The organism is Streptomyces sp. NPDC002817, assembly GCF_053592055.1.
Genome location: NZ_JBSFUY010000001.1, coordinates 626559 through 671118, shown reverse-complemented (window position 1 = coordinate 671118; position 44560 = coordinate 626559). Strand labels below are relative to the sequence as shown.

Below are 44560 nucleotides of genomic sequence, written 5' to 3'. Positions count from 1 at the left end.
AACGAGTCGATGTCCGACGTCTTCGGCTCCCTCATCAAGCAGCACACCCTCGGCCAGACCGCCGCCGAGGCCGACTGGCTCATCGGCGCGGGCCTTCTCGCCCCGCGCGTCACCGGCTCCGCCCTGCGCTCCATGAAGGCCCCGGGCACGGCGTACGACGACGACGTCCTCGGCAAGGACCCGCAGCCCGCGACCATGGACGACTTCGTCCGCACCGGCCGCGACAACGGCGGCGTCCACATCAACTCCGGCATCCCCAACCACGCGTTCTACCTCGCCGCCACCACCCTCGGCGGCCACGCCTGGGAACGGGCCGGACAGATCTGGTACGACGTCCTGACCGGCGGCCGGCTGAAGAAGGACGCCCTCTTCACGGACTTCGCCGCCCTGACGGTCGAGGCGGCCAAGGACCGCTACAAGGACGGCGAGGAGCTCCAGGCGGTACTGAAGGCGTGGGAGCAGGTCGGGGTGCGCACGGCGTAGTTCCGTACTAGACACGGTCCCATGCGTATTCGAGTGAGGCGTACCGGTGGATTCGCGGGCATCGAGCGTCATGCCGAGGTGGACACCTCGGGCCGGCCCGACGCCCACGAGTGGCACACCCTGGCCGAGAAGGCGCTCGCCGGCGGCCGGGGCACGCCACCCGTCGGCGTGCCCGACGGCTTCGCCTACGAGATCACCGTGGACGGCAGGACGGTGTACGCCGCCGACCCACGGCTGACCGAGGAGCAGCGCAAGCTGATCTCACGGGTCCTGAAGGAAGGGGCGTGAGGGCAGGGGCGTGACGGAAGGTGCGTAACCCCTTCTTCACGCCCGCCCGTTGACTTCCGTTACCAGCGGTACGGATGATCCGGCGCATGGCGAATCAAGAGCACCCGATACCCCAGTTCCCGGCCGGCTTCCTGTGGGGCGTCTCGACCTCGGCCCATCAGATCGAGGGCGCGGCGGAACTGCGCGAGCCCTCCGTGTGGGACGCCTTCACGGCCGAGCCGGGACGGGTGAAGGACGGCTCCACGGCGGCGGTGGCCGTCGACCACTACCACCGCTACCGCGAGGACGTGGCGCTCCTGGCCGGCCTGGGAGTGGACGCGTACCGCTTCTCGATCTCCTGGCCGCGAGTCCGTGCCGAGGGCGGCCTGGACTTCTACGACCGGCTGGTCGACGAGCTGTGCGCGGCGGGCGTACGACCGGTCCCGACCCTCTTCCACTGGGATCTGCCGGTCACGCTGGACTGGCTGGAGCGGGACACGGCGACGCGGTACGCGGAGTACGTCTCGGTCGTCGCCGAGCGGCTCGGCGACCGAGTCAAGAAGTGGATCACCATCAACGAGCCCGCCGAACACACCCTGTTCGGGCACGCGTTGGGCGCCCACGCACCCGGCAAGCAGCTGATGTTCGACGCGCTGCCGGTCGCCCACCATCTGCTGCTGGCCCACGGACTGGGCGTCCAGGCCCTGCGCGCGGCCGGCGCCACGGACATCGGCATCGCCAACTCGCACGGGCCGACGTGGCCGGCCTCCCAGGAGGCCGCCGACGTGGAGGCGGCGGACTTCTACGACGTACTGCTCAACCGCCTGTTCGCGGACCCGGTCCTGCTGGGCGAATACCCCGCCGGACTGGACGAGTTGATGCCGGGTGACGTGGCGGCCGACCTGAAGGTCATCGGGGAGCCGCTGGACTTCTACGGCATCAACTTCTACGCACCGACCAGGGTGGGCGCCCCGCAGGGCGCGGACATCGAGTTCGGGGGCCTGACGATCCCGGCCGAACTCCCCTTCTCCGTGCGGGAGATCGAGGACGTCCCGGTGACCGACTTCGGCTGGCCGGTGGTGCCCGAGGCGCTGACGGAACTCCTCACCGGCTTCCGTGAGCGCTACGGCGACCGCCTCCCGCCCGTCGTCATCACCGAGAACGGCTGCTCGTACGAGGGGATCCACGACCGGGCCAGGATCGACTACCTGGACGGTCATCTCCGCGCACTGCACCGGGCGGTCGAGGCGGGTGTGGACGTACGCGGCTACTTCGTGTGGTCGTTGATGGACAACTTCGAGTGGGCCGAGGGCTACGCCCAGCAGTTCGGGCTCGTGCACGTGAACCTCGACACCCAGGAACGGACACCCAAGGACTCGTACGGCTGGTTCCAGGAGCTGCTCCGGGCCCAGAGATGACCACGGCCCTCACCGACCCGGTCGACCGGGTCGGCCGGGGCTGGACGACGGCGCTCTCGCTGGCCAACGTGGCGATCTGGGTGGGCTGGTACGGCCCGCTCCAGATCCTGCTGGCCCGGCAGGCGGAGGACTTCGCGCCCGGCGCCGGGATGTCGAAGGAGACGCTGCTGGCATGGGTGACCGGCGTCGGCGCGGTGGTGTCACTGGCCGCCAACCCGTTCTTCGGCGCGCTGTCGGACCGCACCACGGCCCGCCGGGGCCGCCGTACACCGTGGATCGTGGCCGGTGCGGCGGGCGGCGCGCTGTCGCTGCTGCTGCTCGCGGGGGCGGGCGGGCTGTGGCTGATGATGCTCGGCTGGTGCCTGGTCCAGCTGACCCTCAACGCGGCCTTCGCGGCGGTGACCGCGGCGGTGCCGGACCGGGTGCCGCGGTTGCAGCGGGGTGCGGTGGGCGGCTGGCTGGGGGCGGCGCAGATCCTCGGGGCGGTCGCCGGTACGGGGCTGGCGACGGCGGCGGGCGGCATCGCGGCGGGGTACGTGGCCTGTGCGGTGTTCACGCTGGCGGGCGTGCTGCCGTACGTGCTCCGGTACGAGGATCTGCGGCTGCCGGTGACGGACCGCCCGGCGTGGTCCGCGAAGACCTTCCTCCGAGGGTTCTGGCTGAGCCCGCGCCGCTACCCGGACTTCGGCTGGGCCTGGCTGACCCGCTTCCTGATCAACCTCAGCAACGCGCTGGTGATCCTCTACCTCCTCTACTACCTGCGGGACCGTCTGCACCACGACGACCCCGAGCAGGGCGTGCTGATCCTGACCGCGGTGAACAGCGTGACGCTGCTGGCCACGGTCGTGGTGGGCGGCGTCCGGTCGGACCGGTCGGGCCGTCGCAAGCCGTTCGTGCGCTGGTCCGGGGTGCTGATGGCGGCGGCCACGGCCCTGCTGTCCGTGTGGCAGACCTGGCCGAGCGCGATCGTCGTGGCGGCGCTGCTGGGCGTGGGCCTCGGGGTGTTCATGTCGGTCGACTTCGCGCTGATGACGGACGTACTCCCGAAGGCGGGGGACCGCGGCAAGGACCTCGGCGTCATCAACGTGGCCAACGCCCTCCCCCAGGTCGCCGCCCCCGCCCTCGCCGCACCGATCGTGACGCACCTGGGCGGATACCGGGTGCTGTATCTGGTGGCCGCGGTGCTCGGTCTGGCGGGGGCGCTGCTGGTGGGGCGGATCAGAGGGGTGGACTAGGGCCGGACCAGGCCGGTCAGAGGGCGCCGGCGTCCCGGGCCGACCAGACGCTGGGGTACAGCGGGCGGAAGCCGAGCTCCCGGCGGATGCGCTCGGTGGAGGTGATCCCGAGCCACGGGTCGGGATCCGTGCGGTCGTGGAGTTCGGCGGGGACCTCGACGCCGTTGAGCTCGTGCAGTTCGAGTGCCGTGACGGGGGCGTCGTCGGAGATGTTGTAGATCCGGCCGGCGACCCCCGGCGCGTGCAGGAGACGCAGCAGGCCCTGGGCGACATCCGCGTGATGGACCATCTGCAACCGCTGGACCGACGCCCAGTTCCGGGCCCACATCAGGGACTGGGCCAGGTGGGGATCGCCCTCGCCGTAGACGAAGACGAGTCGGCCGACCCGCACGTCCAGGCCCTCCAGGGCGAGCAGTTCCCGTTCGGCCGCCACCTTCGACTCGGTGTAGGCGCCCCACATCTCGCCGCCGGGCCGGATCTCGTCCTCCTCGGTCAGCGGGCGGCCGCGTCCGAGTCCGTACACGAGCCCGGTGCTGACCTGTACGAAGCGCTGTACGCCGGCGGCGAGCGCGGCACGGCCCAGTGCGACGGCGGCGTCCCGGTTGACGGCCCGGGCCTCGTCGTCCGGGACCCCGCGGAAGGAGGCCGCGATGTTGACGACCGCGTCCACCCCGGCGACCGCCTTGCCGAGCACCTCGCCGTCCCGCAGGTCCCCGACCACGACCTCGGCGCCCGACCCGGCGAACCGCTCCGCCCGTTCCGCGTCCCTCACCAGCACCCGCACCCGCTCCCCGGGCCGGGTCTGCGCCAGCAGCCTGGGCACGAACCGCCGGCCGACCTGTCCTGTCGTACCCGTCACCAACGTCAGCATCATGTGCTCCTCTCGGTCGGTGACCAGCCTCTGCCGGGGCCGGGCCGGCCGGGAGAGACCTCCCGATCGGGGGACCGCCAGTCCCTGGATAAGCCGGGCGGGTTGCCGCAGCCTGAAGGGGTGAACCGAGCCGAACTCGCCGACTTCCTGCGCCGTGGCCGTGCCCGACTGGAGCCGTCGGACGTGGGGCTGGCACCGGGCGCCCGCCGCCGCATCCAGGGCCTGCGCCGGGAGGAGGTGGCCTCGCTGACCGGCATGTCGGTGGACTACTACACGCGCCTCGAACAGCGCAGAGGCCCGCGGCCGTCCCGCCAGATGCTGACGGCACTGGCCCGTGCGCTGCGCCTGACGGACGACGAACGGGACCACCTCTTCCACCTGGCGGGCGAGGAGCCACCACGCAGGGAGCCGACGTCGTCACATGTACGCCCGGGTCTGCTGCTGATCCTGGACCGCCTCCACGACACCCCGGCGCAGGTCGTGAGCGACACCGGGGAGGTCCTGGCCCAGAACGCGCTGGCGAAGGCCCTCGCGGGTGACGCCGCCGCCCGCCCGCCCCGTGACCGCAACCTGACCCGCCGCTTCTTCCTCGACCCCACGGCGAGGGAGCTCTTCCCTCCCGAGGACCACCCGGCACTGGCCCGTGCCCAGGTGGCAAGCCTCCGCGCGGTGACCGCGGCCCGCCCCGACGACCCCGAAGCAGCGGCCCTCGTGGCGGAACTCCGCTCCACCAGCAAGGAGTTCGCCCACCTCTGGACGGCCCACGAGGTATCCCTACGCCGCTCCTCCACGAAGCGCTTCCGCCACCCGGTGGTCGGCCTCCTGGAACTCGACTGCGAGATCCTCCTCAGCCACGAACACCACCACCAACTGGTCGTGTACACAGCCCGCCCCGGCACGGAGTCCCACGAGCGCCTTCAACTACTGCGCGTGGTGGGACTACAGAACATGACAAACGCCGGAGGGGCTGAGAAACCCAGCCCCTCCGGCGTTTGAGGACGAGGCCCTTTCGGGGCCGACAGCGGGGGTCTGGGGGCGCAGCCCCCAGGGATGGGACCGGGTAGGGGCGGCGGGGCGAGGAAACGGCTAGAAGCCCAGCTTGCGCAGCTGGCGCGGGTCTCGTTGCCAGTCCTTCGCGACCTTCACGTGGAGGTCGAGGAAGACCGGCGTACCGAGCAGCGCCTCGATCTGCTTGCGGGACTTGATGCCGACTTCCTTGAGGCGCTTGCCCTTGGGGCCGATGATGATGCCCTTCTGGCTGGGACGCTCGATGTAGACGAAGGCGTGGATGTCGAGGAGGGGCTTGTCGGCGGGGCGGTCCTCACGGGGAAGCATCTCCTCCACCACGACCGCGATGGAGTGCGGAAGCTCGTCGCGGACCCCCTCGAGGGCCGCCTCGCGGATCAACTCCGCGATCATGACCTGCTCGGGCTCGTCCGTGAGGTCACCCTCCGGATACAGCGCCGGCCCCTCGGGCAGCAGCGGCACGATGAGGTCGGCCAGCAGATCCACCTGCTTGTCCGCGACCGCCGAGACAGGAACGATCTCGGCCCACTCGAACCCGAGCTCCTTGCCGAGCTGGTCGATGGCGATGAGCTGCTCGGCCAGCGTCTTGGAGTCCACCAGGTCCGTCTTGGTGACGATCGCGATCTTCGGCGTCTTCTTGATCGACGCCAGCTCCTTCGCGATGAAGCGGTCACCGGGACCGAGCTTCTCGTTCGCGGGAAGGCAGAACCCGATCACATCGACCTCGGCCCACGTCGTCCGCACGATGTCGTTCAACCGCTGCCCCAGCAGCGTGCGCGGCTTGTGCAGCCCAGGCGTGTCCACCAGGATCAGCTGCGCCTCCGGCCGGTGCACGATCCCCCGGACGGTGTGCCGCGTGGTCTGCGGCTGGTCGGCGGTGATCGCCACCTTCTGGCCGACCAGAGCGTTCGTGAGGGTGGACTTGCCCGCGTTGGGACGGCCCACGAAGCAGGCGAAGCCCGCACGGTGGCCGGACTCGGCGGACTGCTCGGATGACTGGCTGCGAACGCTCATGGCTCCCATTCTCCCTGATCCCCGGAGCCCCGCCGCACAACCGTCCACACCCACCCCCGACGGTGAGATCTCGGTAACCCGTACGCAACGAAACGTGACGGAAACACATCGGTACACATCCGGTAACGCACGCCGGTGACCCTCTGACGAGCCCCCACCTCGATGGAGACCCCCGTGACTCTCGCCGCCCCCCTTGCCGCCGGGCGTATCGACACCGGCGACACCGCCTGGCTGCTCGCCGCCACCGCCCTCGTCCTGCTGATGACCCCGGGCCTCGCCCTGTTCTACGGCGGCATGGTCCGCACGAAGAGCGTCCTCAACATGCTGATGATGAGCTTCGTGTCGATCGCCCTGGTGACCGTCGTATGGCTGACCGCGGGCTACTCCCTCGCCTTCGGTGACGACATCGGCGGCGGGCTCATCGGCGGCCTCGACCACGCCGGCATGTCCGGCATCGGCCCCGACAGCGTCCAGGGCACCGTCCCCACGCTTCTCTTCGCCACCTTCCAGCTGACCTTCGCGATCATCACCGCCGCGCTGATCAGCGGCGCGGTCGCGGACCGCGCGAAGTTCGGCGCGTGGCTGGTCTTCGTCCCGGTGTGGGCACTGCTCGTATACGTTCCCGTCGCCCACTGGGTCTGGGGCCCGGGCGGCTGGATCCTCGACAGGCTCGGCGCCCTCGACTTCGCGGGCGGTCTCCCGGTCGAGATCACCTCCGGTGCCTCCGGTCTGGCCCTGTGCCTGGTCCTGGGCCCGCGTCTCGGCTTCAAGAAGGACGCGATGCGTCCGCACAACCTGCCCATGGTCATGCTGGGCGCGGGTCTCCTCTGGTTCGGCTGGTTCGGCTTCAACGCCGGCTCGGCGCTGGGCGCCAACGGACTGGCCGCGGCCGCCTTCCTCAACACCCTCGCGGCAGGCTGCACGGGTCTGCTGGGCTGGCTCTTCGTGGAGCAGAAGCGCGACGGCCACCCCACCACCCTGGGCGCGGCCTCCGGCGCGGTCGCCGGTCTCGTCGCGATCACCCCGTCCTGCGGCTCGGTCTCCCTGCTCGGCGCGCTGGTCGTCGGCCTGGCGGCCGGTGTCGTCTGCTCGTACGCCGTGGGCTGGAAGTTCAAGCTGAACTACGACGACTCCCTCGACGTCGTCGGCGTCCACCTGGTCGGCGGCATCATCGGCACCCTTCTCATCGGTGTCTTCGCCATCGAGTCGATGACCGGCGGCACCGAGGGCCTCCTCTACGGCGGCGGCCTCGCCCAGCTCGGCAAGCAGCTGGTGGCCGTGGTCGCCGTGGGGACGTACGCCTTCGTGGTGACGTACGGCATCGCCAAGCTGATCGACAGGACGCTGGGCCTGCGGGCGGGCGAGGAGCAGGAGCACACCGGTCTCGACCTTACGGTGCACGCCGAGACGGCATACGATCACGGCGTCCTGGGCCACGGTGCTCCGGTCAGCTCCTCCGTCGTTCCCTCCGCTCAGAAGGTCAAGCCCCAGGCATGAAGCTCATCACCGCGATCGTCAAGCCGTACCGCCTCGACGAGGTCAAGACGGCGCTCCAGGAGCTCGGCGTGCACGGGCTGACCGTGACCGAGGCCAGTGGCTACGGCCGTCAGCGCGGCCACACCGAGGTGTACCGCGGCGCCGAGTACCAGGTCGACCTGGTGCCCAAGGTCCGTATCGAGGTCGTCGTCGACGACGCCGACTCCGAGGCCGTGATCGACGCGATCGTGAAGGCCGCGCACACCGGCAAGATCGGCGACGGCAAGGTGTGGGCCCTGCCGGTCGACACCGTCGTACGCGTGCGGACGGGCGAGCGCGGTCCTGACGCGCTCTGAGCAGCGACGTCATGCGGGCGAGCGGTACGCGCTCGCCCGCATCACGGTCGCGGAGCTCGTGACGACACGGCAGCCGGCTCCCGCCGAACCGCCCGCGGCTCTCCTGCCGAGGGACCGCCCGCGCCGCGCCGTGGGCGTCGGGATCCGGCCCGTGCCCGCCGCGCCCTGATCAGCAGGACGACGCCCACGGCCACGACCACCAGCAGCACCACCGCCATCAGCCACGGCAGCGCGAAGAAGGAGGCACCCGCCGACTCGCGGGTGTCCTTGGCGCTCGCCGTCAGGGTCACATCACCCCAGTCCAGCTGCGGCGCGCCCTTCCACGGCTCGCTCAGCCGTACCTTCTGGCCGGGCAGCAGCTCGGAGGGGATCCTCGTGAGGTCGCGGGCGAGCAGCGTACGGCCGAAAAGGCCCGTCGCCCGTAGCTCCACCTTCGGGTTCAGGGTGAGATTCCCGGTGTTGTGGAGGGTGTAGGAGACCGTGGCCGCGCTGTCGCCGAGGCCGGGTACGAGCGGCTGGTGGTGGATGACGCGGACGTCCTCGACGGAGATCGCCGGCAGGGTGGGCCCGCCGACCCGGAGGTAGACACGGGCGGCGACGGCCCGCTGCACACCGAGCGCGACAGAGCCCTCCCCCGGGTCGACGCGCTCGTCGAGTGCCACGATCGCGCCGGGGTGGTCGCCGGGTTCGGCGCCGTCGGGCACCTTCAGTGTGAAGGGGACGGTGACCTTGCCGTGCCCGGGGACCTTGATCCGGGACTTCGCGGGCTTCGCCCACACACCCACGCCGCGCATCTCCTCTTTCATGGTGCGTACGGCGAACCCGCCGTCGCGCGCGGTGTTGTAGGCGTCGGCGGAGTACAGCCGGAACGTCATGGGCTCGGCCGTCTTGTTGACGACGACCACCTTGTCCTCGATGGTCTGCCCGGGGTCGGCGAAGAGATAGAAGTACGGCCGCTCGGCCACCGACCCGGACACGGGGTAGACGGACCAGCTCCCGTTGTCGGCGGCGTGCGAGGGCGTGGCGAGGGCGGTGAGCAGCAGGCTCAGGAGGAGGACGTACAGCTTGCGCATGGGTGCGGACCCCCACGGGACGGGTTGGACGGGCGGGTGCGGACGCCCGTACGGTCAGCTGAGCGTGAGGGTGAGAACGCCGGAGTACGAGCCCGGAGGCGTGAACGCCGGTACGTTCAGGGAGAGTTCGGCGTTGGCGGTGAACTCACCGCCGGTCGCCGTGTCGGCGGGCGCCGACGCGAGGGTCGCCCCGGACGAGCCGACCTTGCCCGCCGAACCGGCCTGGCAGGTGCTGGGGCTGCCCGCCTTGGTGTCGCAGGCGGGGGTCCAGTTCAGCTGGTCGGCACCGATGGTGACACCGGGACCGGTGAAGTCGGTGACCTTGCCGGTCAGGGACCAGCCCGCGGTACCGCCGCGGAAGTCCTTGACGGTCACGGCGTTGAGGCCGCCCGTGGAGGCGCCGCCCTCGCCGTACTCGACCGCCGACAGCGAGACGGTGTCCCCGGCCTGGGTCATGGACAGGACTCCGCCGCGCACCGTGGTGGTGAGTTTCTGGGCGTTGTCCGGGACGGGTGTGTCGTCGATGACGGTGTAGGCGACCGGTCCGGCGCCCAGGGCCGAGTCCCAACTGCTCCCTTCGTAGGCCACGATGCCGGTCGTCGTCTTGTCGTTGACGACCAGCGAGCCACTGATGGCACCGGCCGCGCTCGCCGTCACGGTCGCCGTGTCCCCGGTCTGGCTGGAACCGGCGCGTCCGGCGAGGGTGACGGTGGCACCCGGGGTGAAGTCGCTGCCGGTGACCGTGACACTGGCACCGGGGTTGCCGGAGCTCGAACCGAGCGCGATGGCACGGGTGTTGGGTCCGGGAGCATCGCTCGCCGTGATGGTCACGGAGACCGGGGCGGGCGGGGTGATGACGGTGCAGGGGGTGTCCAGCTCCAGCAGATAGCTGGTGTGGATGTTGTAGTCACCGGGCGAGAGCGTGATGGCGCCCGGGGCGGTGACCGTGAAGCTGCCGGTCATGCTGAACGACGGGAACGCGGCGTTGCCCGGTACCGGGTTGTTCTTCTTCGGTCCGGCGACCGCCACGTTCCCGCTCTGCGCCCCGGCCAGGACGGCCTTGCCGGACGGCGTCATGATGTCGGCCGGCAGGTCGATGGCGGTGGGGTTGCTCGCGGCGGGCTTGACCACCGTGTACGTCACGTCGACGGTGTCGCCGACGTAGGGGGTGGTGTCGCTCACCGTGATGATCGCGGTGGTGGTGCCCTCGATCGGCGGGAGTCCCGAGATGGCGGGCGGGATGCAGCGGGTGGCGAAGTCGACGTTGTCGGCGGCCTGGGCCGGACCGGCCAGCGCACCGCCGGTGGTGACCGCGAGGGCGGTGGCGCCGAGCAGTGCGGCGAGACGGCGTCTTCGACTTCTGGGCCTGGGCGCTTGGGATCTCATGTCTGGTTGCCCCCTCTGAGGGATGCGGGCGCAGCGGCTCTTCTGCGCCGACAGGGGGCATTGATGTGTGGATCGCGTGAGAAGTCAATGGATATGAACCAGTGAACTGATGGAGCGTCAGTTCACCGTGTCGCGAGGTGAACTGACGCTCCGCACCAGCAGGTTGGGCCGGTTCGGTTGCAGATTCTCAGTCGAACACGAACGGTCCGGGCGACTGGGGCCCGGTCGCCGTGCAGTCGACGGTGATCCCCAGGACGACGATCTGCAGCGAACCGCCGTACGCCTCCAGGCTGTCGCCCGAGGCCACGGTGCCATTGAGCGGACCGACGGTGACGGCGTCACCGGCAGCGAGCGCGGGGTTCTCCGTGCCGCTGAAGGTGGCGGTGCCGCCACTCGCGTTCACCAGGGTGAGGGTGGAGGTGATGGAGTCCTCGGCCAGCGCGATCGGCGCGGTGATCGCGGAGGTGACGGTGATGGTTGCGGACGTACCGTCCTGGGTGGCGGTGAGCGTGGCCTCGCCACTGCCGAAGATTCCGCAGTCGGCGGTGATCGTGGCCGTGTCCGGGGTCACGGCGACGGCGGTGGGCGCGAACGCGAGCCCGGTGACCGCGAGGGCCCCGACGGCCAATGCCGCACCCGTACTGAATCGTTTGCCTCTCATGGGGTTCCGACTCCCTTCCCATATAGGGAAATTGCCATGTGGGGATGGATGGGAGAACACCCGAACGGCCCGCCTGCGGCGCGTGGTGCGGAACGCTCCGCGTGGGGGGTGGCGGGATCCAAATCTGACGGACCGTCGGAACTACAGATTCCATTGATACGCGAGAGACTGAAAACAGCAAGGTTCAATTTCAGCCGACGCCCCGGGCTCCCCAGCCCGTCCGGCGTTTGAGGACGAGGCCCTTCGGGCCGACGGGGGTCTGGGGGCGGGGCTTCAGTCCGCCGACACAGTCAGCCGCACGACCCCGTCCGGCCCGGCCACCAGCACCGGCGTCCCCGGCCCACCCAGATCCCGCACAGCAGCCAGATCCTCAGCCAGAACGCCGTCGGCGTCCGTCACCACCGCCGCCGCCTCCAACGACTTCGCCCCGGACGCCACAGCCATCGCCACCGCGGTCCGCAGCGCACTCAACCGCAACGAGTCGAGCCCCACCGTCCCCGCCACATATGTACGCCCCGTCTCGTCCCGCACAGCCGCCCCCTCGGGCACACCGTTTCGCGCCCGCGCGGAACGGGCCAGGGTGACGATCTTGCGGTCATCGGGGTCAAGCGCGCTGCTGTCGGTCATGCAGTGAGGATACGTAAAACCGCCACCTCTACCCCGCCACGGGGTACATGGCCTCCCGCCGCCCCTCCGGCGACGCCAGCCACTCCAGCTTCGCCGCGGTGTCCTGATCCAACGGCGTGTGCAGCACGATCGACAGATCGGGCCGCACCGGCATCTTCATCACGCTCGCCTCCAGGCACAGCAGCCCGACCACCGGATGCTCCAACTCCTTGCGGATCTGCCCGGCGTCCTCGATGTCCCGCTCCGCCCACAGCGCCACGAACTCCGGGCTCACCGCCGACACCCGCGCCAGCACCTGCTGATACCCCTCGTCGGGCCGCGCGGAGGACGCCGCCCGGAACTGCGCGACGACGGTACGCGCGTTCTGCTCCCAACTGCGAGACCGCGACCGGTACATCGGATCGGTGAAGAAGTCGACAAGGCAGTTCTGGGTGATACCGGGCCGCATACCGAGCACCATCGCGGCCGCGTCGTTGTACAGCACGCAGTTGTAGTACAGGTCCATGATGTGCGCCGGATACGGCATCCAGGCGTCGATCATCCGCCGCAGCCCGTCGCACATGTCCCGCCTGCCGGGCTCGACCTCGGGCACCGGCGGATTCAGCCCGGCGAGGACGTACAGATGCCGCCGCTCGGTGCCGCTGAGCCGCAGCACCCGCGCGACGGAGTCGATGACCTGCGGCGACACCGAGATGTCCCGCCCCTGCTCCAGCCACTGGTACCAGGACGCCCCGACCCCGGCGAGCACGGCGACCTCCTCGCGCCGCAGCCCCGGCGTACGGCGCCGCGAACCCCCGCCCGGCAGTCCGGCCTCCGCCGGGGAGACCCGGGCCCGCCGGCTCATCAGGAACTCCCGCAGCTCGCTTCGCCGTCGCGTCCTGAGCATGTCCTCGGGCACGTCCGCATCCCCCCGGTCCCTGGCTGGTGGTGCCACCACCAGGACAACTTCCGTCTCCCCACGGCTATTCCGGCGCCCGCAGGCTCTTGTCCATGGCGATCGACACCGACACGAACCCCCTGTCACCCCCCACCCCGCTCGGCACCCCCCGGCTGTCCACACGCGACAAGCTCGTCCTCTGCGTCCTGTGCGCGGCCCAGTTCATGGTCAGCCTCGACTTCTCCGTCCTGAACGTCGCCCTGCCCGCCCTCGGCGCGGACCTCGGCATGAGCCAGTCCGCCCTGCAGTGGGCGGTCACGGCATTCGCACTGCCGTCCGGCGGCTTCCTGCTCCTCTTCGGCCGGATCGGCGACCTGTACGGCCGGCGCAAGCTGTTCCTGACCGGCCTCGCCCTGTTCGGCGCGGCCTCACTGCTGGCGACGTTCGCCTGGGACCCGACGTCGTTCCTGGCCGGACGCGCGCTGCAGGGCCTCGGCGCGGCGGCCATCGTCCCGACCGGTATGTCCCTGTTGACCACGACGTTCCCGGAGGGCCCGGCCCGTGACCGCGCGCTCGGCATCTCCGGCACCCTCCTCTCGCTCGGCTTCACGGTCGGCATGGTGGCCGGCGGCACCCTCACCGACGTCCTCGGCTGGCGCTCCACGATGGGTCTGCTGACGGTGTTCGCGCTGATCGTCCTGCCGCTGGCCCCGAGCCTGCTGCCGGAGTCCCGCACCCCGGAGCGTCCGCGCCTGGACGTGCCCGGCGCGGTCACCGTCACCGGCGGTCTGCTGTCCCTGATCTACGCCCTGTCGACCGCAGCCGACCACGGCTTCGGCCGCCCGGACGTCATCGTGACGTTGCTCGCCGGCCTCCTGCTCCTCACGGCCTTCGCCGTCGTCGAGTCCCGCACGGCCGCACCTCTGGTGTCCCTGCCGATGTTGCGCCGCCGCACGGTCGCGTGGGGCAACCTGGGCGGTCTGGTCACCTTCTCGATGATGTCGACGATCGTCTTCGTGCTCACGCTGTACCTGCAGGAGGTCCTGCGCCTGTCCGCCTTCCAGACGGGTCTCGTCTTCGGTGTGCAGGGCGTGCTGTCGGCGGTGGCAGGCTCGTACGCCCCGAAGGTCATCGGCCAGCTCGGCGCCCGCCGCACCCTGGTCGCCTCCCTCGCCGGCCAGGGCGTGCTGACCGCCGCGCTACTGGGCCTGGACGACCGCGGCTGGTCGGTCTGGCTCGCCGTCACCGCCGTCTCGCTGGCCAGCATGTGCCACCTCGGCGCGATCATCTCGTACGGCCTGACGGTCACCTCCGGCGTCCCCGACGAGGAGCAGGGGCTGGCGACCGGTCTGGTCACCTCGACCCAGCAGATCGGCCTCACCGTCGGCATCCCGCTGCTGGGCGTACTGGCGACCACCTCGGGCGACCTGCTGTCCGGCGTCCGTACGGTGATCGCGATCGACGCGGCGGTCGTCCTGGCCGCGGCGCTGCTGATCGCGGCAGGACTGAAGCGACGGGCCTCAGGAACGGTCGAGGCGGAGCCGCTCGGCGCGCGGTAGACCGGCGACGACCAGGTCGTAGGAGTCCTCGATGAGCTCCCGCACCAGCCGGTCCGGCAGCCCCCCGTCGACCCGCACCGTGTTCCAGTGCCGCTTGTTCATGTGATACCCGGGCGCGATCAACCCCTCGTACTCACCCCGGAGCCGCATCGCGTCCTCCGGATCGCACTTGAGGTTGACCTTCAGCGGACTGGCGTCGATCCAGCTCAGCGCGAACATCTTGCCCAGCACCTTGAAGACCGAGATCTCCGGGGAGAAGGGAAAGTCCTCCACGGCCGCGTTGAAGGAGAGACAGAAGGTACGCAGCTCCTGTGGGGTCACTCCGACTCGTCCTCCTCCTTCGGCGGCTCCACCGGCTCCACCAGCACGGTCACGATCTTGTTCCGCCGCCCGGCCGCCGCCTCCGCCGTCAACCGCAGTGCCCGCCCGTCCGGCAGATCCACCACGGAGGACGCCCCGGCGATCGGCACCCGCCCCAGCGCCTTCGCCAGCAGCCCGCCGACGGTCTCCACGTCCTCGTCGTCGTACTCGTCGAGGTCGTACAGCTCCCCCAGATCGGTGATGTCGAGCCGCGCGGTGACCCGGTAGCGGTCCTCGCCCAGCTCCTCCACCGGCGGGAGTTCACGGTCGTACTCGTCGGTGATCTCGCCGACGATCTCCTCGAGGATGTCCTCGATGGTGACGATGCCGGCGGTGCCGCCGTACTCGTCGATGACGACGGCGACGTGGTTGCGGTCCTGCTGCATCTCGCGGAGCAGGTCGCCGGCGTTCTTGGTGTCGGGCACGAAGGCGGCGGGCCGCATGGCGGTCGACACCAGCTCGCTCTCCGCGTCCCGGCTGATGTGCGTCTTGCGGGCCAGGTCCTTCAGATACACGATCCCGACGATGTCGTCCTCGCTCTCACCGCTGACCGGTATCCGCGAGAAACCGGACCGCAGCGCGAGGGTGAGGGCCTGACGGATCGTCTTGTACCGCTCGATCACCACGAGGTCGGTCCGCGGGACCATCACTTCGCGCACGAGGGTGTCGCCGAGCTCGAAGACCGAGTGCACCATCCGGCGCTCGTCGTCCTCGATCAGCGACTCCGCCTCCGCGAGGTCGACCAGCGCACGCAGCTCCGCCTCGGAGGCGAAGGGGCCGCGCCGGAAGCCCTTGCCGGGGGTGAGCGCGTTGCCGATGAGGATCAGCAGGCTCGGGATCGGGCCCATGATCCGGGCGAGCGGCAGCAGGACGTACGCCGCCGCGGTGGACGTGTTCAGCGGGTGCTGACGGCCGATGGTGCGCGGGGAGACACCGACGGCGACGTACGACACCAGGACCATGACGCCGATGGCGACCAGCAGGGCCTCGGTCGTGCCGTCGAACTCCTGGAGGCAGGCGTACGTGACCAGGGCGGCCGCCGCCATCTCGCAGGCGACCCGGACCAGCAGCGCCACATTGAGGTAGCGGGTCGGGTCGGCGGCGACCTGGGCGAGCTTGGCGCTGCCGCGGCGGCCGGAGCGTACGGCCTCCTCGGCACGGAAGCTGGACATGCGCGCGATGCCCGCCTCCGCGCAGGCGGCGAGCCATGCGACGACGACCAGGGCGATCGCGCCGGAGACGAGGGGAAGGCTCATGACACGGTCGGGGCCGGGGACGGGCCGGTGTGGCCCTTCTCCGCGCGCCAGCCGTCCACGATGGCGGCCTGGAGGCCGAACATCTCGGCCTTCTCGTCCGGCTCCTCGTGGTCGTAGCCGAGCAGGTGCAGCACCCCGTGGACGGTGAGGAGCTGGAGCTCCTCGTCCATGGAGTGCTGCGTCTCGGCTTCCTCGCCCTGCTTCTTGGCGACCTCGGGGCACAGCACGATGTCGCCGAGGAGGCCCTGCGGGGGCTCGTCGTCGTCCTTCGACGGCGGACGGAGCTCGTCCATCGGGAAGGACATGACGTCCGTCGGCCCCGGCAGGTCCATCCACTGGATGTGCAACTGCTCCATGGCGTCGGCGTCCACGACGATCACCGAGAGCTCGGAGAGCGGGTGGATGCGCATCCGCGCGAGCGCGTAGCGGGCGATGTCGAGGATCGCCTGCTCGTCGACCTCGGTTCCGGACTCGTTGTTGACGTCGATCGACATGGTGCTGGGTTGTCTACTTCCGCTTGTTACGGCCGCCCTTGTGGGTGCCGTTCTCCGTACCGTGGTCGCTGTCGTACTTCTCGTACGCGTCGACGATACGGCCGACCAGCTTGTGGCGTACGACGTCCTGCGACGACAGGCGGGAGAAGTGGACGTCGTCGAGGCCCTCCAGGATGTCCTGGACCTGACGCAGACCCGACTTGGTGCCGTTGGGCAGGTCGACCTGGGTCACGTCACCCGTGATCACGATCTTCGACTCGAAGCCGAGGCGGGTGAGGAACATCTTCATCTGCTCGGGTGAGGTGTTCTGGGCCTCGTCGAGAATGATGAAGGCGTCGTTGAGCGTACGGCCACGCATGTACGCCAGCGGCGCGACCTCGATGGTCCCGGCGGCCATGAGCCTCGGGATCGAGTCCGGGTCCAGCATGTCGTGCAGCGCGTCGTACAGCGGGCGCAGGTACGGGTCGATCTTCTCGTAGAGCGTGCCGGGCAGGAATCCCAGCCGCTCCCCCGCCTCCACCGCCGGGCGGGTCAGGATGATGCGGTTGACCTGCTTGGACTGCAGGGCCTGCACCGCCTTGGCCATGGCGAGGTAGGTCTTGCCGGTGCCGGCGGGGCCGATACCGAAGACGATCGTGTGCTTGTCGATCGCGTCGACGTACCGCTTCTGGTTCAGGGTCTTGGGGCGGATCGTGCGGCCGCGCGAGGAGAGGATGTTCTGGGTGAGGACCTCGGCCGGGGTCTCCGGGCCGTCCCCCTCGCCGTTCTCACTCGCTCTGAGCATCGCGATAGAGCGTTCCACTGCGTCCTCCGTCATCGGCTGTCCGGTGCGGAGCACCAGCATCATCTCGTCGAACAGGCGCTGGATGAGGGCGACTTCGGCGGCGGCGCCGACCGCGCTGACCTCATTGCCCCGGACATGGATGTCGGCCGCCGGGAAGGCCTTCTCGATCACACGCAGGAGGGAGTCGCCGGACCCCAGCACCGTCACCATGGGGTGCTGGGCGGGGACGGTGAAGTGTGCTCTCGCCTGCCCCTGCGCGGGTGTATGAGCTGTGGGTGTCTGAGTCATGGGCCGGCTCTGTAGGCCTTGCTCGTCCTCCTCGAAACGACTCGCCCGCCACATGGGCGGCCTGGCGATTTCAAGGGTACGCCGGTGGACTGACAACCCCGTAGGCCTTTTCGGGCGCGGCCCGCCTCCGCGGCACCGGCCGGTGAGAGCGCCCTGAGTGCAGCGGTGAGCCCTGCATGCTCCCCCCGCGTAGATGGGCAGAATCCGCCCCGTCCGTGCCACACGTGTTCGGGGCGGTTCGCCGCCCGCCGGGGAAAGCAGGTCGGCCGTGTTCTTGCGTCTGCCCACGTCCGTGTCCGAGGCCCAGCAGTGTCTGTCCGAGGGAGCGATACCCGTCGGCGGCGCCACGCTCCAGTGGGCCGTCTGGCAACGGGACGGCTTCCCGGAGCAGGCGATGTCACTGCGCGAGGTGCCGGAGGCCAATGTGCTCGGCACCGAGGAGCTGGGGGCGGCGGTGCTGCTGTCCCGGGTCGACGACCGGGTCCCGGAGGTACTGCGCCGGGCGGCCTCGCGGGTGGGCACCGGGGCGGTGCGCCGGGCCGCGACGGTCGGCGGGAACATCGTCGGCAGCACCCTGCGCTGCCTTCTCCCCGCCGCGCTCGTCCTGGACGCCCGCGCCACGGTGCTGGACGCGGAGGGCCCCTACGAGACCGACCTGACCGAACTCACCGCGAAGCGTCCGGTGCTGCTGAACCTGCGCTGGCGCACCCCGCTGGCCAGCGGCCACCGCAAGCTGCCCGACGAGCCGGGCGGCGCACCGCCCCTCGTCGTCGCCGTCGCGGTGACGGCCGGAACGGACGGACACCTCCTGCGGGTCGCCGTCCGGGACGGCTACGACGTGCTCTGCGAGAGCGTGGAGCACGACACGGAGACCGGCCCGGCCCTCGACGCCCTGGCGCGTACACCGATCGGCGCGCTGCGCGCCGGAGCGTGGGACGTGGTCCGCGAAGAGGTGAGCACCGTCCTCGACCGGGTCGCCTGAACCGCCCGCCGCGAGCGTCAGGCCGACCGGCGGAAACCGATGGTCGGCACCGCCCGCCGCAACGGCCACGGCCTCGCCTGCTCCGTCGGCACCAGGTCCGCCAGGAATCCGTAGCGCCGCAGGGCCGTCGGGTCCTGTCCCTCGACGGACTGGACCCTGCGCCACCATGCCCCGATCTCGGACCAGCCCGGCGCCGACAGCGACCCGCCGAACTCCTGCACCGACAGCGCGGCCGTGAGCCCCGCGAAAGCCAGCCGGTCGGCCAGCGGCCAGCCGGCCAGCGTGCCGGTGACGAAGCCGGCCACGAAGACGTCGCCGGCGCCGGTGGGGTCGAGGGCCTCCACGGCGATGGCGGGGACCTCGGCGGTCTCCCCCGTGCGCCGGTCCACCGCGTACGCGCCCTCCGCGCCGAGGGTGACCACGGCCAGCGGCACATGTGCGGTGAGGGCGTGGGCGGCCTCCCGGGGGCAGGAGGCGCCGGTGTACCGCATGGCCTCCTCCGCGTTCGGCAGGAACGCCTCGCAGTGCTCCAGGTCGGCCAGGCCCGCCAGGTCCCACACACCGGTCTCGTCCCAGCCGACGTCGGCGAAGACGCGGGTGCCCTCGCCCGCGGCCTGGGTGATCCAGGAGGCCCGCTTGCCCGGCACCAGCGAGGCCACGGCCGCACGCGCGCGGGGCGGGCAGTCCGGGGCCGCTTCCTCCGGGGGCGGCTCATGGCCGTGGGAGACCATCGTGCGCTCGCCCTCGTACGCCATCGAGACGGTGACCGGGGAGTGCCAGCCGGTGACCGTGCGGGACGGCGAGAGGTCGATGCCCTCGCCCTGCTCCAGGGCGTCCCAGCAGTACTCGCCGTAGTGATCGGAGCCGAAGGCGGCCGCGAGGGATGTTTTCAGCCCCAGCCGGGCCAGCGCGGTGGCCATGTTGGCGACACCGCCGGGGCTCGACCCCATCCCGCGCGCCCAGGACTCGGTCCCGCGCACCGGGGCGGAGTCGAGCCCGGTGAAGATGATGTCGAGGAAGACGGGGCCGGTCAGATACACGTCCCAGGGCGGGTCGTCCGGTGCGCGCAGGGCGGCCAGCGGGTCGACCTGGGCCTGGCAGTGGCCGGTCTCTCCGGTGTCGTACGACGGTCCCTTCCCGGACGCGATCACGGTGCGCTCCCTGACGTGGTGCCGATCAGGCCAGTCTGCACCACACCACTGACAACCGGCCGCCGCTCACGCCCGACCCGCCCGTCACGTCAGGCCTTCGACGGCCCCGGAGGGGCGGTGCGAGCGGCACCGGGAGTCGCCTTCGGGGCGGTGGAGGCCCTCGGCGCCTTCGCGGGCCGTGTCCGGATCCGGTCGTTGCGCCCGCCGCCCCGCACGAACAGCACGCTCAGCGCGGCCAGGAACCCGACGACCGTCAGCCCCACCAGACCTCCCTTCGTGGACCCCGTCGAGTCCTCGATGATCCCGAAGGCCGTCGGCGCCACGAAACCGCCCAGGTCGCCGATCGAGTTGATCAGCGCGATACCGGGTGCGGCGGCGCGGGCGTCGAGATAGCTCTGCGGGCTCGTCCAGAAGACCGGCGAGGCCGGTTTGAAGCCCATCGCGGCGAGGCACAGCGCGCCCAGTCTTCGAAGACGGCGTACGCGATGAAGAAGATGCCGGCCCCCAGCCCGAAGGCGGCGGCGGACAGACCGACATCGGCCCGGAGTTCGTCCTGGGCGAAGCCCAGGTTCACCCGGTCCATGTAGTTCGCCACGAACATGATGAAGAACAGCGGCACCACACGGCGGAAGATCTTGCGGATGGCGGATTGGACGACGGGTGGATGTGTCTCGGGGACAACTGCAGACACGAGCGGCTCCGATCGGCTGCGCTTCTGACCGCCGGTCCGGGCAGTCTCAGCCCGTCCGGCGTTTGAGGACGAGGCCCTTCGGGGCCGATGGGGGTCCAGAGGGCGGAGCCCCCTGGGAGCGGGGTCGAAGGGGCGGCAGCCCCTGGAGGACGGGACGGGTAGGGGCGGCGGGGGCGAGAACCGCCCTGCGCTACCAGCGAGGCACGCTCGGCGTCACCCACCCCGGCTCGGCGACCCGCATCGCCGCCGCGTCGTCCCGCTCACGCAGCGCCCCGTCGTCGTCGAGCCACCGCTGATGCAGGAACTCCAGCTTCTCCCGGTCGAGTTCGACCCCGAGACCGGGCGCGTCCGACACGGCGACCTTGCCGTCGTCGAAGGTCAGCCGCGAGGTGAGGACGTCCTCCGACTGCCAGGGATAGTGGGAGTCGCAAGCGTGGTGAAGGTTGGGGACGGTGGCCGCCACATGCGTCATCGCCGCCAGCGAGATGCCCAGATGGGTGTTGGAGTGCATGGACACCCCGACCCCGAACGTCCGGCAGATCGCCGCCAGTTGCTGCGTGTTCCGCAACCCGCCCCAGTAGTGGTGATCCGACAGCACCACCTGAACGGCATCGCGAGTGAACGCCTCCTTGATCTCCGCGAACGTCGTCACGCACATGTTGGTGGCGAGCGGCACATCCGTCCCGGCGGACACCTCGGCCATGGCCGGCGTACCGAGAGCCGGGTCCTCCAGGTACTCGAGGACGTCCCCGATCTCCTCGGCGACCCTCAGTGAAGTCTCCACGGACCAGGCCCCGTTGGGGTCGAGCCGCAGCGGATGCCCGGGAAAGGCCTCCGCCAGCGCCCGGACGGCCGCGATCTCCTCGTCCGGCGGAAAGACCCCGCCCTTCAGCTTGAACGACGTGAACCCGTACCGCTCCTTGAACAGCCGCGCCTGCTCCACGACCCCGGCCGGATCCACGGCCGCCCCCCAGTCGTCCTTCTCGCAGGCCACGCCCGAGGGATGATCGGCCCACCGGTAGAACAGGTACGCGCTGTACTCGACCGCGTCCCGCACCTTCCCGCCGAGCAGCGCGTGCACCGGCAGGCCGAGCGCCTTGCCGAGCGCGTCGAGACAGGCGACCTCGAACCCGGAGACGACGGACAGCCGCAGCTTGTCGGCGGTCTGGACACCGCGCAGCCCGCCGACGTCGACCTGCCCGGAGACCCGGGAGCTGTCGACGGCCACCTCGTCGGCGAGAAGGAACAGCCCGTTGAGGTCTCCGACCTGACCGCCGATCAGCTTCTCGGCGAACGGCCGCGCCAGCTCCAGGTACTTGGTGTCGCCGTAGGTCTCCCCGATCCCGGTCACCCCGTCCGCGGTCTCCACCTCCACGATCAGCCGCGGGGTGTACGGCTGGTGCACGCCCTGCGTGTTGAGCAGCGGCGGGTCGGCGACGAGGATCGGCGTCAGCCGGACATCCGTGATGGTGAGGTTCACAGGGCGGCTCCCACGAGGTCGAGGCCGGTGGCGAGGAGGGACGTGAGGTCGGCCAGGTCGGCGACCGAAGGGTCGGTCAGGGGCGCGCGTACGGGACCCACGGGACGGCCCCGCAGCCGGGCCGCGGCCTTCACCAGCGACACGGCGTATCCGGGGACGCGGTCGCGGAGTTCGACGAGCGGGACGTAGAAGTCGCGCAGCAGCTTCTCCACCGTGCCCTCGTCGCCGGCCTTCAGCGCGCCGAAGAAGGCGTTCGCGATCTCCGGGGCGAAGGCGTGGACGGCGGAGGAGTAGGCGGGGACGCCGACGGTGGCGTAGGCGCGGGCCTGGATCTCGGCGGTGGCGGCGCCGTTGAAGAAGAGGAAGCCCTCAGGGGCGGCGAGGGTGAGGCGCTGGAGCCGGTCGAGGTCGCTGTGGCCGTCCTTGAGGCCGATGACGGTGGGGATGTCGGCCAGTCGCCGGAACGCCTCCACGCCGAACGTGACCTGTCCGCGCTGGTAGGCGATGAGCGGCAGCCGGGTCCGCGCCGCGATCTCCGCCACCTGCCGGACGAGCCCCTCCTGCGGGGCGGCGACCAGGTAGTGCGGGAGCACCAGCAGCGCGTCGGCGCCGGCCTCCTCGGCGATGCGGGCGAAGCGGACGGCCTGCGCCCAGCCGTAGCCGATCCCGGCGACGACGGGCACCCGGCCGGCGGACTCCTGGACGGCCACCGACACCACGGTCCGGTACTCGTCCTCGTCCAGCGAGAAGAACTCCCCGGTGCCGCAGGCGGGGAAGACGGCGCCGGGGGCGGTGGCGATCTGGGCGGCGACATGGGTGCGGAAGCCGTCCGGGTCGAGGGAGCCGTCGGCGTGGAAGCTCGTCAGCGGGAACGACAGGACGCCGCCCGCCATGCCCTCCCCCAGCCGCCGCACGATTTCGCCCGTGTCGAGACTCACCCTCACTCATCTCCCTATGTAGATGTCATCCACGTATGAAGATGGAGATTAGGTACGCGAACCGCGACCGTCAATGGCGCGGACACCCCGATTACGATCGGCACATGTCGGAGACAGGGGGCGTGCGCGAGGTGAAGTCGGCCGCGCGGACGGTCGAACTGCTGGAAGTGCTGGCCGCGCGCGGGGACCGCCCGGCGCGGCTGCAGGAGCTGGCGGACGAGCTGGAGGTGCCGCGCAGCTCGATGTACGCGCTGCTGCAGACCCTGATCTCCCGCGGCTGGGTCCGCACCGACGTCACCGGTTCGCTCTACGGCATCGGCATCCACGCCCTGCTGACCGGCACGAGCTACCTCGACTCCGACCCGCGCGTCCGGGTCGTACGCCCGTATCTCGACGAGGCGTCCCAGGCGCTCGGCGAGACCATCCACATGGGCCGCCTGGACGGCCGGGACGTGGCGTACCTGGCGACCCGCGAGTCCCACGAGTACCTGCGCACGATCAGCCGCGTCGGCCGCCGCCTCCCCGCCCACGTCGGCGCCCTGGGCAAGGCCCTCCTGGCCGAACATCCCGACGACGAGCTGCCGGAGGGCCCCTACGAGGCCCTGACCCCCAACTCCCACACCACCCGCGACACCCTGACGGCCGACCTCTGCGAGATCCGCTCCCGCGGCCACTCCGTCGACCGCGAGGAGGGCGTCCTCGGCATCATCGGCTTCGGCTTCGCCCTGCGCTACGACTCCCCCGCCCAGGACGCCATCAGCTGCTCGGTCCCGGTGGCCCGGCTGACCCCGGCGCACGAGGAGCAGATCATCGCGGTGATGCGGGAGATCAGGGCCAAGATCGAGGCGACGGTGCCGGCGGCGGGCGGGGCCGCTGTTCACTGGCGTTGAGGCGCTCGTCTACCCGGCATTCCCCACCCGAAACACGACGTGCCTCAGATCACACCCCCCACTCTTTTTCTGAAACCGCGTGCTTGATACAAATTGCCCGCGCGTTCCTGTCCGTCGACGGTCGTCGCCCAATCCCCTTTTTGAGCCGCTTCTTTCGCATGCCCAGGGAACGCCCGTGTTCGCCCCCCGCACCATCGCCTGGCCCCTCGTCGCCCTTTTCACGGCCGGGTACCTCGCCCCGTACCTCCTCCCGACCACCGTCGGCAGACTGGACTCGGGTCTTCCACTGACCGCCACTCAGGCGGGCGCCGTCGGCAGTGCGCTGCTGCTGAGTTCGGCGTCCGCGGGCTTCCTGCTGGCGTCGAAGGTGGACCGGATCGGCGCGCGGAGGCTGGCGCGCATCGGACTCGCCCTCGCGGTGGCCGGCTACGGCTGCGCCGCGCTCAGCGGCAGCGTCGCGGCCGTCGTCACCGGCGCGATGATCGGCGGGTTCGGATCCGGTACGGCCACCACGGTCGCCGCCACCGGGATCGCCGCCCAGAGCGATCCGCACCGCACGACCACACTCGGTCTGCTCGGTGTCTCCGCCCTGGCGGGCGCCGTCTATCTGACCGTCCCGCACCTGGGCCCGGGCCACGGCCAGCCCCTGGCCGCGATCGCCCTCACCGCCCTGGCGGTCTGGCCCCTGACGAACCGTCTCCCGCTGCACACCCCCGCCCCGCAGACCCGGCGGACGAGGACCCCCCTCCCCCATCTCCGGGCCGGCCTGCTCCTCGCCGCCACCCTCCCCTGCTGGTCCCTCGCCCAGAACGCCCTCTGGGGCGTCAGCGGCCACATAGGCCTCACCCAGGCCCATCTGACGGAGGCCACGGTCGGCGCCGTCTTCGCCGTAGGGCTCGGCGCGGGCCTGCTGGGCGTCATCGGCGCGGGCACCCTCGGCCCCCGCCTCGGCCACGCCCTGCCCATCGGCGCGGGCACGGCCCTGATCGCCGCCTGCATCGCCCTCAGCGCATCCGCGACCGACCTGACGACCTTCGCGACGGGCGAGATCGCCTGGAACACGCTCTACCCGATCGTCCTGTCGTACGTCATAGGCCTGGCCGCCTCCCTGGACCCACGCGGCAGATGGGCGGTCCTGGTCGGCTCGGCGTCCTCACTCGGCACGGCGGCGGGCCCCCTCACAGGCAGCCTGCTCGCGGCCGAGGCAGGCTTCCCGGCCATGGGCCTGGTCCTGGCAGCAGGGCTGCTACTGATCGCCGTACCGATGACGGCGACAGCCCTCCGGGCGGGAAGCCGGACTCTGCCGGTGGTCGAGATCACCGTCGACACCCCGGCTGTCCCGACCCAGCACGTCTACGAAACGGCAGCCGTAGCGCCCCGCTAGGGGCGCGGGGAACTGCGCGATCAACCCCCACCGGCCCGCAGCCTGGGAACTACGAAAACTCGTAGCTCTCCACTTCGGCCAGATACCGCTGACGCCGCTCCTCGTCATGCTCCAGGAAGGACGCGACAAAGGAGTTGCGGGCGAGCTCTCGCAGCCGGTCCTCGGACAACCCGAGTGTCGTCCCCACGGCCTCGAAGTTGTCGCCCGCATACCCCCCGAAATACGCCGGGTCATCGGAGTTCACCGTGCACAACAACCCCGCATCCAGCATCGCCGGAAGCGGATGATCGGCCAGCACATCAACCGTCCGCAGCCGCACATTGGACATCGGGCACAACGTCAGCGGCACGCGATCCCGCACCAACCGCGAGACCAGCTCCGGCGACTCCATGCACCGCAGCCCATGGTCGATCCGCTCCACGCCGAGCACATCAAGGGCCTGCGTGATGTACTCGGGCGGCCCCTCCTCCCCGGCATGGGCCACCCGCCGCAGTCCAAGGGCCGCAGCAGCCTCGTACACCTCGCGGAACTTCACCGGCGGATGCCCGACCTCGGCGGAGTCGAGCCCGACACCGACGATCCGGTCGAGATACGGCTTCGCGGCGTCCAGCGTCTCCAGGGCCGACTCGGCGGACTCGTCGCGCAGGAAGCACAGGATCAGCTGCGTCGAGACACCGTGATTCGCCTCGCTGCTGCCGAGCGCCCGCCACAGCCCGTCGACGACCGTCCCCATCCCCACACCGCGCGCGATGTGCGCCTGCGGGTCGAAGAAGATCTCCGCGTGCCGCACCCCCTGCGCGGCGGCACGGGCGAGATACGCGTTCGCGAGGTCCTCGAAGTCCCGCTCGGTGCGCAGGACGGCCATGAGCTCGTAGTACAGGTTCAGGAAGGACTGGAGGTCCTCGAACTGGTACGCCTTGCGGAGCTCGTCCGTGTCCGCGTACGGCAGCTCGACGCCGTTGCGGGCGGCCAGCTCAAACGCCAGCTCGGGCTCCAGCGTGCCTTCGATGTGGAGGTGCAGTTCAGCTTTGGGGAGGGGCATCGAAGCATCGTACGACCGCTTTACCGCCGTTTCGGAACCGGCACCCGCAGAAGATCGTGGGCGACCGTCAGCTCGCCCTCGAAGCCCGCCGCCCGCGCCTGGCGTTCGAACTCGTCGGGGTCGCCGTAGCGCTGGCTGAAGTGCGTGAGCACGAGATGCCGTACGCCGGCGTCCCGCGCCACCGTGGCCGCCTGCCCGGCGGTCAGGTGGCCGTGGTCGACGGCCAGCTGCGTGTCCTCGTCCAGGAACGTCGACTCGATGACGAGCATGTCGCACCCCTCGGCCAGCGCGTACACGCCGTCGCACAGCCGGGTGTCCATGACGAACGCGAACCGCTGCCCGCGCCGCACCTCGCTGACGTCGTCGAGGGAGACCCCGGCGACCGAGCCCTCCCGCTGGATCCGGCCGACGTCCGGCCCCTTGATGCCGTGCGCGGCGAGGCGGTCGGGCAGCATACGGCGGCCGTCGGGTTCGACGACGCGATAGCCGTACGACTCGACGGGGTGGGAGAGCTTTCGGGTCTCCAGCGCATAGGAGGAACCCGTGGCCAGCACCCCGTCCTCACTCACCGGCGCCTCGGTGATCCCGACCGTCTCCCGGTACGCCGTGGCGTACCGCAGCCGGTCGAAGAAGCGCTGGCCGGACTTCGGGTAGTGGGCCGTGACCTGGTGCGGGACCTTGTCGAGGTTGATGCGCTGGATGACACCGGCGAGCCCCAGCGAATGGTCGCCGTGGAAGTGCGTGACGCAGATCCGGTTCAGGTCGTGCGCGGCGACACCGGCCCGCAGCATCTGGCGCTGGGTGCCCTCGCCCGGGTCGAAGAGGATGCCCTCGCCGTCCCAGCGCAGGAGGTAGCCGTTGTGGTTGCGGTGCCGGGTGGGAACCTGGCTGGCGGTGCCGAGGACCACCAATTCACGTACGGACACGGTGGCTTACCCGGGCGGCCACTGCAGGCCGCGACCGCCCAGGACGTGCGCGTGGGCGTGGAAGACGGTCTGGCCGGCGCCGGCACCGGTGTTGAAGACGATGCGGTAGCTCTCCAGCTTGTCCTCGTCGGCGACGGACTGCGCCTCGCCGAGGACGTCGGCGGCGACGGCCGGTTCGGCGGCGGCGAGGGTCGCGGCGTTCTCGTAGTGCACCTTGGGGATCACCAGGACATGCGTGGGGGCCTGGGGGTTGATGTCCCGGAAGGCGACGGTGGTGTCCGTCTCACGGACGATCGTCGCCGGGATGTGCCCTGCGACGATCTTGCAGAACAGGCAGTCGTCCTGCGGTTCCCCTGGCATGTGGTGTCCCTTCGGGTCGCGGGTGTGGGGGCATCGTATCGAGCAGGTCAGGGAAGCGACGGAGGCACCTTCGCCGGAGTCCGCTCCAGGGCCTCCAGCGCTATGCGTACCGCCTCGTCCAGCTGCACGTCCTTCCCCGCGCCGTGGTCCTGCGGGCGCTGGACCACCTCGACGTCCGGGTCCACGCCGTGGTTCTCCACGCCCCACTCGTAACCCTCCAGCCAGAACGCGTACTTGGGCTGGGTGATCAGCGTGCCGTCGACGAGCCGGTACCGGCTGTCGATCCCGATGACGCCGCCCCAGGTCCGCGTGCCGACCACCGGCCCGATGCCCAGCGCCTTGATCGCCGCGTTGACGATGTCGCCGTCGGAGCCCGAGAACTCGTTCGCCACGGCGACCACCGGCCCCCTCGGCGCGTCCTGCGGATAGCTGTACGGCCGCAGCCCGCGCGGCAGGGCCCAGCCGACGATCCGCCGGGCCAGCTTCTCGACGACGAGCTGGGAGGTGTGACCGCCGCGGTTCTCCCGGACGTCGACGACCAGCCCCTCCCGGGCCACCTCGACCCGCAGGTCCCGGTGGATCTGGGCCCAGCCGGGGGCCTGCATGTCGGGGACGTGGAGGTAGCCGAGCCGGCCGCCGGACCTCTCGTGGACGTAGGCCCGCCGGTCCGCGACCCACGCGTGGTAGCGCAGCGGTTCCTCGTCGGCGATCGGTACGACGACGGCGTGCCGCACGTCACCGCCGCCGGCCGGCGAGACGGTCAGCTCGACCGGCTTGCCCGCCGTGCCGACGAGGAGCGGGCCCGGACCGGTGACCGGGTCGACCGGATGCCCGCCGACCGCGACGATCGCGTCGCCCGCGCGGACCGCGACACCGGGCGCGGCGAGCGGGGAGCGGGCGTCGGGGTCGGAGGTCTCCGTCGGCAGGATGCGGTCGATACGCCAGCTGCCGTCCTGGTGACGGGAGATGTCGGCGCCGAGAAGACCTTGCCGGGGGCCGCTGCCGTAGCCGCCGCGCGGCATGACGTAGGCGTGCGAGGTGCCGAGCTCGCCCTGCACCTCCCAGAGGAGGTCGACGAGGTCGTCGTGGGTGGCGACCCGGTCCACCACCGGGCGGTAGCGGTCCAGGACGCCGGACCAGTCGACACCGCTCATGTCGGGGCGCCAGAAGTGGTCCCGCATGATGCGGCCGGTCTCCTCGTACATCTGCCGCCACTCGGCCGACGGATCGGCGGTCTGCCGGATCCGGGCGAGGTCGACGGTGATGTTGGTGTCGCTGTCGTCGTCGCCCGAGGCCCGCCGGTCGCTCGGTACGACCTTCAGCCGCCCGTCGGTCCACAGCAGGACCCGCTTGCCGTCCCCGCTGACGGCGAAGTGGTCGGCGTCGGCGGCGAGATGCTCCAGGCGCTGCTGGGCGAGGTCGTAGCGCTCCAGCTCGGTCTTGGGGTCGGGGTCGTCCGGGGTGGCCCGGGTGGAGCCGAGGACGCCCTGCACCGGGTGGCGCAGCCACAGCACGCCGTCCTTCGCCGCGCGCAGGTTGGAGTAGCGGGCGGCCTCGACCGGGAAGGGCACGATCCGGTCGGCGAGCCCTTCGAGGTCGATGCGGGTGGCCGGGGTGCCCTCGCTGTCGGGTGTCTCGTCCTTGTCGGGGGCCTCGAAGGGGCGGCCGTGCCGCTGCGGGCCGAACGGCGAGGGTGTGGTCGCGGCGAGCGTGATCAGGTGCGGGCGGTCGCCGACCACGAAGGCGAGGTCGAAGACGTGCTCGTCGTAGACCGGGTCGAAGGAGCGGGTGGAGAGGAAGGCGAGGTGCTTGCCGTCCAGGGTGAAGGTGGGCGCGTAGTCCTGGAAGCGGAGCGGGGTCGCCTCGGTGACGGAGAGGTCGGTGGTGTTGGCGAGGCGGAGCTGGCGGAGTGGGCGCGGGCCGGGGTGAGACCAGGCGAGCCAGGCCGAGTCTGGCGAGAAGACCAGCCCCGAGACGTCCCCGTCCGTGCTCCGGTCCACCTCGCGGACCTCGCCGGTCTCCCGCTCGACGAGCAGGACGCGTCCGTCGTGCGCGGCGACCGCGGCCCGGCTGCCGTCGGGGGCCATGGCGAGCCCGAGGACCCGGCCGAGCTGTCCGGCGGCGAGGCGGCGCGGGGTGGCGCCGGGGGCGAGGCCGGTGGCGGGCGCGAACTCCAGGGCGTCGTCGCCCTCCGCGTCGGTCACCCACACCACCCACTCCTCGCCCTCCGTGCGGAAGGTGCGGGGCAGCCGGGCCCGTACGCCGGGTTCGGCGGCCAGCGCCCGGGTCGGGCCGGAGCGGTGGGTGACCCAGTGCACGGCGCCCCGGACGGCGACCGCGCTGCCGCGCGCGGTGTGGTCGGGGGCGGCGGAGCCGAACCAGCGCGAGGCGTTCACCGTGAACGGCTGCCGGTCGACGCGCTGCCCACCGAGCCGCACCTCCAGCCGGCGCGGCTCGGCCCCGTCCAGGTCGTCCAGGACCCACAGTTCACCGGCGGAGGCGTGGACGATCCGGGTGCCGTCACCGGCGGCGTGCCGGGCGTAGAACCCTCCCCCACTCTCGGCTTCGCTCGAGCGGGAGGTGCCCCCAAGAGGTGTGTGGCGCCGCAGATCGGACCCGTCGGCGAGGGAGGAGTACAGCGCGCCGACCCCTTCGTGGTCGGAGAGAAAGGCGATCCGCTCCCCCGCCCACACCGGGAACTCGATGTTCCCGTCGAGGTCCTGATGCAGCCGTACGAACTCTCCGTCGCCCTCGTGGTCGATCCACAGCTTGCCCGCCGTACCGCCCCGGTACCGCTTCCACCAGGCGGCCTCCCGCCCCATCGGCGCGGACAGCAGCACGGTGGACGGCCCGAGCGCGACACCGCCCACGGGCCCGTACGGCAGGAGGGTCGACGGTCCCCCGTCGAGCGGGACGGTGTGCGCCCAGGAGCGGCGCAGGCTGGCCTGGCCGTGGGTGGTGATCGCGAGGACCTGGCCGTCCGGGGTCCAGCCTCGCACCTGGGTACGCCAACTCCCCCAGTGCGTCAGCCGCTTGGCGGGACCGCCGTCGACCGGGGCGATGTGCACCTCGGGGGCGCCGTCCCGGGTGGAGGTCCAGGCGACGGTGGTGCCGTCGGGTGAGATGCGCGGTGTGGAGACGGGCACGTTGTCGGCGCTGACCCGCCAGGCCCGGCCGCCGTCGAGGGGGGCGATCCACACGTCGTCCTCGGCGGTGAAGGCCGCCAAGTCGCCGTGCAGGTGCGGAAACCGGAGATACGAGGGCGTCGCGGGCTGTGTCACGAGTCAACCCTATGCAGGGCCGACGGCCCACGGACAGGGCTTTGGATCACTTGCCCTGGACGGGCCTGCAGTCCGGGTACTTGTCGCACCAGATGGTCTCCGTGACCGTCACGGTGACGGTGTCTCCCGGCTGCCCGTTGCCGCCCGGGTTGTTCGGCTCGGGCGAGGCGTTGCAGTTGCCCAGTCCGTTGACCTGGAACCACTGCTTGCCGTCGATCTTCGCGGTCAGCTCACCGCGCACACACTGCCCGTTGACCACACGGGTGATCTTGCCGTCGACGTCGATGTCCTGGTTGCTGGTGGTCTCGCCGGTGCAGTGGACCTCGGCCACGGCGTTGTCGGTCGCCGTCGGCGTGGGCCGGTTCCCGTAGGAGGCCTGGCAGGTCAGCCACTGCACGTTGGCCTTCTGCCGCTCCAGCTCCTTGGTGACCGTCTGGTCGGTCGTGTACGCCACGGAAGCGGAGTTCAGCCCCGCCGGATCACAGGCGGTGAGCCCGCCGGCGACCACGACCGCGAGCACGGACACGGCTGCCACCCGCTGGACCCGGTGTCCTCGCGGGCGACCCCAAAACCTGCGCAATACCCCCATGGAGGGCAGCTTCCCACTGTCACGGCCGCCGCGGTAGAGCGCATACGGACACTCGTCCCACGCGAGGTCCAGAAGTCGTTCGCGGTCCGCCGCGAGGACGTCCGACTGCTGCCCGCGGAAAACCCGGAGACCAGGCGCTGCCCGCCCGTCTAGCGTGACGGCATGCGCAACGACCGCCGCCTTCGCCGTCTCGTCGTGGACGAGCGGACGACCTACCTGTGGAACTTCCGCCAGAAGAAGGGCCCTGACGGCGTCTGGCGGGATCTCGTCACCCTGCACCGGGACGGCGACCGCATCCGATTCGTCTTCCGGGCGGGCGGCGCGGGCTCGCGCCGGTACGTGTCCGAGGGCCACCCCTGGTTCCAGGGCTGCGCGGTGGACGGCCGGGGCGAGGGGATCAACCTCCGCGAGCCCGGCGTCGTGCGCGCCCTGCTGGACGAAGCCGCCCGACGCGGCCTACTGCGGCCCGGCGACCGGGAGTTGGACGGCTGGGAGCTGTTCTACGCCGTCGCCGAGACCGTCGACCTCAAGCGCGCAGCAGCAGCCACTCCTGCAACTCCACAAGGTTCCCCTCCGGGTCCTTGAGGTGGGCGACCCGCATCCGTTCGGTCATGGGGGCGGGCCCGTGCAGCAGCACGGCACCCCGCTCGGCGATCTGCTCGCAGTAGGTGTCGAGATCGTCGACGCGCAGCACGACCAGGGACCGGTGCCCGCTCGCCTCGTCGCCCAACTCCCCCAGTATCCCGGCCATCATGGACCGGTCCTGGAGGGCGATACCGGCGGAACCGGTGGTGGGGCTGAACTTCTCGTACGGTCCCTGCGTCGCCCCCGACTGCGCCTTGAGGCCGAGGACTTCGGCGTAGAAGCGGTAACAGACGGGGAAGTCGGAGACGAGCAGCCGGACTTGGGCGAGTTCCAAGGCGTTCCCTCTGGTTCTCAGGACCAGCGGCCGGTGCGCGCGAGGAGCACGGCGGTCGCGGCGGTCCCGGCGGTCGATGTACGCAGCACGGTACGCCCGAGGACGTACGGCTTCGCCCCCGCCTCCTCGAACAGCGCCAGCTCCTCGGGGGACACGCCCCCCTCGGGCCCGACGACGAGCACGATGTCGCCCTCGGTGGGGAGTTCGACGGTGGCCAGCGGTTCGTCACCGCTCTCGTGGAGTACGGCGGCGAAGTCGGCCTTGGCGAGCAACGCCGCGACCTGCTTGGACGTGGCCAGGTCCGCGACCTCGGGGAAGCGGAACCGCCGGGACTGCTTGCCGGCCTCTCGGGCGGTGGACCGCCACTTGGTGAGGGCCTTCAGTCCGCGGTCGCCCTTCCACTGGGTGATGCAGCGGGAGGCCTGCCAGGGCACGATCGCGTCGACGCCGGTCTCGGTCATGGTCTCGACGGCCAGCTCACCGCGGTCGCCCTTGGGGAGGGCCTGGACGACGGTGACACGGGGGGACTCCTCCGGCTCCTCGGACACCGAGGTCATGTGGACGATCAGCCGGTCCTTGCCCTCGGTGCCGATCACGTCGCACACCGCGTAGCGTCCCGCGCCGTCGGCGAGAACGACCTCCTCGCCGGGCTGGAGCCGCTTCACGGAGACCGCGTGCCGCCCCTCGGGCCCCTCCAGGACGTAGCGTCCGCCGCTCCCGGCGTCGAAGTGCTCGACCACGAACACGGGAGCCGTCATCGGAGGCCATCGCCCTTCGGGAAGACCGACAACGCTGTCTGGGCGTCGGCGAGTTCGGCGACCAGCACCTCCATCAGCCGCCCGGCGGGCAGCTCGCGCGCCATGCGGTGGCCCTGGCCGGCCCACAGGGCCATGCCCTGTGGGTCCTTGGCCTTGGCGGCGGCCTTCCGCAGCGGGGACGTGAGGTGGTGGATCTCCGGGTAGGCGGCGGGTGCGTACCGGCCGTGCTCGCGCAGGAAGCGGTTGACGAGCCCGCGGGCGGGCCGGCCGGAGAAGGCACGGGTCAACTCGGTGCGGACGAACAGGGGGTTGGTGAGCGCCTGCTTGTGCACGGGCGCGGCGCCGGACTCGGTGGTGGCGAGGAAGGCCGTGCCGAGCTGGGCGGCGCCGGCACCGGCTGCCAGGACGGCGGCGATCTGGCTGCCGCGCATGATGCCGCCGGCGGCGACGACGGGGATGCCTACGGTCTCGCGGATCTGCCCGACGAGCGACAGCAGTCCTATCCCGGTCCCGTCGTTCTCCGGGATGTCACGGTGGGTCCCCTGATGCCCGCCGGCCTCCACGCCCTGCGCGATGACCGCGTCGGCGCCGGCCCGCTGCACGGCGAGGGCCTCCTCGGCGGTGGTCGCGGTCACGAGGGTGAAGGTTCCTGCGCGCCGCAGGGACTCCAGCACCTCGCTGCTGGGGACGCCGAAGTGGAAGGACACCACCGGCACCGGGTTGTCGAGCAGTACGGCGAGCTTGGCGTCGTATCCGTCGTCACGTCCGCTGTCGGGGTCCCCGAGCTCGGTCTCGTACCAGGAGGCCTCGCCGGACAGCTGGTGCGCGTACACGTCGACGGCGGCCGGGTCGGCGTACTCCGGCTGCGGCATGAACAGATTGACCCCGAAGGGACGCCCGGTCAGCCCCCGCAGCTGCTTGATCTCCTGATACAGCCCGTCCGCCGTCTTGTACCCGGCGGCAAGAAACCCGAGCCCCCCGGCATCGGACACGGCGGCGGCGAGCTGCGGCACGGAGACGCCGCCCGCCATAGGGGCCTGCACGATCGGATGCGGGAAAAGATCGGTCAGCGCGGAGGACATGACCGCATGTTGTCACGTCCTCCGAACAAGTCCGAATCCGGCCTTCCACTGGCATAGGACAGCGGAATGGGCCGCGGGTGAGCCCCCCGAGCACCCCCTACCAACCAGCACTTTTCAGCCCGCCCGGCGTCCGAGGACAGGGGCTCCCCATCCCCATCCCCCACCCACCCACCCACCCACAGACGGCTCCACCCCCGACGCCAGCCCGCACCTTCCAGCCCGCCCAGCGTCCGAGGACAAGGACTCACCATCCCCATCCCCCACCCACCCAGAGACGGCCCCTTCCAGCCCGTCCGGCGTTTGAGGACGAGGCCCTTCAGGGGCCGACGGGGGTCTGGGGGCGCAGCCCCCAGGAACCGGGGTCGAAGGGGCAGCGCCCCTGGGGATGGGAACGGGTAAGGGCGGCGGGGGCGAGGAAATCCCTGCCCACAGCCGCCCTCTACCGATCACCGATCACCGATCACCGATCACCGACCGTTGAACGCGTCCTTCAACCGCGAGAACAACCCCTGCTGCCCCGGCTGGAACTGCCCCGTGGGCCGCTCCTCGCCCCGCAGCTTCGCCAGCTCCCGCAGCAACCTCTCCTGCTCCGGATCCAGCTTGTTCGGCGTCTGCACCTCGACATGGACGATGAGGTCACCCCGCCCACCGCCGCGCAGATGCGTGACACCCCGCCCGTGCAGCGGGATCGACTGCCCGGACTGCGTGCCCGGCCGGATGTCGACCTCCTCCAGCCCGTCCAGCGTCTCCAGCGGAACCTTGGTGCCGAGAGACGCCGCGGTCATCGGAAGCGTGACCGTGCAGTGCAGATCGTCACCACGCCGCTGGAACTGCGAGTGCGGCAACTCGTGGATCTCGACGTACAGGTCACCGGCAGGACCCCCACCGGGCCCGACCTCACCCTCACCGGCGAGCTGAATCCGCGTGCCGTTGTCCACACCGGCCGGAATCTTGACCGTGAGGGTACGACGCGACCGTACGCGACCGTCGCCCGCGCACTCGGGGCACGGCGTCGGAACGACCGTCCCGAACCCCTGGCACTGCGGACACGGCCGGGACGTCATGACCTGCCCCAGGAACGACCGCGTCACCTGCGACACCTCACCGCGCCCGCGGCACATGTCACACGTCTGAGCGGAGGTCCCCGGCGCCGCGCCCTCACCACTACAGGTGGTGCACACGATCGCCGTGTCGACCTGGATGTCCTTCGTGGTGCCGAAGGCCGCCTCGTCGAGCTCGATCTCCAGCCGGATCATCGCGTCCTGGCCCCGTCGCGTACGCGACCGCGGACCCCGCTGCGACGCCGTACCGAAGAACGCGTCCATGATGTCCGAGAAGTTCCCGAACCCACCGGCCCCGAAGCCGCCCGCGCCACCGCCCGCCTGGGACAGGGGGTCGCCGCCGAGGTCGTAGACCTGCTTCTTCTGCGGGTCCGAGAGCACCTCGTAAGCGGCGTTGATCTCCTTGAACCGCTCCTGGGTCTTCGGATCAGGGTTGACATCCGGGTGCAGCTCGCGAGCGAGCCGACGGAAGGCCTTCTTGATCTCTTCCTGCGACGCGTCGCGGCGCACGCCGAGAACGGCGTAGTAGTCCGTGGCCACTTACGACTCCGCCAGGATCTGTCCGACGTACCTCGCCACTGCGCGTACCGCTCCCATCGTTCCCGGGTAATCCATGCGGGTCGGTCCGACCACGCCGAGCTTGGCTACTGCCTCGCCGCCCGAACCGTAGCCGACCGACACGACGGACGTGGAGTTGAGTCCCTCATAGGCGTTCTCATGACCGATGCGTACGGTCATGCCCGAATCCCCGGCCTCACCAAGCAACTTGAGGAGCACGACCTGCTCCTCGAGGGCTTCGAGAACCGGACGGATAGTGAGGGGGAAGTCATGTCCGAAGCGGGTGAGATTGGCGGTTCCGCCGATCATCAGCCGCTCCTCGTTCTCCTCGACGAGTGTCTCCAGAAGAGTGGAGAGCACGGTCGAGACGGTGCCGCGGTCCTCCAGGTCGAAGCCCTCGGGGAGGTCCTCGACGAGCAGCGGCACATCACTGAAGCGCCGGCCCGCGACCTTGCTGTTGAGCCGGGCCCGCAGATCGGCGAGGGACGTCTCGCCGAAGGGCGCCGGGCAGTCGATCATCCGCTGCTCGACCCGCCCGGTGTCCGTGATCAGCACGAGCATCAGGCGTGCGGGTGCGAGCGCGAGCAGTTCGACATGGCGCACGGTGGACCGGGTGAGCGAGGGGTACTGCACCACCGCGACCTGCCGTGTGAGCTGCGCGAGCAGCCGTACGGTCCGCGCCACCACGTCGTCGAGATCGACGGCGCCGTCGAGGAAGTTCTGGATGGCACGCCGCTCGGGCGCGGTCATGGGCTTGACGCCCGCGAGCTTGTCGACGAACAGCCGGTAGCCCTTGTCCGTGGGGATCCGCCCGGCACTGGTGTGCGGCTGGGCGATGAACCCCTCGTCCTCCAGGGCCGCCATGTCGTTGCGGATCGTCGCCGGGGACACGCCGAGGCTGTGCCGCTCGGTGAGGGCCTTGGAACCGACCGGCTCCTCGGTGCCCACATAGTCCTGGACGATGGCGCGCAGCACCTGAAGCCTGCGTTCACTCAGCATCGCGCACACCTCCAGAAGTCGTTCCCTCGGCGCCTTGCCTGGCACTCTGTCCGCCCGAGTGCCAGCATTCCCCGGCCCAGTGTACGGCGGTGGGGTACCGCCCGGGCAAGGTCGGTCCTGCCGCGACCCCTCGTACGGCTAGCGTCGCCGTATGACGGTGACTTGGGAAGAGCTGGGGTGGGAGAGGGTGGCGGCCGGGGTCGGGCGGTGCCGGCTGCCGGGGTGGGACTGCACAGCGGGGCTGGTCGTCGGTTCGGGGACCGCTCTGCTGATCGACGCCGGATCGAGCCTCGGCGAGGGCGCGCGGTTGCGGGCGCAGGCCGAATCGCTCGCCGGGCATCGTGTGACTCATCTCGCGCTGACCCATCCCCACTTCGACCATGTCTTCGGGGCCTCGGCGTTCGCGGGGGCGGAGGTGTACGGGCCGGTGGGCATGGACGCGCTGTTCGACCAGCACCAGGCCCGCGAGGCACTGCGCGCGGACGCGATCCGCAACGGCCTGGACACGGCACTGGCCGACGAGGCGGTCGACGCCCTGCCCCACCCCCGCCATCATGTCTCCGGCGAGTGGACCCTCGACCTCGGCGCCGGCCGCCAGGTCCTGCTGGCGAACGTCGGCCCCGGCCATACCGGCCACGACCTCGTGGTCCTGGTCCCGGGCTCCCCCGAGGTGGTCTTCTGCGGCGACCTGGTCGAGGAGTCCGGCGAACCGCAGGCGGGCCCCGACGCCGTACCGTCGCACTGGCCGGCGGCGCTGGACCGACTGCTGGACCTGGGCGGCGAGGACGCGCTGTACGTACCCGGTCACGGAGCGGTGGTGGACGCGGCGTTCGTACGACGGCAGCGCGACGCCCTGGCAACCCGCTTCGGCGTGTCGCGTTAGGTGCTGGCGGGCTTCTCCTATCGTCATCCGAATGCGCCAGTACTCCGCCGACCTGACCCCTCCCTGGAAGAAGCCGAAGCCCGTCCCCGAGGTCCCGGCGGAGCCCGGCCTGGTGGTCGAGGAACCCGGCACCGGTTTCTGCGGTGCGGTGATCCGCTGCGAGGCGGGCACGGTGACCCTGGAGGACCGCTTCGGCAAGCACCGGGTGTTCCCGATGGAGCCGAGGGGCTTTCTCCTGGAGGGCCGGGTGGTGACGCTCGTACGTCCCACCGGTCAGGCGCCGCTACGTCCCACCCGTACGGCATCCGGCTCGGTGGCCGTCCCCGGCGCCCGCGCCCGGGTGGCCCGCGCCGGCCGTATCTACGTCGAGGGCCGCCACGACGCGGAACTGGTCGAGAAGGTCTGGGGCGACGACCTGCGCATCGAGGGCGTGGTCGTGGAGTACCTGGAGGGCGTCGACGACCTCCCGTCGATCGTCGAGGAGTTCGCGCCGGGCCCGTACGCCCGTCTGGGCGTCCTCGTGGACCACTTGGTGCCGGGCACGAAGGAGTGGCGCATCGCACAGTCGGTCACCAGCGAACACGCCCTCGTCGTCGGCCACCCGTACATCGACATCTGGGAGGCGGTGAAACCGTCGTCCCTGGGCATCGAGTCCTGGCCACGCGTCCCCCACGGCCAGGACTGGAAGACGGGCGTGTGCCGGGCCCTGGGCTGGCCGTCGGAGAACACGGGGGCGGTGTGGCAGGCGATCCTGAAGCGGGTGAACTCGTACAAGGATTTGGAGCCGGAACTGCTGGGCCGGGTGGAGGAACTGATCGACTTCGTCACGGCATGAGAGACGCGCCCCGCACCCGCCCAGGGGCGCGGGGAACTGCGCGACCAGCCCCCACCGGCCCGCGGACTCAGTCGACGAGGTCCCGCACCACCGCATCCGCCAGCAACCGCCCCCGCAGGGTGAGCACCGCACGCCCCGCGCCGTACGGCTCCTCCTGGAGAAGTCCGTCCGACAGAGCCCGGCGGGAGGCCCGGAGCCCCTCCTCCCGCAGCAGCGACAACGGCACCCCCTCCAGAAGCCGCAGCTCCAGCAGGATCCGCTCGACCCGTCGGTCCTCCTCGGACAGGAGCTCGCGGCCCGCCCCCGGTGACCGGCCCGCCGCCAGCGCCCCGGCGTACGCCCCCGGATGCTTCACGTTCCACCAGCGCACGCCGCCCACGTGGGAGTGCGCGCCGGGGCCCGCGCCCCACCAGTCGGCGCCACGCCAGTACAGCTCGTTGTGGAGGCAGCGGCCCGCCTCCGAGGTGGCCCAGTTCGACACCTCGTACCAGTCGTAGCCCGCCTCGGACAGCACCGACTCCGCGATGAGATAGCGGTCCGCGTGGACGTCGTCGTCGGTCATCGGGACCTCGCCGCGCCGGATACGACGGGCCAGCTGCGTGCCCTCCTCGACGATCAGCGCATAGGCGCTGACGTGGTCCGGGCCCGCACCGATCGCCGCCTCCAGCGAGGCCCGCCAGTCGTCGTCCGACTCACCGGGGGTGCCGTAGATCAGGTCCAGGTTGACGTGCGAGAACCCGGCCGCCCTGGCCTCCGCCACACACGCCTCGGGGCGGCCCGGGGTGTGCGTGCGGTCGAGCACCTTCAGCACGTGCTGCCGCGCGCTCTGCATGCCGAAGGAGATCCGGTTGAAGCCGCCCTGCCGCAAGGTGGCCAGATATGACGGGTCCACCGACTCCGGGTTCGCCTCCGTCGTCACCTCCGCGTCCGGCGCCAGACCGAACTCGTCACGGATCGCCGCCAGCATCCGTACGAGATCGCCCGCGGCCAGCAGGGTCGGCGTACCGCCGCCGACGAACACCGTGCTGACCTGGCGCGGGTCGTCGCCGAGGATCTTGCGGGCCAGCCGGATCTCGTCGATCAGGGTGTCGGCGTAGTTGTCGCGGGAGGCCAGCACACCGCCCGTGCCGCGCAGCTCGGTCGCCGTGTAGGTGTTGAAGTCGCAGTAGCCGCAGCGGGTCGCGCAGTACGGAACGTGCAGGTAGAACCCGAGGGGGCGGGCGTCGGCCCCGGCGAGCGCGGACACGGGGAGCGCGCCGTCGTCGGGGACGGGCTCGCCGTCGGGGAGTGCGGAAGGCATGTCCTCCATTGTCCAGGACCGTGGCGACTGCTCCGGCTACTCCGCCTGGAGCACCAGCAGCGCGAGATCGTCCTCGGGCGGCCCTACGCCGAACTCGTGCACCAGCCGTCTGACGCGCTCCGCGATCAGCGGGGCGGTGAGCCCGGCGCAGCCGGCGAGCGCCGTCGCGAGGCCGTCGCCGTCGTCGAACTGGCGGGGGCCGCAGCGTCGCTCCGTCACCCCGTCCGTGACGGCGAGCAGGGTGTCGCCGGGCCGCAGCTCGAAGGTCTCGCTGGTGTACGTCTCGTCCTCGACGACGCCGAGCAGGGTCTGCGGCCGGGCGGCGGTGCGGACCTCGCCGCCCGCACCGAGGAGCAGCGGCAGTGGATGCCCGGCGGAGGCGAGGGTGCAGCGCACACCGCCGTCGAAGGGGGCCAGCTCGCCGTAGAGGAGGGAGAGGAAGCGGGTCTGCGGGCCGTCGCCGGTCAGGGACTGGCCGCCCGCGGCGATCAGTGCGCGGGCGGCGGCGTCGGCGGCCTCCGTGGCGTCGTCGAGGAGCAGCTGGTTGAGGCGGTCCAGGACGTCGGCGACGCGGTAGCCCTCGCGGGCGAGGAGCCGCAGCCAGGGGCGGGCCAGGCCGATCACCACGGCGGCCTCGGGGCCCTTGCCCTGGACGTCGCCGACGGCGAAGCACCAGCGGCCGTCGCCGGCCGGGAAGAGGTCGTAGAAGTCGCCGCTGGGGCCGCCCTTGTCGCACGGCTCGTACACCAGCGCGCTGCGCATCCCGGGGATCTCCGCGACCGCGCCGGGCAGCAGCCCGCGCTGGAGGACGGCGCTGATGGTGGCCTGGCGGGCGTACTGGCGGGCCGCGCCGATGGCGAGGGCGACCCGGCGGCCGAGATCCTCGACCAGGCCGGTGATCTCGTCGGGGAAGCGGAGCAGCCCGGAGCGTCCGATGACGAGCGTGCCGAGCGGCCGGCCGCCCGCGATCAGCCGGTACGCCAGTGCCGTGCCGTGCGCCCCGTGCACGCCCAGCGCGTCGCCGGGCCAGGGGAACGGCACGGGCCCGGAGCGCGGCGGGTCCACCGGTCTGGGCGGGTCCTTCTCCAGGGCCCGGCGCAGTTCCTCGATACGGCTCTCGTGGCCGTGCCAGACGCGGGCGAGCCGTGGGCCCGCCCCGCCGGTGCCGTCGCCGCCCCACACACCGCCGCGCCCCATGTGCTCGTCCTCCAGCCACACCGCGCACCAGTCGGCGAGCCGCGGCACGATCAGCTGTCCGGCGAGGGCGGCGACCAGGTCCTCGTCGAGCTGTCCGGCGAGCAGGTCGGAGGCCTCGGCGAGGAAGGACAGCGCGCCGCGGTTGAGCCACTCCCGGTCGCGTTCGGCGCGCCGGGGCTCGGGGGCGAGGACTCCGGCGATCTCCAGGCCGTGCACCCCCGCGTACGCCCCGTTCTGCCCCGCGTACGCCCCGCTCTGCCCCACGGCCGCGCTGTCCTCCTCGGTCAGCCGCGCCCATACGGTCTTGGTGCCCTTGCGGTAGGTGATGCCCCAGGACTCGGCGAGGGTGGCGACGAGGCGCAGTCCGCGGCCGTACTCCGGTGTCTCGTACGACGGTTCGCCCGTGCCGTCGCGCGGGGCGCGCGAGGGGTGCTGGTCGGCGACCTCGACGACGAGGGCACCGGTCTCCGTCTCCAGACGGCACTCCAGATCGACGTCGGTGCCGGCGTGCACGACCGCGTTGGTGACGAGTTCGCTGACGACCACGACGGCGTCGTCGGCCAGCCGGTCGGTGAGCGGAGCCGTGCCGGACAGGCCCAGTTCGGCCCATTCGGAGAGGGCGGCGCGCAGGAGTGCGCGGGCGGCGCCCGGCGCGAGGGAACTGCCCGCAAGGGTGGCGTGCGCCCGGGCGTACGGAAGCACGCTCCTGTGCACAGGGACATCAGAAGCACCAGGATCGGTCTCCCGTTGCGCCGGAATGGCCCCCATGTCCCGCTCCCCGAGCAGTTCGGACGAATACACCTCGGTCAGTGCGGACAGAGTGACAGACTGGCCACGCCCATAAGCGCCGAGTCACCGAAGTGGGCCGCCATGAGTGAGAACAGTGCTACGCGTGTGCTCGAAGACGGACAGAAAGATGACCAGATTCGAGCATCGGATCTGCGTCCGCTGCTCGCCGCCATGACGGCCGCCCGGGACGGGCACTTCGCGAAGGTGACGGAGACCGGCGCCCATGGCGTCACGGCCGAACTGGCCGCGATCTTCAATCAACTCGTCGACCGCAACGTCCACTTCACCACCGAAGTCCAGCGCGTGAAAAGGGAGTTGGTGCGGCACGGCCGGCTCGACGAGCGGCTCTCGCCGAGCCCCGGCGCGGGCGCCTGGGCGTCCCGGGTCAGCGATGTGAACCAGCTGCTCGACGCCCTGGTGGCCCCGGCGGCGAACGCGACCCGGGTCCTGGACGCGGTGGCCGGCGGTGATCTGACCCAGCGGGTCGACCTGCACGACGGCAACCGCGAGTTACGCGGCGATCTGCGGCGGCTGGGGCGGGCCGTGAACAAGATGGTCGACCAGTTGTCGCTGTTCACCGGCGAGGTGACCCGGGTCGCGCGCGAGGTCGGCACCGAAGGGCGCCTGGGTGGACGGGCCAAGGTGCAAGGGCTGTCGGGAAGTTGGCGGGATGTGACCGAGGCGGTCAACACCATGGCATCCCGGCTGACGGCCCAGGTGCGGGACATCGCCCTGGTGACCACGTCGGTGGCGCGTGGCGACCTGACCCGCTCGGTCACCGTCGAGGCGACCGGTGAGCTGCTCGAACTGAAGCTGACCGTGAACACGATGGTGGACCAGCTCTCCGCCTTCGCCGACGAGGTGACCCGCGTGGCGCGCGAGGTCGGCACCGAGGGCCAGTTGGGCGGCCGGGCCCAGGTGCGGGGCGTGTCGGGGGTATGGAAGGACCTCACCGACAACGTCAACTTCATGGCGTCGAACCTGACCTCGCAGGTGCGGAACATCGCCCAGGTGACGACCGCCGTGGCGAACGGCGACCTGAGTCAGAAGATCACCGTCGACGCGCAGGGCGAGATCCTGGAGCTGAAGTCCACCATCAACACGATGGTCGACCAGCTCTCCGCCTTCGCCGACGAAGTGACGAGGGTCGCCCGCGAGGTCGGCACCGAGGGCAACCTGGGCGGGCGCGCTCAGGTGCGGGGTGTGAGCGGTGTCTGGAAGGACCTCACGGACAACGTCAACTTCATGGCGGACAACCTCACTTCACAGGTACGGAACATCGCCCTGGTCTCCACCGCCGTGGCCCAGGGCGACCTCGGCAAGAAGATCACCGTGGACGCGCGCGGCGAGATCCTGGAGCTCAAGTCCACCATCAACACGATGGTGGACCAGCTCTCCGCCTTCGCCGACGAGGTCACCCGTGTCGCCCGCGAGGTCGGCACCGAGGGCAACCTCGGCGGCCAGGCCCAGGTGCGCGGTGTGTCGGGGGTCTGGAAGGACCTCACCGACAACGTCAACTTCATGGCCCTGAACCTGACGTCGCAGGTGCGGAACATCGCCCAGGTGACGACCGCCGTCGCCAACGGCGACCTCTCCAAGAAGATCACCGTGGACGCGCGCGGCGAGATCCTCGAACTCAAGGACACCGTCAACACGATGGTGGAGCAGCTGCGCGCCTTCGCCGACGAGGTCACCCGCGTCGCCCGCGAGGTCGGCACCGACGGCCGGCTCGGCGGCCGCGCCCAGGTGCTGGGCGTGTCCGGGGTGTGGCGGGACCTGACGGACAACGTCAACTACATGGCGGACAACCTCACTTCGCAGGTCCGCAACATCGCCCAGGTGACCACGGCCGTCGCCAACGGAGACCTCTCCAAGAAGATCGACGTGGACGCCAGAGGCGAGATCCTGGAGCTGAAGACCGCCATCAACACCATGGTCGACACGCTGTCCTCCTTCTCCTCAGAGGTCACCCGCGTGGCCCGCGAGGTCGGCTCCGAGGGCCAACTCGGCGGCCAGGCCAGGGTCGAGGGCGTGTACGGCACCTGGAAGCGCCTGACGACGAACGTGAACGAGCTCGCCCTGAACCTGACCACCCAGGTCCGCGCGATCGCCGAGGTCGCCTCCGCGGTGGCCCAGGGCGACATGTCCCGCTCGATCACCGTGGAGACCCAGGGCGAGGTCACCGAACTCAAGGACAACATCAACCTGATGGTGGCCAACCTCCGCGAGACCACCCGCGCCAAGGACTGGCTGGAGTCCAACCTGGCCCGCCTGGCCGCGCTCATGCAGGGCCACCGGGACCTGATGGAGGTCGCCGACCTGCTGCTGCGCGAGCTGACCCCGCTGGTGAACGCCCAGTACGGCGCGTTCTTCCTGGCCGACCCCGACGAGGACAGTGCCGCTCTCCGCACCACCGTTCCCGCGAAGGGACTCGCGTTCATCGCCGGCTACGGATCGGCACAGGGCGCGACCATGGAGACCGGGGGCCTCCCGGTGCACGGCCTGGTCAGGCAGGCCGCCCGCGAGAAGAAGCGGATCCTCGTCGAGGAGGCCCCGCCGGACTACATCAAGATCAACAGTGGGCTCGGCGAGGCGGCGCCCACCAGCGTGGTCATCATCCCGATCCTCTTCGAGGACAAGCTCCTCGGCGTGATCGAGCTGGCGTCCTTCTCCCGCTTCTCCGACGTCCACCTCGCCTTCTTCGACCAGTTCGTGAACACCATCGCCGTCGCGATCAACACGATCATCGCCAACTCCCGTACGGAGTCCCTGCTCGGCGAGTCGCAGCGCCTGGCCCGCCAGCTCCAGGAACGCTCGGACGAACTCCAGAAACAGCAGGCGGAGTTGCAGCGCTCGAACGCCGAACTGGAGGAGAAGGCAGCCCTGTTGGCGACCAGCTCCCAGTACAAGTCGGAGTTCCTGGCGAACATGTCGCACGAGCTGCGCACCCCGCT

Annotated in this window: 42 protein-coding genes (1 of these 42 running past the window's edge); 15 read left to right on the top strand and 27 right to left on the bottom strand. The window is 71.0% G+C overall.

Annotated elements, in window-relative coordinates; all coding sequences use genetic code 11:
- The 4 genes from ACWD3I_RS02935 to ACWD3I_RS02920 form a co-directional block, all read left to right on the top strand.
- Positions 1-483, top strand: a 483-nt coding sequence (locus ACWD3I_RS02935) for a peptidase M4 family protein (protein WP_451084017.1), incomplete at its 5' end; no start/stop codon positions are given.
- A gap of 21 nt (positions 484-504) precedes the next feature.
- Positions 505-771, top strand: a complete 267-nt coding sequence (locus ACWD3I_RS02930; protein WP_365413957.1) for a protealysin inhibitor emfourin — start codon at positions 505-507, stop codon at positions 769-771.
- A 74-nt stretch (positions 772-845) separates the two neighbouring features.
- Positions 846-2168: a GH1 family beta-glucosidase gene (locus ACWD3I_RS02925; protein WP_365413959.1), complete on the top strand. Its 1323-nt coding sequence runs from the start codon at positions 846-848 to the stop codon at positions 2166-2168.
- Complete coding sequence (locus ACWD3I_RS02920; RefSeq protein ID WP_365413961.1) at positions 2165-3403, top strand: MFS transporter; 1239 nt, start codon at positions 2165-2167, stop codon at positions 3401-3403. The genes ACWD3I_RS02925 and ACWD3I_RS02920 overlap by 4 nt, the downstream gene beginning before the upstream one ends.
- 16 nt (positions 3404-3419) lie before the next feature.
- Here ACWD3I_RS02920 and ACWD3I_RS02915 read toward each other — a convergent pair whose 3' ends face one another.
- Complete coding sequence (locus ACWD3I_RS02915; protein WP_365413963.1) at positions 3420-4274, bottom strand: NAD-dependent epimerase/dehydratase family protein; 855 nt, start codon at positions 4272-4274, stop codon at positions 3420-3422.
- A gap of 120 nt (positions 4275-4394) precedes the next feature.
- Between ACWD3I_RS02915 and ACWD3I_RS02910 the strand changes: the two genes are divergently transcribed.
- Complete coding sequence (locus tag ACWD3I_RS02910) at positions 4395-5270, top strand: helix-turn-helix transcriptional regulator (protein ID WP_365413965.1); 876 nt, start codon at positions 4395-4397, stop codon at positions 5268-5270.
- 90 nt (positions 5271-5360) lie between these two features.
- Here the strand turns inward: ACWD3I_RS02910 and era are convergent, their stop codons facing one another.
- Positions 5361-6323, bottom strand: coding sequence for a GTPase Era (gene era, locus ACWD3I_RS02905; RefSeq protein ID WP_365410216.1), 963 nt, complete (start codon positions 6321-6323; stop codon positions 5361-5363).
- A 153-nt stretch (positions 6324-6476) separates the two neighbouring features.
- Here era and ACWD3I_RS02900 point away from each other — a divergent pair, with 153 nt between their 5' ends.
- Together ACWD3I_RS02900 and ACWD3I_RS02895 are read left to right on the top strand one after the other, a co-directional pair.
- The gene (locus ACWD3I_RS02900) at positions 6477-7811 is read left to right on the top strand and encodes an ammonium transporter (RefSeq protein WP_365410218.1); all 1335 of its coding nucleotides are present in this window, start codon (positions 6477-6479) and stop codon (positions 7809-7811) included.
- Positions 7808-8146 carry a P-II family nitrogen regulator gene (locus ACWD3I_RS02895; RefSeq protein WP_171146372.1) on the top strand — a complete coding sequence of 113 codons (339 nt, stop codon included), beginning with the start codon at positions 7808-7810 and terminating at the stop codon, positions 8144-8146. The genes ACWD3I_RS02900 and ACWD3I_RS02895 overlap by 4 nt, the downstream gene beginning before the upstream one ends.
- A 41-nt stretch (positions 8147-8187) precedes the next feature.
- On the opposite strand, the gene ACWD3I_RS02890 is transcribed toward ACWD3I_RS02895, so the two are convergent.
- The 5 genes from ACWD3I_RS02890 to ACWD3I_RS02870 all read right to left on the bottom strand — a co-directional run bounded on the left by ACWD3I_RS02890 (position 8188) and on the right by ACWD3I_RS02870 (position 12779).
- Complete coding sequence (locus ACWD3I_RS02890; RefSeq protein ID WP_365410222.1) at positions 8188-9219, bottom strand: WxL protein peptidoglycan domain-containing protein; 1032 nt, start codon at positions 9217-9219, stop codon at positions 8188-8190.
- 54 nt (positions 9220-9273) lie between these two features.
- Positions 9274-10605: a beta-xylosidase gene (locus tag ACWD3I_RS02885; protein WP_365410225.1), complete on the bottom strand. Its 1332-nt coding sequence runs from the start codon at positions 10603-10605 to the stop codon at positions 9274-9276.
- 187 nt (positions 10606-10792) lie between these two features.
- The gene (locus tag ACWD3I_RS02880; protein WP_365410227.1) at positions 10793-11266 is read right to left on the bottom strand and encodes a hypothetical protein; all 474 of its coding nucleotides are present in this window, start codon (positions 11264-11266) and stop codon (positions 10793-10795) included.
- Positions 11267-11539: 273 nt separating this feature from the next.
- The gene (locus ACWD3I_RS02875) at positions 11540-11893 is read right to left on the bottom strand and encodes a cytidine/deoxycytidylate deaminase family protein (protein ID WP_266892576.1); all 354 of its coding nucleotides are present in this window, start codon (positions 11891-11893) and stop codon (positions 11540-11542) included.
- Positions 11894-11921: 28 nt separating this feature from the next.
- Positions 11922-12779, bottom strand: a complete 858-nt coding sequence (locus tag ACWD3I_RS02870) for a helix-turn-helix transcriptional regulator (protein ID WP_365410279.1) — start codon at positions 12777-12779, stop codon at positions 11922-11924.
- Between the two features lie 104 nt (positions 12780-12883).
- On the opposite strand from ACWD3I_RS02870, the gene ACWD3I_RS02865 reads away from it, so the two are divergent.
- A complete protein-coding gene (locus tag ACWD3I_RS02865) occupies positions 12884-14329 on the top strand; it encodes an MFS transporter (protein WP_365410230.1) in 1446 nt (481 codons plus the stop codon).
- Here ACWD3I_RS02865 and ACWD3I_RS02860 read toward each other — a convergent pair.
- From ACWD3I_RS02860 to ACWD3I_RS02845, 4 genes are read right to left on the bottom strand one after another with little or no spacing between them, the layout of a single operon-like run.
- Positions 14291-14650 (bottom strand): MmcQ/YjbR family DNA-binding protein, encoded by a 360-nt coding sequence (locus ACWD3I_RS02860; RefSeq protein WP_365410233.1) that lies wholly within the window; start codon positions 14648-14650, stop codon positions 14291-14293. The genes ACWD3I_RS02865 and ACWD3I_RS02860 overlap by 39 nt on opposite strands.
- Positions 14647-15945, bottom strand: a complete 1299-nt coding sequence (locus ACWD3I_RS02855) for a hemolysin family protein (RefSeq protein ID WP_365410235.1) — start codon at positions 15943-15945, stop codon at positions 14647-14649. The genes ACWD3I_RS02860 and ACWD3I_RS02855 overlap by 4 nt, the downstream gene beginning before the upstream one ends.
- Positions 15942-16439 carry an rRNA maturation RNase YbeY gene (gene ybeY, locus ACWD3I_RS02850; RefSeq protein WP_046262733.1) on the bottom strand — a complete coding sequence of 166 codons (498 nt, stop codon included), beginning with the start codon at positions 16437-16439 and terminating at the stop codon, positions 15942-15944. Before ybeY ends, ACWD3I_RS02855 begins: the two co-directional genes overlap by 4 nt.
- A 13-nt stretch (positions 16440-16452) precedes the next feature.
- Positions 16453-17511 (bottom strand): PhoH family protein, encoded by a 1059-nt coding sequence (locus tag ACWD3I_RS02845; RefSeq protein ID WP_266892566.1) that lies wholly within the window; start codon positions 17509-17511, stop codon positions 16453-16455.
- 268 nt (positions 17512-17779) lie between these two features.
- On the opposite strand from ACWD3I_RS02845, the gene ACWD3I_RS02840 reads away from it, so the two are divergent.
- Entirely contained in the window at positions 17780-18493 is a 714-nt protein-coding gene (locus tag ACWD3I_RS02840) for an FAD binding domain-containing protein (protein WP_365410239.1), read from the top strand.
- A 17-nt stretch (positions 18494-18510) separates the two neighbouring features.
- On the opposite strand, the gene ACWD3I_RS02835 is transcribed toward ACWD3I_RS02840, so the two are convergent.
- The 4 genes from ACWD3I_RS02835 to ACWD3I_RS02820 form a co-directional block, all read right to left on the bottom strand.
- Positions 18511-19644: a carbohydrate kinase family protein gene (locus tag ACWD3I_RS02835; RefSeq protein WP_451084016.1), complete on the bottom strand. Its 1134-nt coding sequence runs from the start codon at positions 19642-19644 to the stop codon at positions 18511-18513.
- 89 nt (positions 19645-19733) lie between these two features.
- A complete protein-coding gene (locus ACWD3I_RS02830) occupies positions 19734-20084 on the bottom strand; it encodes an MFS transporter (RefSeq protein WP_365410242.1) in 351 nt (116 codons plus the stop codon).
- A 441-nt stretch (positions 20085-20525) separates the two neighbouring features.
- Positions 20526-21815, bottom strand: a complete 1290-nt coding sequence (locus ACWD3I_RS02825) for a glucarate dehydratase family protein (protein ID WP_365410245.1) — start codon at positions 21813-21815, stop codon at positions 20526-20528.
- Positions 21812-22708 (bottom strand): 5-dehydro-4-deoxyglucarate dehydratase, encoded by an 897-nt coding sequence (locus ACWD3I_RS02820; protein WP_451084025.1) that lies wholly within the window; start codon positions 22706-22708, stop codon positions 21812-21814. Before ACWD3I_RS02820 ends, ACWD3I_RS02825 begins: the two co-directional genes overlap by 4 nt.
- A gap of 149 nt (positions 22709-22857) precedes the next feature.
- Between ACWD3I_RS02820 and ACWD3I_RS02815 the strand changes: the two genes are divergently transcribed.
- Both ACWD3I_RS02815 and ACWD3I_RS02810 read left to right on the top strand, forming a co-directional pair.
- Entirely contained in the window at positions 22858-23643 is a 786-nt protein-coding gene (locus ACWD3I_RS02815; RefSeq protein ID WP_365410250.1) for an IclR family transcriptional regulator, read from the top strand.
- A gap of 175 nt (positions 23644-23818) precedes the next feature.
- The gene (locus ACWD3I_RS02810) at positions 23819-25027 is read left to right on the top strand and encodes an MFS transporter (protein ID WP_365410253.1); all 1209 of its coding nucleotides are present in this window, start codon (positions 23819-23821) and stop codon (positions 25025-25027) included.
- A gap of 49 nt (positions 25028-25076) precedes the next feature.
- On the opposite strand, the gene ACWD3I_RS02805 is transcribed toward ACWD3I_RS02810, so the two are convergent.
- From ACWD3I_RS02805 to ACWD3I_RS02785, 5 genes are read right to left on the bottom strand one after another with little or no spacing between them, the layout of a single operon-like run.
- Positions 25077-26069, bottom strand: coding sequence for an adenosine deaminase (locus ACWD3I_RS02805; RefSeq protein ID WP_365410255.1), 993 nt, complete (start codon positions 26067-26069; stop codon positions 25077-25079).
- 20 nt (positions 26070-26089) lie between these two features.
- A complete protein-coding gene (locus ACWD3I_RS02800) occupies positions 26090-26995 on the bottom strand; it encodes a ribonuclease Z (RefSeq protein ID WP_365410258.1) in 906 nt (301 codons plus the stop codon).
- A gap of 6 nt (positions 26996-27001) precedes the next feature.
- The gene (locus ACWD3I_RS02795) at positions 27002-27355 is read right to left on the bottom strand and encodes a histidine triad nucleotide-binding protein (RefSeq protein ID WP_365410261.1); all 354 of its coding nucleotides are present in this window, start codon (positions 27353-27355) and stop codon (positions 27002-27004) included.
- A 47-nt stretch (positions 27356-27402) separates the two neighbouring features.
- The gene (locus tag ACWD3I_RS02790; RefSeq protein WP_365410264.1) at positions 27403-30636 is read right to left on the bottom strand and encodes a S41 family peptidase; all 3234 of its coding nucleotides are present in this window, start codon (positions 30634-30636) and stop codon (positions 27403-27405) included.
- A 46-nt stretch (positions 30637-30682) separates the two neighbouring features.
- Positions 30683-31171, bottom strand: a complete 489-nt coding sequence (locus ACWD3I_RS02785; RefSeq protein ID WP_266892546.1) for a hypothetical protein — start codon at positions 31169-31171, stop codon at positions 30683-30685.
- A 216-nt stretch (positions 31172-31387) separates the two neighbouring features.
- Between ACWD3I_RS02785 and ACWD3I_RS02780 the strand changes: the two genes are divergently transcribed.
- Complete coding sequence (locus ACWD3I_RS02780) at positions 31388-31810, top strand: hypothetical protein (RefSeq protein WP_365410268.1); 423 nt, start codon at positions 31388-31390, stop codon at positions 31808-31810.
- On the opposite strand, the gene ACWD3I_RS02775 is transcribed toward ACWD3I_RS02780, so the two are convergent.
- From ACWD3I_RS02775 to hrcA, 5 genes are all read right to left on the bottom strand, one after another.
- Positions 31752-32144: a VOC family protein gene (locus ACWD3I_RS02775; RefSeq protein WP_365410271.1), complete on the bottom strand. Its 393-nt coding sequence runs from the start codon at positions 32142-32144 to the stop codon at positions 31752-31754. The two genes, ACWD3I_RS02780 and ACWD3I_RS02775, sit on opposite strands and share 59 nt — an antisense overlap.
- 17 nt (positions 32145-32161) lie before the next feature.
- Complete coding sequence (locus ACWD3I_RS02770; RefSeq protein ID WP_365410274.1) at positions 32162-32902, bottom strand: 16S rRNA (uracil(1498)-N(3))-methyltransferase; 741 nt, start codon at positions 32900-32902, stop codon at positions 32162-32164.
- Positions 32899-33984 (bottom strand): nitronate monooxygenase, encoded by a 1086-nt coding sequence (locus ACWD3I_RS02765; protein ID WP_365410276.1) that lies wholly within the window; start codon positions 33982-33984, stop codon positions 32899-32901. The genes ACWD3I_RS02770 and ACWD3I_RS02765 overlap by 4 nt, the downstream gene beginning before the upstream one ends.
- 467 nt (positions 33985-34451) lie before the next feature.
- Entirely contained in the window at positions 34452-35585 is a 1134-nt protein-coding gene (gene dnaJ / locus ACWD3I_RS02760) for a molecular chaperone DnaJ (protein WP_365409868.1), read from the bottom strand.
- Positions 35586-36602: a heat-inducible transcriptional repressor HrcA gene (gene hrcA / locus ACWD3I_RS02755; RefSeq protein WP_365409865.1), complete on the bottom strand. Its 1017-nt coding sequence runs from the start codon at positions 36600-36602 to the stop codon at positions 35586-35588. It lies immediately after the preceding gene.
- A gap of 151 nt (positions 36603-36753) precedes the next feature.
- Here hrcA and ACWD3I_RS02750 point away from each other — a divergent pair, with 151 nt between their 5' ends.
- Together ACWD3I_RS02750 and ACWD3I_RS02745 are read left to right on the top strand one after the other, a co-directional pair.
- Positions 36754-37485, top strand: coding sequence for an MBL fold metallo-hydrolase (locus ACWD3I_RS02750; protein WP_365409862.1), 732 nt, complete (start codon positions 36754-36756; stop codon positions 37483-37485).
- A gap of 31 nt (positions 37486-37516) precedes the next feature.
- Positions 37517-38320 (top strand): DUF3097 domain-containing protein, encoded by an 804-nt coding sequence (locus ACWD3I_RS02745; protein ID WP_365409859.1) that lies wholly within the window; start codon positions 37517-37519, stop codon positions 38318-38320.
- Between the two features lie 67 nt (positions 38321-38387).
- On the opposite strand, the gene hemW is transcribed toward ACWD3I_RS02745, so the two are convergent.
- Both hemW and ACWD3I_RS02735 read right to left on the bottom strand, forming a co-directional pair.
- On the bottom strand, positions 38388-39620 hold the full coding sequence (hemW, locus tag ACWD3I_RS02740; RefSeq protein WP_365409856.1) for a radical SAM family heme chaperone HemW: 1233 nt from the start codon (positions 39618-39620) through the stop codon (positions 38388-38390).
- A 36-nt stretch (positions 39621-39656) separates the two neighbouring features.
- Positions 39657-41585, bottom strand: coding sequence for an ATP-binding SpoIIE family protein phosphatase (locus ACWD3I_RS02735; protein WP_365409853.1), 1929 nt, complete (start codon positions 41583-41585; stop codon positions 39657-39659).
- A gap of 102 nt (positions 41586-41687) precedes the next feature.
- Between ACWD3I_RS02735 and ACWD3I_RS02730 the strand changes: the two genes are divergently transcribed.
- Positions 41688-44560, top strand: the 5' portion of a protein-coding gene (locus ACWD3I_RS02730) for a HAMP domain-containing protein (protein WP_365409850.1). The gene runs 1303 nt beyond the window's last position; the window shows 2873 of its 4176 coding nt (coding positions 1-2873); its start codon is at positions 41688-41690; the stop codon falls past the right edge of the window.

Coding starts and splice junctions, on each gene's coding strand:
- ACWD3I_RS02920 (WP_365413961.1), top strand. CDS start 2,165: ATGACCACGGCCCTCACCGACCCGGTCGACCGGGTCGGCCGGGGCTGG.
- era (WP_365410216.1), bottom strand. CDS start 6,323: ATGGGAGCCATGAGCGTTCGCAGCCAGTCATCCGAGCAGTCCGCCGAG.
- ACWD3I_RS02765 (WP_365410276.1), bottom strand. CDS start 33,984: ATGTCCTCCGCGCTGACCGATCTTTTCCCGCATCCGATCGTGCAGGCC.
- ACWD3I_RS02830 (WP_365410242.1), bottom strand. CDS start 20,084: ATGGGCTTCAAACCGGCCTCGCCGGTCTTCTGGACGAGCCCGCAGAGC.
- ACWD3I_RS02770 (WP_365410274.1), bottom strand. CDS start 32,902: ATGACGGCTCCCGTGTTCGTGGTCGAGCACTTCGACGCCGGGAGCGGC.
- ACWD3I_RS02855 (WP_365410235.1), bottom strand. CDS start 15,945: ATGAGCCTTCCCCTCGTCTCCGGCGCGATCGCCCTGGTCGTCGTCGCA.
- ACWD3I_RS02930 (WP_365413957.1), top strand. CDS start 505: ATGCGTATTCGAGTGAGGCGTACCGGTGGATTCGCGGGCATCGAGCGT.
- ACWD3I_RS02795 (WP_365410261.1), bottom strand. CDS start 27,355: ATGCCAGGGGAACCGCAGGACGACTGCCTGTTCTGCAAGATCGTCGCA.
- ACWD3I_RS02845 (WP_266892566.1), bottom strand. CDS start 17,511: ATGACTCAGACACCCACAGCTCATACACCCGCGCAGGGGCAGGCGAGA.
- ACWD3I_RS02895 (WP_171146372.1), top strand. CDS start 7,808: ATGAAGCTCATCACCGCGATCGTCAAGCCGTACCGCCTCGACGAGGTC.
- ACWD3I_RS02735 (WP_365409853.1), bottom strand. CDS start 41,585: ATGGGGGCCATTCCGGCGCAACGGGAGACCGATCCTGGTGCTTCTGAT.
- hrcA (WP_365409865.1), bottom strand. CDS start 36,602: ATGCTGAGTGAACGCAGGCTTCAGGTGCTGCGCGCCATCGTCCAGGAC.
- ACWD3I_RS02815 (WP_365410250.1), top strand. CDS start 22,858: ATGTCGGAGACAGGGGGCGTGCGCGAGGTGAAGTCGGCCGCGCGGACG.
- ACWD3I_RS02805 (WP_365410255.1), bottom strand. CDS start 26,069: ATGCCCCTCCCCAAAGCTGAACTGCACCTCCACATCGAAGGCACGCTG.
- ACWD3I_RS02915 (WP_365413963.1), bottom strand. CDS start 4,274: ATGCTGACGTTGGTGACGGGTACGACAGGACAGGTCGGCCGGCGGTTC.
- ACWD3I_RS02750 (WP_365409862.1), top strand. CDS start 36,754: ATGACGGTGACTTGGGAAGAGCTGGGGTGGGAGAGGGTGGCGGCCGGG.
- ACWD3I_RS02875 (WP_266892576.1), bottom strand. CDS start 11,893: ATGACCGACAGCAGCGCGCTTGACCCCGATGACCGCAAGATCGTCACC.
- hemW (WP_365409856.1), bottom strand. CDS start 39,620: ATGCCTTCCGCACTCCCCGACGGCGAGCCCGTCCCCGACGACGGCGCG.
- ACWD3I_RS02885 (WP_365410225.1), bottom strand. CDS start 10,605: ATGAGATCCCAAGCGCCCAGGCCCAGAAGTCGAAGACGCCGTCTCGCC.
- ACWD3I_RS02880 (WP_365410227.1), bottom strand. CDS start 11,266: ATGAGAGGCAAACGATTCAGTACGGGTGCGGCATTGGCCGTCGGGGCC.
- ACWD3I_RS02900 (WP_365410218.1), top strand. CDS start 6,477: ATGGAGACCCCCGTGACTCTCGCCGCCCCCCTTGCCGCCGGGCGTATC.
- ACWD3I_RS02865 (WP_365410230.1), top strand. CDS start 12,884: ATGGCGATCGACACCGACACGAACCCCCTGTCACCCCCCACCCCGCTC.
- ACWD3I_RS02780 (WP_365410268.1), top strand. CDS start 31,388: ATGCGCAACGACCGCCGCCTTCGCCGTCTCGTCGTGGACGAGCGGACG.
- ACWD3I_RS02925 (WP_365413959.1), top strand. CDS start 846: ATGATCCGGCGCATGGCGAATCAAGAGCACCCGATACCCCAGTTCCCG.
- ACWD3I_RS02890 (WP_365410222.1), bottom strand. CDS start 9,219: ATGCGCAAGCTGTACGTCCTCCTCCTGAGCCTGCTGCTCACCGCCCTC.
- ACWD3I_RS02745 (WP_365409859.1), top strand. CDS start 37,517: ATGCGCCAGTACTCCGCCGACCTGACCCCTCCCTGGAAGAAGCCGAAG.
- ACWD3I_RS02820 (WP_451084025.1), bottom strand. CDS start 22,708: ATGGCGGGCGGCGTCCTGTCGTTCCCGCTGACGAGCTTCCACGCCGAC.
- ACWD3I_RS02870 (WP_365410279.1), bottom strand. CDS start 12,779: ATGCTCAGGACGCGACGGCGAAGCGAGCTGCGGGAGTTCCTGATGAGC.
- ybeY (WP_046262733.1), bottom strand. CDS start 16,439: ATGTCGATCGACGTCAACAACGAGTCCGGAACCGAGGTCGACGAGCAG.